The sequence below is a fragment of the Kitasatospora sp. NPDC005751 genome (assembly GCF_040630835.1).
Taxonomy (GTDB): Bacteria; Actinomycetota; Actinomycetes; order Streptomycetales; family Streptomycetaceae; genus Kitasatospora.
This window is the reverse complement of sequence record NZ_JBEXYC010000040.1, coordinates 1-55,437: the sequence shown is the minus strand read 5'-3', so window position 1 is coordinate 55,437 and position 55,437 is coordinate 1. Positions and strand designations below refer to the sequence as shown.

The window sequence follows — 55,437 nt, the reverse complement described above, 5'->3', positions numbered from 1 at the left end:
CTTCCTGGAACGGCAGGCGCAGTGGCGCGACGAGCTGGCGGCCGAGCTGGCCGCCCGCCTCGGGCTCGATCCCGCCACCGCGATGTACCCGCCCCTCGCGGCGGGGATGGCACTGTCCGCCTTCGACACGGTGCTCCGCCGATGGAGCGACAGCGACGGCACCGAGGACCCGGCCGCGCTGATCGACCACGCCTTCGCCGTCCTGGCCCCGGCCCTCGACGCGGTCGGGGCTTCGCGGGCGTGACGACGTCCGGACCGCGACACGGTCGCGGTGCCCGGGCGTGCCCACGGGCTTGCGTCCGGCCCGCAGCTGCGGCGGGGATCGCGGGCGTGATCAAGGGTGTCATGTTCGACTTCTCCGGGACGCTCACCCTCGACGGCGCACAGGGCCTGCGCGACCGCCCGCGGTACCCGGCCCCGCAGGTGCCGCTCACGGCCCCGACCGCGCCGGCCCGCCCGGCAGGGCCGCCGCCACGGCGAACGACGGCCAGGCCCAGGAGATGCGGCAGAAGGTGGATGCCGCTGGGAGCGCCGTCGCGCAGGCCGACTCCGATGCGAGGCAGGACAACTGACGTACCCGCACACTGCCGCGGGCGTTCCACCTGGTAGGGCGAAGGGCCTGCGCCTCACTCCGGAGGGGCAGGCCCTTCGCCCTACCCGCGGTCGCCCGTCGAACCCCGGACCGCGGACGGTCGCCCACCCGGGCCGGCGCGCGCCGGTCGACCGCTGCCCGACACGTTCTCAGCCGAAGTCGGGGATGGGGTGGTCGGGGGCGAGTGCGGCGGCGATGCGCTGGGCGATGGTGTGGGCGCTGTGGCCGCCGGGGGCGGTGGGGCCGTCGGTGGTGGAGACGGCGATGGCCAGGTGCTCGCACGGGAGGTAGTTCTGCGAGGCCGAGTAGCCGAAGAACAGCGGGTGCTGGGAGATCCATTCGTTCAGCACGAGCACGCCCATCCCGTAGTGGGTGGCCGGGGTCTGCGCGATGCAGACCGTGGCGGGGCACTTATCGGTCGGCGTGCCCAGGCCCACCGTCCCCGGGTTGAGGAACTCCCGGTAGGAGGACGGGGAGAGCAGTTCGCCCGAGCCGAGGCCGACGGCCGAGCGGGCCAGGTCGCAGATGTCGGTGGTCTCCACCGCGCCGGGTGCGGTGGTCCACGAGGGGTTCCAGAAGGTGGACTCCTCGTAGGTGCCGCGATCGGAGGTGAAGGCGTGCAGGACGGGTGTCGGGATGTCGGGCGTGAAGCTGTTGCTGGTCTCGTGCAGTCCGAGCGGGCCGGTGACCAGCTGCTGGAGCAGGACGTCCAGCCGGGTGCCCGTGATCTTCTCCAGCGCGGCGCCGAGCAGGACGAAGTTGGCGTGCGAGTAGCTCCAGTTGGTCCCCGGCTCGTACCAGAGGTCCCGGCCGGTGGAGATGCCCACCAGTTCCTCGGGGGTCCACTGGCGGAACGGGTCCGCGTAGACCGTCTCGCCGAAGCCGGGGCTGGTGACGTAGTCGACGAGGCCGGTGGTGGAGGCGCCGAGCATCCGCAGGGTCATCCGGTCGCCGTAGTCGTGCGGGAGGTCGGGCAGCCAGCGGCCGATCGGGTCGTCGAGGCGGACCTTGCCGTCGTCGACCAGCCGCAGGAGTGCGGTTCCCAGGTAGCTGATCGCGATGTTGCCGTTGCGGAAGTGCATCGCGGGCTCGGCGGGGACTCCGGTCATCGACTCGCCGAGGGCGGAGGTGAGGAGTTCGCGGCCGTCGACGGTGACCCGCAGGATCACGGACTTGAGGTCCATCTCCGTTCTGGCCTGCTCGGCGATCCGCAGCACGTCGAGCGCGGCGCCCTCGGTGGGGGCGGCGGAGCTGACGCACGGTCGGTGGTGGCCGGCGGTTCCGGCCGCACCACTGGCGGTCGTGACCGGGGCGCTGAGGGCGACGAGCGCGGTGGCTGCGGCGAGGCACAGCAGGGAGGTCCGGCGGGAGGGTCTCATCCCCGCAGTATCGGCACGGGAGCCCCGGTGCCCCGCCCTATCGGCCCCCGACCCGCGCGGGCGTCACCCGTCGGGCCCGTCGCCGGCGTCCTCCCCGCGTACGTGCGGCGCCGCCCGCCGGTACCGCTGCCTTGTCCGCGGCCAATCCGGGTTGTCCGCCGCCCAGCTGCCGGTTGCCGCCTTCCTGTAGATGGACAATCACATCGGGTCGCAGGGTGGGGCCACCACCGGTTCTCCGGACGGGGTGGTGGGTCCCGTGGCGCAGCCGTTCCTGCCGAGGAGCACGGCCGGCACACGTCGCGGCATCCGCCGGCTCCGGCGCTCGGTCGCGAACGGCGCCGCACCCGGGAACTGCTCCGGTCCACGCAGCGCGGGACGGCCGACACCGGCAGCACGAGGTCCCCGGGGGGTGAGCCCGTTCGGAAGGGGGCGCCGGTGGTCCCAGTACCGCCAGGCGTCCGAGCACCGCCGGGTGTCCCCAGCACCGCCGGTCGTCCGAGTACCGCGCACGGAGAGCACGGCAAACCGCACGATCCACGAGGAAGAGGAAGCACACATGGTGAAGCACTTCGCCCTGGCCACGGCCGGTGCCGTCCTGATGATCGCCTCCGCGGCCGGCACCGCCGCGGCCCAGGCCCCCGTCGGCGAGACCGGCGCCGCTCCCGCCGTGATCCAGCCGATCGCCGTCGGCGCCGACTCCCTGGCGACGGTGTGGGACAACTGTCTGCACGGCCAGGCGTGCCTGTTCTCGGACACCAACGGCGGCGGCCAGCTCTGGGTGGTGCCCAGCGCCGGGTCCTTCAAGCTCGCCAACTTCGGGATGAACGACAGGACGAGCGCCTTCTGGAACAGGAGCGGCGGCACCCTGAGCCTGTTCGACGGCTCCGGCTACACCGGGTACCTGATCGGCTCCGGGCCCTACGGCGCACCGGTGAACGTCCCGTGGGGGGTCAACGACAAGGCGAGCTCCGTCACGCTCTACTAGAGGTCGCCGCGTACCGGCCGTCCGGGCCGCCCGGGTCCTCGGCGTCCTGACCGCGGCACGGTGGCCGGTCCCCGCGCGATGCGATCGCGGGGGGACCGGCCACCGCCGGGCGGGTTCACTCGGCCACGGCCGGGCGGGCCGCGCGGCCGGTGCCGTTCTCGACGGCCGCGCCGGTCCGGCCGCGCAGGCGCGCGATGCCCACGTCCAGAGCGGCCTCCAGGTGGGTGGTCGCGCCCGTGGTGAGGAGGATCAGCACGCCGCCCTGGATGCCGGCCAGCAGGGCGGCGGCCTCGCGGTCGGGGTCCAGGTCGGGGTCGGTCTCGCCGGCGTCCCGCAGGTGGCGGATGCCCGCGGCCAGCTGTTGCTGCCACCGGTCGAGCAGGCCGCCGGCCACGGTCCGCGTGGCGTCGGTGGCCGGGCCCAGCTGCGCGAGGGCGGTGTGCAGCGGACAGTCGGTGCCCTGGGCGCGGTAGCGGGCGACGACCTTGTCGCGCCACCGCTGCCAGGCGGCCCACGAGGTGAGGGAGCCGAGCTCCGGCTGCTGGTCGTCGATCACCCGGGCCGCCTCGTGCCGGGCCACGGCGAGGAGCAACTCGTCCTTGCCGTCGGGGAAGTAGTGGAACAGCTGGCTCTTGCTGGTCGCCGTGTGGGCCATGACGTCCTCCAGCCGCAGCGCGAACACGCCCTGGACGCGGATCTGCTCGGCGGCGCCCTCGACGATGCGCTGCCTGGTCGCGGCGCCCTTGCGGGTGAGCGGCATGTGTCCTCCCGGTACGAGCTGTCGGCTCCCATCGAAGCGGATCCGGCCCGGCGGTGTCACGGCAGGAGCAGCAGCTTGCCGGTGGTGCGGCGGGATTCGAGGTCGGCGTGGGCGCGGGCCGCGTCGGCGAGCGGGTACCGGCCGCCGACCCGCGGGGTGAGGCGGCCGGCCAGGACCAGGTCGAAGACCTCACCGGTGCGCCGGACGAGCGCCTCGCGGGTGGCGACGTGGTGGTGCACCACGGGATAGGTCAGCAGGATGCTGTTGGGCAGGTCGGTGGGCCGCAGGGTCGGGACGCCCATGAAGGGGCCGTAGTAGGCGTGCACGCCGTGCGGGCGCAGGGCCAGTTGGGAGGAGCGGAAGGTGTCGGCGCCACCGCCGTCGTAGACGACGTCGGCGCCGCGTCCGCCGGTCAGCTCCTTGATCCGGCCCTCGAAGCCGCCGCCGGAGTGGACCAGGACGTGGTCGGCGCCGGCCTCCTTCGCGGCGGCGGACTTCTCCTCGCGGGAGACCAGGCCGATCACGTCGCCGCCACGGGCCTTGACCATCTGGGTGAGCAACTGGCCGACGCCGCCCGCCGCGGCGTGCACCACGGCGGTGTCGCCCGGGCCGATCGGGTAGGTCTCGGTGCTGAGGTGGCCGGCGGTCAGGCCCTGCATCATCAGGGCGGCCGCCGTCTCGTCGTCGACGTCGTCGGGTACCTTGACCAGTGAGTCCGCCGGGACGGCGAGCAACTCGGCGTAGCTGCCCGGGTGGTAGAACCAGGCCACCCGGTCGCCGACGGCGAGGCCCCGGACCCCGTCGCCGAGCGCGGTGACGCACCCGGTGCCCTCGACGCCGAGGACCGTCGGGGCCGCCCAGCCGGGACCGCCCTGGGTGCGGGCACCGATGTCCATGTAGTTGACCCCGGCGACCCCCAGGCGTACCAGTGCCTCGCCGGGACCGGGGGTGGGGTCGGGCAGCTCGGTCCAGTGCATGACCTCGGGGCCGCCGTGCTTCTCGATCCGGATCGCGTGCATGGTGCCGCCTCTCTGCAGGGCTTCTTCGTGAGGGAACGGGCAGCACGTTAGGCGGCTCAAAATGGACCGGCACGTCCAAAATCCTGGCTCGGAAGGCCGGTTGGCGACTCCGGAGGGCCGTGGGGCCCTCGGGCCGGACCGGGTTCGGGTTCAGGCCAGGGTGACGGTGAGGGCGGAGTCGTCGCGGCTGAGGTGGTCGATCCGGAGCTCGCCGGAGGCGCCGGTGTAGTCGCCCGTCCCGCCGGTGATCGCGAAGGTGTGGGACCACGGCTGGTAGCCCAGCGCCACCTCGGTCACCGCCGGAAGCGGCCGCTCGAAGGCACCGGCGGCGGTGAGCATCCCGTCGGTGAGGCGCAGCGCCACGGTGGCCAGGACGAGGGACCCGGTCGGCCCGACGGTGATCGGCAGGCTGTGCGCGCTCTCGGTGCCGACCGGATTGTCGTCGGTGTCGCGGAGTTCGTAGTGGACGAAGTACGGTGCGCCGGCGGTGAGGACGCCCGGGATGTCGGCCGCCGCTCGCCTGCCCTTCAGGTTCAGGGTCGAGGCCCGCCGGCTCGCCCTGGCGGTCCCGGTCGCGCCGAGGGTCGCACCCATGCCGACTGCTGCCGCGGATGCCACGCGCAGGGCGTGCCTGCGGTCGATGTTCGTCATCACGTTCCCGATGCCTGGTGGGGTGGTGGGCGGACGCACGAGCGGTGCGCCCGTGTCCCGGTGGACACGGCGGCTGCTTTCCCCGTTCCGCGCGGTGCCTACCCCGACCTGCTCCGGATCCCCTCGAACGGGCTATGGAGCGAACCGGAGGGTGCGGGGTGGGGACAACCCCCGTACCAACACGGGCGTCAGCGGGATGGGCAGCCGGTGCGGCGGCCCGGCACGATGAGTCACGACGAACACGGGCAACGAGGACAGGAGCAACCAATGAAGGTACGTACGGGGGCCGCGGCAGTGTGGGTGGGGATGTGCGTGGTGGCGGCAGCGGGCATCCTCCCGGGGGCCGCGGCCGCGGCGGACCGCCCGGCGGCCCCGCCGGCCGGCCTCAAGGCGGCCCTGGAACAGACGGTCGCGGACGGGTTCCCGGGTGTCGTGGCGTACACCCGGAACGGCGAGCGGGAGTCCCGCGCGGCGGCCGGGCTCGCCGACACCGCGAGCGGCGAGCGGGCCCGGCCCGACCAGCGTTTCCGGATCGCCAGCAACACCAAGTCGTTCGTGTCGACGGTGCTGCTGCAACTGGAGGGCGAGGGGCGGCTCTCCCTCGACGACAGTGTGGAGCGGTGGCTGCCGGGCACGGTCCGGGGGAACGGCAACGACGGCGCGGCCGTGACCGTCCGCCAACTGCTCAACCACACCTCGGGCATCTACGACCCCACGACCGAGCCGGCGTTCTTCGCCCCCTACCTGGAACACCACGACCGGGACTACGTCTACACCCCGCGGGAGGTGGTCGCGCTGGCCGTCCGGCACGCGCCGCTCTTCGCCCCCGGCACCGACTGGGCGTACTCCAACACCAACTACCTGCTCGCCGGGCTGGTCATCGAGGCGGTCACCCATCGCAGCGCGCCCGCCGAGATCCAGCGGCGGATCATCGCGCCGCTCGGCCTCAAGGACACCTCCTTCCCGGTGACCGACCCCGACATCCACGGTCCCCATCTGCACGGCTACGACCTCGCGGGGCACGATGTCACCCGGTTCAGCCCGTCGTACGACTGGACCGCCGGCGCCATGATCTCCACCGTCGACGACCTGTCCCGGTTCCACCGGGCCCTGTTCGCCGGCAGGTTGCTGCGCCCCGCCCAGCAGCGCGAACTCCTGACCACGGTCGACTTCCCCGACAAACCGGCCTACGGACTCGGCGTGCAGCGCCGGGACGTGGAGTGCGGCACCGAGCCGGACACCAGGCAGGTCGGTACCTGGGCGACGGACGGCGGCGGCCCCGGCTACACGAGCGTGTCCCTCACCACCGTCGACGGTGAACGGCAGCTCGTCCTGGCCGTCAACCTCTACGACCTCGGTGCCGACCTCAAGGGCGCGCCGCCCGTCCCGCGGAGTACGGGACTGATGGAGGCACAGACGGCCGCCCTGTGCGGCTGATGCCCCGACAGCTGGGAGCCGACCTCCCGTCACCCCCGGGGCCGGGCGGTCGGTTACGAGCTGCGCCCCGACGCCCGCCCCCGGCTCGACACCGCCCACATGACCTGCGGCTACCTCGGCGGCAGCGTCGGCTCCTGGCTCGGCGTCCGGGTCTACGGCCTCGCCGGCGGGCCGGCCGTCTGCGCTCTGGTGGCGCTCCTCGCCGCCCTCGCGCCGGCCCGCCACCTGGCGGCGCCGCTCCGCCGGCGCGGGTCGGACCGGGCCCCCGGAGCGGCCGCACCCATCGTGGCGTACTCCACCGACGAACGCACCGCCCCCTGGCCGGCGGCCGGCGAGCGGAGCCGGTGCGGGCGCGGGTACCGGCGCAGGTGCCACAATCGCCCCATGAGTGAGCACGGCACCGACCACGGTTACCTGCTGGACAACAAGCAGGCCGAGGCGGGCGTTCGCTTCGGCGCCCTCGCCGAGCTGTTCGACCAGGTGACGTTCCGGCACGTCGACCGGATCGGCATCGGCCCCGGCATGCGGTGCTGGGAGGTCGGCGCCGGCGGACCCTCCGTCCCCCTCGGTCTGGCCGAACGCGTCGGCCCGACCGGTGCGGTGGTCGCCACCGACCTCGACGTCGGCTGGACCAGGGACATCGCCGGCGGCGCGATCGAGGTGCTGGTCCACGACGTGGCGGCCGATCCACCGCCGCCCGGCGGCTTCGACCTGGTGCACGCCCGGCTGGTCCTGGTGCACGTCGCCGACCGCGCCGAGGCCCTGCGCAGGATGGTCAGCGCGCTGCGCCCCGGTGGCCGACTGCTCCTGGAGGACGCCGACCCCGCGTTGCAGCCGCTGCTCTGCCCGGACGAGTCCGGTCCCGAACAGCGGCTCGCCAACCGCTTGCGCACGGGGTTTCGCACCCTGATGGCGGCGCGCGGCGCGGACCTCGCCTACGGGCGGACCCTGCCCAGGGTGCTGCGCGAAGCCGGCCTGGAGGACGTGCGGGCCGACGCGTACTTCCCGATCACCTCACCGGCGTGCGCCGTACTGGAGGACGCGACGGTGCGGCAGATCCGCCACCGTCTGGTCGAGCACGGGCTCGCCACCGACGAGGAGATCGACCGGCACCTGGCGAACGTCGCCACCGGGCGGCTCGACCTCGCCACCGCTCCGATGATCTCCGCATGGGGACGCCGCCCGTAGTCCCGCCCGACGGCTGTCGGACCGGTCCACGGGCGGCGCCGGTCGCGGGACCGGCGGCTCCCGGCCGCGACGGTCCCGCTACCGGAAGAGGCGGTCGCCGGCGTTGGCCATCCGGTGGGTGCCGCTGTGGCGGTTCACCCAGTCGCGGATCAGGTTGACGGCGTTGGCGCACTGCCAGCTGTTGTCGTACTCGCGCACCCCGGTGAAGGCGCCGTAGCCGGCGATGATGCCGTCCACGCGGGCATCGCCGAGGAGCTTGTCGACGTACCACGGGTCGTTGTACGTGGTCGTCCAGGACAGCGTGGCCGCGAGCCGCCCGGCGGCCCGGTCACCGGCGCCCTTCTTCAGCTCCGCGCAGGTGTTGTAGGTGGGTTCCGTGCAGTTGCCGAACCCCTTGGTGATGTCGGAGTCGCCGTAGTCCATCGCCCGGTGCCCGGCCGGGAATCCGTTGCCGGACCGGTTGAAGGCACCCTGGACCTGGTCGCGGGTCCCGGTCGAGGTGATGCCCTCCAGCGGGCCGAGCCTGCCCGCCAGGCTCTGCCAGCCCCGGCCGCCGACGTCCGGGGTGCTGCCGCCGTGGTACTCGAAGAAGCCGTAGAGCACCTGGATCCCGGCGGCCGTCAGCCGCTGCGCCTTGTCACGCAGCCCGGCGACGCTGCACGTACGGTTCGGCTGCTCCCCGCAGTAGTTCGGGTCCTTGATGTCCAGCCAGACCAGGGCGAGCCGGCGTCCCGCGTTGGCGTTGGAGAGGATACGGTCGATCATGCTGTCGAAGCTGGGGCCCAGTCGGTTCTCACCGGCGGAGGAACAGTCGTGGTAGGCACGCCATTCGTTCGGATTCCACCACGCGCAGACGTCGATCTCGATCGCGTTGGCGCCGTGGTTGAGCGCGGCGTCCACGCCGTCCAGGGTGTCGACCCGGTGCGCGATGGCGTAGACGGCCTGGCGCTGGTCGGCGGCCGAGGCCGCGGGGGCGGCCGGAGCGGCGGTCGTGGCGGGGGCCGCGAGGGCGGGCGTGGCCAGCGCGAGCAGCGCGGCCAGGGCCGCGGCCGTGGCGCGGAGGGAGCGGCGGACGGACAGCTTCATCGGTAGGTCCTTTCTGTGCGGGATCCGGCCCAATTGTCCCGTGCACGACAATGAAGGGGGAGTGTATTCTCGGCCAACTTCGTGCACGGACTTGCTGTGCGGGCATCGACTGGCTCCGAGGGGGCGGCGGGTCCTCGATCCCCCCAAGGACGCCAGGATCGTCCAGGTGAGGATCACCGTCGTCAACACCGGGTCCACGGACCTCTCGCTCTACGGATCGGGGACGCCCATCGTGAAGGACGCCAAGGGCGACCTCGTCTTCTCGCTGACGGACGGCAGCGGACGGCTGAAGCTCCTCAGCGGTTCTCTCGCGCCCGGCCAGGAGGCGGTGGGCCTGTCCGCCTACGCCCTGCCGAAGGGCGCGGCCGACCCCTTCACCGTCGAGTTCGACTACGGCACCGGCCTACTGCGCAAGGGCGTCGTCTTCTCGGGCCCACCCAGTTGACCCGAGGCACCCCGTGACGGGGGCCGCTCTGGTCACGGGCCCCTCCGGCGATCCCTCGCGGGCGCCGGTCGAGCGGGAAGAGCGCGATGCGGTGCCGCTCCGGGTCCACGTCGATGATCTTCACGGTGAGGAGGACGCCTGGCCTGGACGACGTCCTCGGTCGGCTGCTGCCGCCACCGACCCTCCAGCCGCCAGGTGGCGACGGCCCGGTGGAGTGGCCGTCCGTGGTGTCGCCGCTGGACCGCGGGTGTGCCCGCACCCCGGGCCGGGAACCGGTGGCCGGGCAACGCTCCGTAGTCAATGACGCTCCGTCAGTTCTGCCGCGCCGCAGCCCCGGTCACTCCCTGTTCCCACGGTCGAGGGGACCGGCGGTGACCGCCGGCCGGGCGGTCCGGTTTCCCCGTGCGCCCCGCCGCACCGCGGCCTACCGTGGAGATGAGGGGTACGGCCATGGAACGGGGGTCTCCCGTGCAAGAGCCCGTGATCGCCACCGCCCTGCTGATCGCTCTGACCGGCTGGTGTGCGGTCCACTGCGCCCTCGCCGCCGCGGGGCGCGGCTGTCCGGACCGCCGGCTGGAGCCGATCGAGTTCGTGACGGCCCTCGCCATGGTCGCCATGGTGGCACCGGCGGCGGACCCGTTGCCGCGAGTCCTGTGGGCCGCCCTGCTCGCCGCGGCCGCGGCCTGGCCGGCGCTCCTGCTGGCGGGGCGGATGGGCCGTCACCACCGCTCGGCCCCGATCGGCGCCCTGCGTCACTATCCGCACCACATCCTCAGCGCGGCGGTGATGGCCGCCCTGGTGCTGCTGATGGCACCGGCGCAGCACCACGCGGGCACCGGCCACACCGGTGGTGGCCACGGGGGCGGCCATGCCGCGGTGCCGGAGTGGGCCCTGCTGGCGCTGGTCGCCTACTTCCTGGTCCACGCGGCCCGCAGCGCGGGCACGCTCCTGCCGCGCCCGGCCGCCGGGAGCCGCCCGCGGGCGGAGCGACCGGCAAGGCGGCCGGCCCGTGTCCACGGACCGGCCGCCCTGACCTCACCCGACCTGGTCGCCGCGCGGCGCACGGTGATGTCGATCGGCATGGCCTACATGCTGCTCGGCATGAGTTGACGGCGGGCCGTCCGGTGACCGGGTCACGCACCGTCGCGGCGCACCGCCAGGAAGCTCGCGGTCTGCCCGGCGGGGCCACCCGAGTGCGGCTCCGCCCGCAGCACCGCCCCGGCCAGGACCATCCGCTGGTCGATCCCGGTCTCCCAGTGGCGCAGGACGACGCCGTCGTACTCGTAGTGGAGGTCCGCGACGGGCGGTCGGCCCCGGCCGCTCAACGTGAACGGGAGGCGGGGCGAGTCCTCCGCCCGGCCGACCATATCCATGATCAAAGCCGGTTCCTCCCCCGGATCCGAGAGGATCAGTTCACCGTGGAGGGCGCCGTCCGCGTCGGCCGTGAGCCGCAGCGTCGCCTGGGCGAACCGCAGGACATTGAAGTCGTCGACGGGATCGGGCCGTTCGAGGAAGCTCCGGTAGGTGTACGTGCCGGTCAGATCGCTGACGTTCATGGCGTCCCTCCTGGACGGGTGAGGCGGATCGAGCACCTCGTTCCAGGGTCCTGCGGGCGCCCCGTGCCGCCCACCGCTGCTCGTCCGGACAGCGGGCCCGGTTCACCTCCTCGAAGGCTTGTGGACGAAGCACCACGGGGCGGCCGCCGCCGCCCCGGGAATCCGGGCCGCCCGGCCAGGGCGCCCGGCCCACCTTAGGAGTGACATGTCGAACGGAACGTTCATACGAAGAGACGCCAGCAAGATGGCCGAGTGGGATCCGGTGCTGTACTGGTACGCCCGCGCCGTCGGAAGGATGCAGCAGCGACCCGCCACCGACCCGACGAGCTGGGTCTTCCAGGGGTGCATCCACGGCATCCCGCCCACCGTCACGCAGACGCACGAAGCCTTCAGCCAGTGTCCGCACGGAGGCTGGTTCTTCCTGCCGTGGCACCGGGGCTACCTCTGGTACTTCGAACGGATCATCCGGGCGGCCATCAAGGAGATCGCCGCCGAGGAGCACATCACGCCCGACCCGTCCACCACCTGGGCCCTGCCGTACTGGGACTACGCGCTGGACGCACCCTCCGCCGCCCCGCCCCCGACCTTCACCTCGCGCGCGCTCCCGGCGGCCTTCCGCAGCCCGAAGATGCCGGACCGCCCGGGCGGCACCACCCTGACCGTCGACAACCCGCTCTGCCTCCGGGACGACCTGGAACCGACGACCGAGGCGGAGTTCTGGGCCGCCCCGCATCGCGCCAAGGACAAGAACACCGCCCGTCAGGTCCTCCCCTACGTGGACCTCAACCCCTTCAGGGCGATGAGCGAGACGATCTTCGCCGCCACGAAGAGCCGGACGCCGGTCCAGCCGACCTTCGGCAGCGAGGTCAGCTACACCGTCATGCCCCACTTCCAGCCCGGCTTCGGCGAGCTGGAGAACGTCCCGCACAACCAGGTCCACGGTGGCGTCGGCGGCTGGATGGGCCGGGTGGAGGGCTCCGCCCGTGATCCGATCTTCTGGCTGCACCACGCCAACCTCGACCGGCTCTGGTCGGGCTGGCTGGACAAGGGCAACCAGAACCCGGACCACACGTCCTGGCTGGACCACGCGTTCATCTTCTTCGACGGGAACGGACAGGAGGAACGGCCCACCAGCAAGGTGGTCATGGACGACGCGCGCGACTACGCGTACGAGTCGCTGACCGACGGGTCGGGCACCCGGCCGGTGATCCTGCCGCCGGTCCAGGCCCCACGGGCGGGCGAGCGGGTCCTGGCGGCCTCCGTCGCCAACCCCCGGCAGCCGCTCGACGTCCGGTCGGCGACCACGGTGTCCCTGGAACCGAGCGGCGTCGAGGGGGCCATGCGCTCGCTCGCCGCCCGCGACGAGCCGCAGACCAACCTCATCCTCACCGTGCACGACGTGTACACCGAGATCCCGCCCGGGACGCCGTTCCACGTCTTCCTCAACGGCCCCGGCGGCGACCTCGACCCGGAGGGCCCCTACTTCGTCGGCTGGATCTCCTTCTTCGGCATGGCCGGCGCCGGCGGGCACGACGCCAGCTACGACGTCACCGAGCAGGTCCAACGCCTCAAGGACCAGGGGCTGATGCCGGACGGTCCGCTCACCGTCTCGATCGTGCCGTCCATCCCGCAGCCGGCGACGAACATCCCGCAGCCCAGCTTCGAGAGCGTCAGCCTCACCAGCATCTGATCGCCCCCGTCCCGGGAGCCTCGGCGAGTCCGCCTCGGCGCGTGGATCGTGCTGACGCGGAAAGCCGCGCGAGTGGCGCGAGCACGTCCCCCGCCTTCGCCCGGCACTTGTCGGCCGCCGCCCGGGCCCGGGCCACGTCGGCGGCGAACGTCTCCTCCGCGTAGGGGTGTTGGAAGGTCCCGCCTCTCGTAGGTCGTTCGTTCGCTCGACTCTGCGCGGGGGAATCCCGCCCGCGATCCCCGCACTCCGTCTCGGCGGTGGTCAGCGGGATGCGGTGGGTCCCTCGTGCCGGGTGCCGGACAGCGCTGCGTGCACGGCAGCCGCCGCGTGGAGTCGCGCGGTGGGGAAGACCGGGACGGGGCTGTCCTCGGAACCGATGAGGAGCTCGATCTCGGTACAGCCGAGAATGATCCCCTCCGCACCGTCGGCGACCAGGTCCGTGATGACCTTCCGGTAGGCGGCGCGTGACTCCTCCCGCACGACGCCCAGGCAGAGCTCCTGGTAGATGACGTGGTGGACGATCGCGCGCCCGTCGGCGTCCGGGACGCGCACATCGAGTCCGCCGGCTTCGAGCCGGCCCCGGTAGAAGTCCTGCTCCATGGTGAACGCGGTGCCCAGGAGACCGACCCGGCGCAGGCCCGCCGCCCGCACGGCCGTCGCGGTGGCGTCGGCCAGGTGCAGCAGCGGGATGGAGACCGCCGCCTCGACCCGGTCCGCGACCTTGTGCATGGTGTTGGTGCAGATCAGCACCATGTCCGCGCCGGCCGCCTCAAGCGCCCGGGCGGCCGCGGCCAGGATCTCGCCGGCCTCCGTCCAACGGCCCTGCACCTGCAACCGCTCGATCTCCGCGAAGTCCACCGAGTAGATCACGCACCGCGCCGAGTGGAGTCCGCCGAGGCGCTCCCGCGTGAACTCGTTCAACAACCGGTAGTACTCCGCCGTCGACTCCCAGCTCATCCCACCGATCAGGCCGATCGTCCGCATCGCCACACCCTCACATCGACTCGGAGCGACATCGCGGCCGCCGCGCGATGCCTAGTCATAAGGAATACAGCATGGCAGACGCAGATGTATAAGCTTCCCTTGGCTGTCGTGAAGCCCCCGACGCAAAGGAGGCGGAGGGTATCGTGACGCCTGCCGCTGGAGGGCAGAGTTGGGCCGAGCCGGTCTGCCGGCTCTCCGGGGGCGGGACCGGCGGGCCTCGGGCAGGTAACCCGCCACCGGACCAAGCGTCAGCATCCCGGCGGCGGCGCCGTCGGGTTCCGCTCCGCAGCCGCCACCACGGCAACGGCCCGGGGCGCGAGAACCTCGCACCCCGGGCCGTCGAACTCCGGGCTGTCGGACTCCGGGCTGTCGGACTCCGGCTCACCGGAGTCCGGTTCAGCCGTAGGTCACCCGTAGACCGTGAAGCTCACGTCGGCCTGGCCCGCATACGCGTTGCTCAGGGTGAAGAGACGGGTGCTCGGACCGAACACGCCGAACGTCGTCCGGCCCTTGCCCAGCCAGTCGCCGACCACGGGGAGGTCGCCCTTGACGCCGTAGGTGGCGGTCGACACGCTGCCGTCGTCGTGACGCAGGATGAACAGGTTCGGGTCGCCCGGGTTCCGACCGGGGCGGAACAGCCCGAACTGGGCGTGGCCCACGCCGTCCCAGTCGCCCACCACGGGGAGGTCCCCGGCGTCGCCGAAGGGCATCGTGGTCACCGAGCCGTCGTCGTGCCGAACGGCCAGCGTGCCGATGCTCGGGCGGTAGATGCCCAGCTGGTCGTGCCCGTTTCGGTCCCACGCGCCGACGGCCGGGATGTCGCCGGGGTCACCGAACTGCACGGCGGAGACCGAGCCGTCGTTGTGCTTCAGGGCGAAGGTGCCGGTGCTCGGGCGGTAGATGCCCAGCCGGCACTGGCAGGCGTTGTCCCACGCGCCGACCACGGGGACGTCGCCCGGGCTGCCGAACATCCAGATCGTGCCGGCCTGGGCCGACGACTTCTGGGTGGACAGCGCCCAGCGCCCGTTGTCGAAGAGGCCGAGGTGGGTGCTGGGGCCGGCGAAGCTGCCGGTGAACGGCACGCCCGCCAGGGGACCGTGGACGTACTGCTGCACCGACGCGCCGGCGGAGCGGCCGTGGTCGTCGGTGACGGTCTCGGTCACCGTGTAGGTGCCGGAGACGGCGTAGTCGTGCGTCAGGCCGTTCGGCGGGGCCGAGCCGTCGGTCGCCACGGGGGCGGATCCGTCGCCGAAGTCCACCGTGTAGCGGCTCACCGGCCAGGGGCCGTCGCTCTTGTCCGTGACCTTGATCCGGGCGACGGTGTTGTCGTCCTGGGCGACCGACAGGCGGGCCGAGATGGGGCCGGCCGGAGCGATGTTCACCCTGCTGACCGAGGTGCGGGTCAGGCCGGTCTCACTGGTGGCGGTGAGCGTCACCGTGTAGGGACCGGCGGTCGGGTAGTCGTGGTCGATCTCGATGGTTCCGGGGTTCGCCCACACCGGCTGGCTGCCGTCGCCGAAGTCCAGGCGAGCGCCGGCCGGGGCCCAGCCCCCTGTGTAGGCGTAGCCGATCCGGGCCTGCAGCGGGTGCCCGGCGCGGGGGTAAGGCGTCGTCCAGACCGAGGCGGACATGGTGTCCTGGAGCTCGACCGCGCCACGGTCGACGAAGCCGGTTCCGGTTCCGGTGTCGGCGATCTTCGGGTGGTCGGCCCGCGGGCGGCCATAGACATCGCTGTCCAGCATGCCGGGCGCGGACTCGTCGGCCGCGTCCGTCACGCCCTGGGCGGCGACCGGCGCGTACTGCACGACGCCGAAACCACTGGCGCGGTACCCGAGCTGGGGGTCGGCGCCGTAGTCGTGCGCGCCCTGGCCGGTGGCCTTGAACGCGTACGGGTTCGCGTAGGTCGCGCCGCCCCAGGAATACCCGGACCCGCCGATGGCGGGCGCCACGACGTTGTAGTCGGCCTTGGTGCCGGCGGTCGAACCCGCCGACACCGTCAGGTTGGCGTACGGCGACTGCAGGCCGTTCGCACAGGAGAAGGCCGGGAGCTTGGAGATGATGTTGTTCTCGACCGTCGCGCCCGAGGAGTTCCCGGCCAGCGACAGGTCGCTCCCGCAGTTCTGCGCGAAGGTGTTACTCACCACCACCGTGCCCGGGGCATCGGTGACCAGCACGCCCTCCGCCGGGTTGTTGGTCACCTGGTTGGTGGTGATGACCGTCCCGGTGACGCCGGCGTCGACGGCCACACCGGCCGTGCCCACGTCACTGATGACGTTGCGGCTCAGCGTGACGGCCGTGCTCCGGCCGACGATGCGCACACCCGGGGCCGCGTTCGGGTACGCGCGGACGCCGTTGGAGACGGGGTTGCCGGCGGCCACGCTGTTGCGGTCCAGCACGATCCGCTCGGAGTCCTGGACGAGCACGCCCTCCTGCGGGCCTCCGATCCCCAGGCCGGTCACCGTGACGTCGTGCACACCGGCGAGGACGAAGCCGTGCGGAGCGGGCTGCGTACCGGCGCCCCAGGACCGCACGCCGACCGGGACGGTCCCTGACAGGTAGACCAGCTCACCGCTGAACGTGATCGGCTTACCGGGCAGCCCGGACCGCCTGACTGTGACCTGTTCCTCGTAGCTGCCGCGGCCCGGCGCGATCCGGACGGTCTGACCCGGCTGCGCCGCGTCGGCGGCGGCCTGGATGGTGCAGTACGGCTGTGCGCTCGTGCCCGCGCCGGTGTCCGAGCAGTTGGCGTGGGAGGCGTTGTCGACGTAGAGCACGGCGGAGTCGGCGTGGGCGAGCGGCGGCAGTACGGCGCCGGCGACCGCGGAACTCGCGACGGCGACGGCCAGGCCGACGCGGCGTCGGATGGGCACAGTGGGTCTCCTTGGGAGTGATGTCTCGTTTCGCGTCGGTTTCGATGGAGAGTGTGCTCGATCCGTGCCGACGACGAGGTGATCATTATCCAAGAGGCCTGTGACAACACCGCACGGGGGTGCCTCGACAGCGGAGCCGCCGGGTCGCCCGCCGTCACCCGGCCGCGCCGGCTGCGCCGCAGGTCAGACGGGGGAGCGACGCGGTGACGCTAGCGCAGCGGCCCGCACTCGTCGACGAGGACGGGCGGTGCCGACAGGAACACGCCGCCTCGCCGCCCCGGGATGCCTTCGTCCATGACGTCCTGATCCACTGCACCGTGATCGCCAAACCACCCTCCTCTTCCCGCTGGAGGAGAGGGGACGATCGGACGGCCCGAATCGTCGGCCGATTCCGGGCCCCCGGCCCCCCGGGCGTCGGCCGGCACGTCCAGCTCGTGGGGGCGCTTCGATCTGGTCGAGGACATCGCCGCCCGTTGCGTTCGGGTCCGCGCGGCCGCTTTCATGGGGGCATGATCACCATTCATCTGAAGTACGAGATCGACGCCGACAAGCTGGCGGACTTCGAGGAGTACGGCCGCCGCTGGGTCGGGCTCGTCAACCGGTTCGGCGGGACGCACCACGGCTACTTCCTGCCGAGCGAGGGAGACAGCGACATCGCCTACGCCCTCTTCTCCTTTCCCGGCTTCGCCGCGTACGAGCGGTACCGCACGGACAGCATGACCGACCCGGAGTGCCAGGCGGCCTTCGAACTGGCCCGGAGCACCGGCTGCATCAAGCGGTACGAGCGCCGTTTCCTGCGCCCGCTGGACGTCACCTCCTAGGCCGGGGCAGGGGTTTGAACCGGCTGCCCCGGACGCCAGGGCGATCGGGGCAGACCGGCGGACCGACTTCACGTCCGGCACGTTGACGAGCGCGGTGTGCCCCGCCCGGCCCGGGTCGGCTTCGGTGCAGGGCGGCGTCGTCACGCAGGCGCTCTGCACCGCCCCAAGGGTGGGGCGCGGGCTCGGTGGGCGGCGGCTCGGTGGTCGTGAGGGCGAGCGGCCCGGGTGGTGGTGCGCCGACGTGTCCGGAGCGACGACCCGCGACGTACGGACCGGGCTAGGGAGCGCTCGTCCCCGGGCGGGCCTTGCTCATCTTCGTCGCCCTGGCCTGCGCCCAGCGCAGGAGCAGGACGGCGACCACCACCGCCATCAGGGCGGCCTTGCCGACCGGGACGGCCGTCCCGCCGCGCAGGGCGGTGGAGAACATCGGTGTCAGCACCGCCACCGCCACGGCAGGCCCGGCCGCGTACCAGGCGGCGAACAGCAGCGGGCCCGTCCCGCCGCCCGCGCCCTGGGCCGGGGACAGCATCAGGTCCTTGCGCAGCACCCCGCGGCAGGCGTTCACCAGCCCCGCGGCGACCAGTGCCGGTGCGGCGGCCGGGGCGAGCCAGGCGGCCGGGCCGCTGCCCGCGGCCAGCAGCGCCCCGGCGCAGGCCAGCCCCAGCAGGAGCCCGGCCACGGTCGGGACGATCGCGTGGCGCAGCATCAGGGCGGCGAACGGATAGGGCGACCAGGAGGCCCGCCGGACGTCGTCCGTCTCGATCCGGGCCGGCTCCAGCAGCTGTGCCACGGCCAGGTAGCCGAACACCAGGGCGGCGGCGGTGGTCAGCCAGGACAGCCCACCGGTGGCGCCGTGCGCGAGGACGGCGCAGAGCAGCGCGGGCACCGCCAGCACCACCGCGCGACCCAGCCGGGCGGGCGAGCGCAGCAGGGCGAGGGTGTCCCGCCACGGCACGACCTGCCACGCCCGCCGGGGCGCCGGCAGCCGGAGCCTGCGCTGCCGGTCGCTGCCGTTGGCGCTGTTCACGGCCAGTCGTGCGCTGCGCAGCTCGACCGTGCGGAGCGCGGCCAGCACCCCGGCGGCCGTCCTGGCCCGCTCCCGCAGCCGGGCCAGTGGCACCGTCGCGGCGGCTCGGTCGGCGAGCGCCAGGGCGGCGACGGTCGACAGCAACAGCAGTGCGGCGGCCACCCAGCCGCCCGCCACGGCGGCCGGCGTCGGCGCCAGGGCGGCGATCGCGGCCCAGCCCCACGGCCCCGACCACAGTTCGACCAGCTCCAGCCAGTGCACCGGGTGTCCGGCGACGGCCAGCGCGCTCTGGCCGGCCAGCGCGATGATCAGCACGGTCAGGTACGGAGTGAGTCGGCGCACCCAGCGGGCGGCGCGGTCGCTGCGCTCCACGACCAGCGCGGCGCAGGTGGCCAGCAGCGGTACGCAGAGCCCCCCGAGGAGGCACCAGCCGAGCGCGGCCGGCAGGCCGACCCGAACGGTCAGCCCGAGCGCGACCATGCCGCCGACCGCCGCCACCAGGCCGGGGAAGGCGGCCACGGCGCAGGACAGCCAGAACCACGGTCGGAGCACCGGGCGGGGCCGGACGGGGTGGATCAGCAGCCAGTCGGTCGCCGCCCGGGGCGGCACCACCGGGCCGCGCCACAGGCCGTCCCGGACCAGCAGGACGAAGGTGAGCAGCCCGATCGCGGTGATCCCGGCGGGCATGGCGGCGAGCAGATCGCCGCCGTGGCCGGTGTAGTCGGCGCCCATGGAGGCCTGGAGGAACAGGCCGAGGCTGGGCACGCCGCCCCAGATGATCAGGATGAGGACCACGCAGTAGACGGCGAAGCCGACCGACTTGGCACGGTTGCGCCGGTGGGGGGCCCGCAGGGCGCGGAGCAGGGCGAGCGTCTCGTCGGTCCAGTCGTCGTCGTCCGTCCAGGCCTCGACGGCGAGGTCGCGGTCGGCCTCCGGGTGGGTCGTGGTCACCGGGCACCCGCCGAGCCGGCGGCGGTGCGGGCCGCGAGATCCGCTGCCAGGACCTTGCGGGTCGCGCCCTGCTTCAGGATCTTGCCGTCCTCCAGCACCACCACCCGGTCGGCCACGTCGAGGGCGAGGTCGGTGTGGTGGGTGACCAGGAGCACCGCGACGCCGTCGGCCAGCTCCGCCCTGAGCAGGTCGGCGAGGTGTCGGCGGGCGTCCGGGTCGAGCCGCTGCTCGGGCTCGTCCAGCAGCAGCAGGTCGCGCGGGCGCACCAGCGCGCACGCCAGCAGCAGGGCCTGCATCTGTCCGGAGGAGAGGGCCGAGGGCAGCGCGTCGGCCCGTGCCGTGAGCATCCGGTCGGTCAGTACCTGGGAGACCCAGTCGGGCGCGTCGGCGACCCCGTGCGCGACCGCGACCAGGAGCAGGTGCTCGCGGACGGTCAGGTCTGGGTAGCAGGCGACGGTGTCGCCGACCACCGCCACCCGGGCCCGGACCCGGGGGTCGTTCTCGTCCATCGGGATGCCGTCGAAGACCACGGTGCCCTTGCTGGGGGCGTCGCGTCCGGCCGCGACCCTGAGCAGGGTCGACTTGCCCGATCCGTTGTGGCCGAGCAGTGCCACGCACTCTCCGGCGGCCAGCGACAGGCTCACGGGGTGCAGCACCTCCCGCTCGCCGTACGAGCGGCTGACGCCGGTCAGCTGCAGCAGGGGCTTGCGAGCCGCGGCACGTGGTTCGGCGGCGTTCTTGGCCATGGGGAGGGCGCCTCTCGACGGGGTGTCCGGCCACAGTACCGATCCACCGGCGGCCACCCGGGCGAGGGTGGTGCCGGCCTGGAGCCGGTGCGGACGTCGCGCCGGGTTCGGCCCGCGGTGGGCGTGGAGCGCACCGGGGGCCACCCGCCCGCCCGCGGTGCGCCCACGCGCCGGTCAGGCGGGGTCGATGACCACGATCGGGATCTCGCGGTCGGTCTTGGCCTGGTACTCGTCGTACGCGGGCCAGTGGCCCACCATGACCGGCCAGAAGGCGGCCCGCTCCGCGGCGGTGGCGGTGCGCGCGGTGCCCTGGACGATCGTCGGGCCGACCTGGACGCGGACCCGGGGGTCGGCCGTCAGGTTCCGGTACCACAGGGGCGCGTCGTCGGCCCCGCCCTTGGAAGCGACGACGAGGTAGCGGCCGCCGTCCTCGCCGTAGATGAGCGGAGTGCGGACGGCCTGCCCGGAGACCCGGCCGACGGTGGTCAGCAGGAGGGTCTGGGTGCCCTTCCAGTGCTGCCCCTCGGCGCCGTTCGAGCCCACGTACTGCTTGACGTGGTCCAGCTGCCAGGTGCCCGGCGCGGGGTCCTTGGGGTGGTCCCAGTCGATGTCGGTCACGGTGTCCGCCTGCCTTCGTGTGGAATGGGTCGACAGTTTCGACAACGACTGCCGACGCCTCCGGGTACGGCCGCCCCGGGCCACTGGTCCGGGAGAACCTGCGGGGGCACAGCGACGGGGCGCAGAGACGGGGCCCTGCGACCGGGGCGACCCAGGGGTGCCGCGGGGGACCGGGGAACCTGCCCTGCCCTGCCCTGCCCCGCCCCGCCCCGCACGGTGCGGCGCGAGCTCGCGCCGCGCCATCAGCCTCGGAACGGGACCGGCCGCGGTGCTGCGAGGAGGCAACGGTGGCGCCCGGTCGGGTGCCGCGGCGGTGGGGCCTCCCGACGACTCGAAGGGAGGCCCCACCGCTTCTCTCCTACGCTCCCGCCGACCGCGACAGCTGCCGCGCCGTGTCGACCGATCCGAGAGGGTGCGGAGCAGTGCGCGCGCCGGTCGGCGCAGCGGTGCCGAGGAGCGTCGCGGGCTTCGCCACGTCGACGGAGCCGGGACGCTGGATCGTGAGTTCGAAGTCCCGGTGCGCCTTGGCGCCCAGGGCCGACGGCAGGTGGATGCGCCCGTCCCCGAGCATGCGCCGGATCCGCGCGCGGCTCAGCCCGAGCCCGAGCGCGAGGAGCCGCTCGACGCGGACCGGCGCGGGCAGCTCGAAGGTGACCAGCACCCTGAGCGGGGTCAGGTCGTCGAGCGCGTAGAGGGGCGTGCGGGTCTCCAGGCCCCAGGTGCCGGTCCAGTCGAGGCGGTATCCGGTCTTCGCGGCGAGTGCCGCACTGATCGTCAACTCCCGCACCACGGCGGGGTCATTCGTCTCGTACGCCACCCGGCGGGCGGGCTCCAGCGACGAGACGTGGACGCGCTCGTGGACGGGCACCTTGGACGTCCGGTCGCACCCCGCGCAACTCAGGAGGAGCCAGACGTCGAGGAGCTTGCCGTTCGCGTTGACGCGGATCTTGCCCGAGGGACGGTGACGCGTGCTGTAGCAGTCCGGGCACGGGCGCACGATGGTGGGCAGGGCGGACTGGCGCACGGCCCACAGGGCCTTGCGGTCGGTATGCATGGAGGTGATTGCTTTCAGGACTCGGCAGGAGCTCTCGCAGGCGGTGCTGCGGCTCCTGGATCTGACGGATGCACACGCGGGCGCGACTGATCGCCTCGGGGCCGAGCCATCAGGCTCCGAGATCGATCGCGCGACAGGGTGGTTCTCGCTACGTGGCAGCCGTTACAGGTCCATGCGGCCGATCCTGATCGAGGTCACCGCTCGAAGGCAAGCCGTTTTCCGTCGGCCTGGGCCTGGGCCTGGGCCTGGGCCTGGGCCTGGGTCGGAAACAGGTGCGGGTGCGGGTGCGGCGTCAGGTCGTCGGCAGCGCACAGGGCTTCGGGCGCCGCGGCAGTCCGGGCGGCGGGCCGTGGAACCGGGGAGGAGGTAGCGGCGGCTCAGTCGAACCGGTTGTGCTGCACACCCGTCCACATCCGCCGAAGGCGTCCGCGGAGCGCGCTGTCGGTGTTCGGGGCGAGCGTCAGTCCGGAGGCGGCGGCGATGTGCTCGGCGACCTGCGCGACGGTGAGGCGGTCGGTCCACAGGTGCTCGGCGAACTCGTCCTGGCGCAGGCGCTCCAGGCACACGTCGAGTTTCGACAGGGCGAAGCTCTCCCGGCGCGGAGCGGTGTCCTTCCCGGCGACGAACTGCACGACGTGCCCGAAGCCGCGCTCGCGCAGCCGTCGCAGCACCGTCGCCCGCTCCGCCAGCAACGCGAAGTGCCGAACGTCGTGGCCGCGCTCCCGCAGCCGACCGACGGTCTCGCGGAGGTACGCCGGTTCCACGACCGTCATCGGCGCGATCACCACGCCGTCGTGCTCGGTCAGAGCACGGTCCAGCACCTCGAACACTCCCTGCCGCCAGGCGGGAAGGTCCTGGAAGTCCCCGCGCAGCGAGGGCGGCATCATCCGGTGCAGGCCGAAACCCACGTGCTCGGGGTCGCAGATGACGCTGCCCGCCAGCCGCCGCCGGATCTCGTGCGCGGTCTGCGTCTTGCCCCCGCCGAAGGGGCCGTTGATCCACAGGAGCATGCGCCGACCCTATTGCGCCCGACGCGGCAGCGGGGAGCGCGGCGGTCAGGGAACGGGCACCGCCCGCCCCCGCTCCGGTCGGGGCGTCGGGAGCGGCGGCGGGCGGTGGTCCGGGGCGTGGTCGGTCAGTCGATGGACCAGTGCTGCAGGGCAGAGCCGGTGTCGGGCTGCTGGGTCACCTTGGCGCCGTTGGCGGCCGAGGCGGCGGTGACGAGCAGGCCGGTGGCGGCGGAGGCGATGGTGTACTGGTCGTTGTCGCCGGGGGTGATCTTCCAGCGCTGACCGGTCTGGTTGTCGCAGGTCCGCTGGACGACGGCACCGCCGGCGGCGCCGGTCGCCTCGGCGCACTTGCCGGACGACTTGTTGGTCATGGTGTAGGAGCCGTCGGGCTGGGGGGCGAAGGTCCAGGTCTGGTTGGGGCCGCGGTTCGGCGACCACAGCACCGGTGCGGTGCCGTCGGTGGTGGAGCCGCCGGGGTTGTCGAGCGCCTTGCCCCCGGTCTCGACGCTGTGCACGCCCGGCACCGTCTTCACGACGCCGGGCCAGGGGATGCCGTGGGCGGCGTAGTAGCCGATCCCGGCGGCGGTCCAGCGGGGGCCCTGCTGGGCCAGGCGCTGGCGGAAGCTGTTCCAGTCGTGGGCGGACCGGGGGCTCCAGCCGACCTCCGCGAGCGCGGGGAGGCGGGGGAAGCTCATGTAGTCGGCGTAGTCCTGCGGTGCGGGCCAGTGGGTGTCCGGGGTCGGCAGGCCGTTACTGCCCTCGTAGGCACGGTCGGCCCAGAGGGCGGCCTCGACGCCGGCGATCCTCTCGGCCGGGACGACCGAGCCGGTGCCGTCGGGCTTGGCGGTGCTGGTCGTCGGGTCCCACTCGTAGGCGCGCTGCACCGACACGTAGCCGGACCAGCTCAGGCCGTACGGGGTGGCGACCTCGTACTTCATGTCCAGGTAGGCGTGGTCGGACGGGGACATCACGAACTTGGCGCCCTGCGCGACCCCCTGGCGGACCTCGCGGATGCTCTTGGTCTCCTCGGTGGTGCCGATGCTCCCCCGGTCCTCGTCCTCACCCCAGTACTGCAGGAGGCTGTTGGCGGGGACGCCGGACTGGCCGAGCTGGTGCCAGCCCATCACGGTCTTGTCGCGGCCGGTGGTGGCCGAGGTGGCCGCCTTGACGTAGGCGGCGTACTCCTCCGGGGACGCGTCCGGGGTCTCGTCGCCGCCGAGGTGGATGTGGGGGCCGGGGGTGAGCTTGGCGACCTCCTTGATGATCTTCGCCAGGAAGCGCCTGGTGTTTCCGATGTGGGCCGCGTCCTCCAGACAGTAGAGGCTGATGCCGACGTCGAAGCCCGAGTAGGGGGCCTTCGCCTTGTCATCGCAGTTCAGGCCCGGTACCGACGCGAGGGCGGCTTCCGTGTGGCCGGGTCCGTCGATCTCGGGCACCACGGTCATGAAGCGGGACGTGGCGTAGGAGACGATCTCCTTGTAGTCCGCTGCCGAGTAGTACCAGTCGCTGCCGCCGGTGAAGCCGCTCTGCGTACTGGCGCCGATCGAGGTCAACTCCGGCATGCCGTCGATGGCGATGCGCCACCCCTGGTCGTCCGTCAGGTGCAGGTGGAGGGTGTTGATCTTGTACGCGGCCGCCTCGTCGATGTAGCGCTTGACCTGGGCGACGGGGTAGAAGCGGCGGGCGACGTCCAGCATCACGCCGCGGTACTCGTAGCGGGGCGAGTCGGAGATCTTCGCGGGCGACACCGTCCACGCACGGGACTGCCTGGTGGGGGACTCGACCGCGGCGGGGAGCAGCTGTCGGAGCGTCTGCACGCCGCGGAACAGGCCCTGGGCGCCGTGCGCCCTCACGACGACACCGCGCTCGTCGGAGGTGAGGGTGTAGCCCTCGTCCCCGAGGCTCTTGGGGCCGTCGGGATCGAGCACGATCGCGTTCTTCGGCGCCCGGTCGTCCTTGTCCACCGCGAGGGTGTAGCCCGTGGCGGGGGCCAGCAACTGGGCGAGGTAGGTGCCGACGCCCACCGCCGCCGAGTCCCGGGAGAGGACGGCGATGCGGGTCCGCGGGGTGAGGGTGAACCCGGCGCCCGCCACTGCCTGCTGCGAGACCGGCTGCGGTACCAGGGCGTAGGGGGCGGGGTTGGGGGCGGGAGGAGCGGCGGCGGCCTGGGAGAGCGTGGCCGTGAGCGGGAGGGTGACGACGGCTGTGGCGAGTGCGACGAGGCGTCTGCCTCGTCGGTGCGACCTGCGCATGTTGACTCCTCGGGCAAGAGGGCACGGGACCGAACACCGGGTGGACGGTCGGGGAGGCGCGTGGTGGGTGTCGGCGGGGATGGTGACTCGGGGTCTCGGCAGCTGGTGTCGGGCCCCGAGGCATCCCCCCCGGCGGTGCGCCGGTGAGCGGAGCGCCGGATCTCCTGCCGTGCCGGGTGCCGCGCGGTGGGGCGGCGGCATTGGGCACGTGACGCAAGAGCGCGCCGAATCTGCTTGTAGATGATTGAATCAAGCGCCTTGTGAGCAGCTTTAACCATGAAGGTGTCAGGGAGGTCAAAAGGTGTCAAGACCTACGCGGCCGTAGCTTGTCGTTCGTGGGCGGCGCTGCCGCGCGGGCCGTCGGAGCTTCCGGAGCACCCTCGGAAGCACGGCCGATCGGTACCGGCCCGCCGGTTCGGCGAGCTGCGCCAATCGGGCGCGTCATCACCGTGGCTTGTCGGATGTACGGTACGCCTCCGCGTTCCGCCGGCGTCGAAACCGTGCGGATCCCTGCCGCCCCGCCCCCCGCGAGCGCATCACGGGTGCACAGAGTTTCGGCCGCCCCGGTGACGGATCATGCGCTCACTATCGATGGATGGATCAGATTGCATCAGGCCGGTGTGAGCAGACGCGTCTCGGCGGCGGGCAGGCCCTTGACCCACCAGTGGTCGTAGCGCCGGTAGACCCGCGGGTCGCGGTCGGCGAGGAAGGCGAACAGCGCACCGGCCTCCGCGGCCAGCGCCTCCCAGACCTCCTCCGGGAGGGGGTGGAAGGCGGTGGCCTCGATCCCCGCGTCGACGCTCCGCCAGACGCCGGCGACGTGGCCGTCGACCAGCAGGGTCGGCAGCACGTCCCCGTTCACCCGGATCACCAGCTTGCGGTAGGCGGCCGGGAGGACCCGGCTGCGGTCGGCGTAGACCAGCAGGGTGCTGTCCCACATCGGCAGGAGCCTGGGCGGCGCCGGGGTGTCCTCGTCCGGCCGGGGCGCGCCGGGGAGGTCGAACAGCACCGTGCCGTCGGGGCCCTCCAGCTCTTCGAGTTCGTCGCGGAGTGCCTGCACGGCCTTTCTGGCGCGGGCCCGTTGGATCATGGCGAACTGCGCCATGTCCGGCACCGAGGCCGGGCCGAAGCCCTCCAGGTAGCGGCGGATCAGCGGCCCCGTGCTGTCGAGGACGGCGTCCGGGTCGGTCAGCACCGGCCGCGTGGCGGCGGCGACGTACGACGGCCGGGGGGCGAACGACCAGGGCCCGCCGGCGGGCACGTGCCACAGCGGCGCGTACTGCCGCAGCATCCGCCACGCCGGGAGCTCGACCGGTGTGCCGCGGCGTTCGCCGAGCCAGGCCTGGGCCTCGGCGCCGGTCCGCGGCCGGTCGGCGAAGTCCAGCAGCTCGGGAAGCAGGGCGTCGGCGTCGGCGGCGTTCAGCCCGGACGCCGTGAAGCGCGCGTCGCCGAGCCTGGAGGCGCGCAGGGTCGGCTCCACGGCCTCGCGGAAGGCCCGGTAGTCCTCGCTGTGGACCAGGTGCAGCGTGATCCGCATCAGCGTCGACCGCACCACCCGCAGCCCGGCCACGGCGCTGTCGAGTCCGACCGGGTCGAATCCGCTGATCCGGTTCCACAGTGCCAGGTAGGGCGAGGCGGGCTCCTGCGCCTGGAGGGCGACCACCCGCCGCACCGCGTCGGCGGCGTCGATCGGCTCCCGCGCCAGCAGCAACTGGCGGGCGAGGGTCGAGCGGTTGAGGGCGCGCGCCGTGATCACCATGCCCGCATTCTCCCGGCTCGCCGCTCCCCGGGAAACCCGCGGGCCGGGGCAGCCGACGAGAGGTGCCGGTACCGCCTCCCGCCCGGAGCGGCTGGTGGGCTCCCGGGAACGGTGAACGGGGCGGCGGCCGTCGGGGAGAATCGCGGCATGCGGATTCTGATCATCACCGCCGGGTCGCGCGGCGACGTCGCACCGTTCACCGGCCTGGGGCGACGCCTGCTGGACGCCGGACACGAGGTCGCCGTGGCGGCCCATCCGGCCTTCGCCGCACTCCTCGGCGGGTGCGGCCTCGGGTACCGGCCGCTGCCGGGGGACCCGGAGGAGCTGATCCGCGGCTGGTCCCGGGCGGCGTCGCGGGAGGAGGCCCGGGCACTGACGAGGGCGTACGTGGACGGGCTCGCCGACGGTGTGGAGCGGGCCGTGGCGGACGGCACCGACCTGGTGCTCACCGCCTTCGCCCCGGCTCCGCTGAGCGAGACGGCCGGGGAGGCGCTCGGCGTGCCCGTCCTCGAAACCCACCTCGTACCGGCGTTCGCCACCCGGGAGTTCGCGCTGCCCGGTGCGACGGACGCCGCGGGCCTGGGACCGGAGGGCAACCTGGCCGCGGGCCACGACGTGGTGCGCCGCCGGGACCAGCTCTTCGCGGGCGCCGCCACCCGGCTGCGGGCCCGCCTCGGGCTCCCCGAAGCGGCACCGGCACCGTCGGAGGCCGACCGCCGCCCGGTCTTCGCCGGCTTCAGCCCCTCCGTGCTGCCGCGCCCGGCGGACTGGCCGACCCGGGTCGAGGTCCCGGGCTACTGGTGGCCCGCCCGGCCGGACGGCTGGCGGCCCCCGGCCGAGCTGGTCGACTTCCTCCAGGCCGGGCCGCCACCGGTGTTCATCGGGTTCGGCAGCATGGCCCCGGGTCACGGGGAACGGCTCAGTGACCTGGTGGCCGCGGCGGTGAAGCGGGCGGGGGTGCGCGCGGTGGTCCAGGCGGGCTGGGCCGACCTCGGCGGCGGTGGCGACGACGTCCTCGCCATCGGCGACGTACCGCACGACTGGCTCTTCCCCCGCACGGCCGCCGTCGTCCACCACGCCGGAGCGGGTACCACCGGGGCCGGGCTGCGCGCCGGGGTACCGGCCGTACCGGTCCCCGTCATGGCCGACCAGCCCTTCTGGGCGGACCGGCTGCACCGGCTGGGCGTCGCCCCGCTGGTGCTGCCGTTCGAGGAGCTGAGCGCCGAAGCCCTCGGGACCGCGATCACGGCCTGTACGACCGAGCCGGTCCACCGGAGCCGCGCGGCCGAACTCGCCCGGCGGATCGCCACGGAGGACGGCGCCGCCCCGGTGCTCGCCCACATCGACACGGCCTACGGCCGGTGAGACCGGGGCCCGCCCGGGCCTCCTCGCGGCCGGGCGGAGCGTCCGCCGTCGCCGCGCGCTACGGGGCGGCGTAGCAGCGGACGGTGACCAGCTGCTCCGGGCTCCAGCGCTGTTCGACGGTGGCCAGCAGCCGCCAGCCGAGGCGTTCGTAGAGTGCGGCCGCGGCGGTGTCGGACGCCACCACGTCGAGCACCGGGTGCAGAGCGCGGGCCCGGGCCTCCTCGGCCGCCCGCGCCATCAGCAGCGCGCCGATCCCGCGGCCACGCGCGGACGGGGCGACGAACAGCCGGCTGACCACCGCCGTCCCGTCGACGCCCACCCCCGCCCGAGCGCTCCAGAGCCCCGGCGCCGCGTCGCCCGCGCCGCTGCGGGACAGGACGACATGGCCGGCGATCCGGCCGTCCAGCTCCGCCACCCACGAGCCGATGAGGACGGGCGGCGTGAGCCATGACGTCGGCGCCTCGGGCCAGTTCACCGGGTAGCCGTCCCGCGCATGGACCTCCGCCAGGACCCGCACGCACGCGGCGAGGTCACGGTCGTCACGACACCGCACCCCCGGGCCGGACCCGCTCTCAATTCTCATCGCGGCATGGAACCACAGTCCAGCGCCCGTGACCAGCCGCTTTCTGCCGGTGCCGGGAGGGGGCGGCCGGCACACGCGTGCGCACGCGCCGCCTCACTCGGGACCGGGACCGTGCAGCTCCAGCCGCCACAGCGCCTCACTGAGCAGGTCCAGCCCCTGCCGCAGATGGCGCCGGTAGGTGCCGTAGGGGAGGCCGAGCCGGCGGGCGGCGGCCTCCTGGGTGGGCGCACCGGAGAAGTAGCCCGCGGTCACGGCGTCGCGGGCGCGGACACCGCGCGGATCGCGGGCGAGGTCGTCGACGCTCCCGCGCAGCAGGGCGCGCAACTCCTCGACGGGCTCGCCGAAGTCGGCCGCCAGGCGGGTGCGGAGCAGCGCGCAGGCGGCGAAGGCGCCCGCGTCGCGCCAGTGCGTCAGGGCATCGCGGACGGCCTGGTCGAACGCGGCGCGCGAGACGCCCGACGGCCCGGCCCGGGTGGGCACGGCGGTGGCCGCTATGAAGTGGCGGAGCCAGGTCTCGACGGGCACCTGGCGCCAGTCGACCGCGAACAGGCCGTAGGTGTGCTCGCCGACCCGCGGCCGGGCGCCGGTGTCGGCGAGGCTGCCCTTGACGCGCGCCGACCACGTCTCGGCGTCCCGCCAGACGGCGAAGCCGTAGGCGCGGCCGCGGGCGCGGGCGGACTCCGCCTGGGCGCGGGAGCTGCTGAGGTCGATGACGCGGGAGGGCACCTGGTACCGCTCGGGGTAGACCGAGAAGCGGCTGACGCCGATGTGCTCGCCGGGCCGGACCGGCCCGGCGGCCTCGGCGTACTCCCAGGCGGCCGCCACGACCGGGTCGGCGGCCAGGTCCTCCGGGTCGGCGGGGGCGGGTAGGGCGAGGCGGGCCGTGAAGGCCACGATGCGGCCCGTGCTCACCAGGCGGTAGACGCTGAAGGCCTGTGGCTGGCGCCGCGCCCAGTAGCGGACGAGCTCCGCCGAGGCCGGGCCCTCGGTCTGCTCGGCCATCCGCAGCACCGTGTCGAGGTCGTCCGGGTGGAGGGGCCGGTCGTGCACCTCGTCCTCGCGGGAGAAGGTGCGCAGACGGGCGACCATCTCCCCCTCGCGGAAGAGGTAGAACAGCTCGTCGGTGACGGTCCAGACCCGCTCCTCCGGCGCCTCCCGCAGGATGCGCAGGTACTCCTCGGCCAGCCGCCGGCGCATCGTCACGAAGGCGTTGGGGGCCCGCCAGCGGAGGTCGGCGGCCAGCGTCTCGCGGGCGGCGTCGTGCGGGTGGAGCCCGCGGTGGGTGGACTCCATGAACGGCAGGTCGCGCAGCCAGGTGAAGAGCGGGTGGGCGTCCTCCTCGGGCAGGACGGCGGCGAGCAGCTCCTCGGAGGTCGAGTAGGCCTGGGCGGCCAGCTCCAGCGCGCGGCGGTGGGCCGCCGTCGGCACCTCGCCGATCAGGCCCGACAGCAGGGTGCGCAGGACATCCGCCGAGGGCGCCCAGACCTCCTCCCTCGTCCAGTCCGCCATGCCGGACGCGGCCGCCAGGGAGAGCGCCAGCGGGTTGCCGCCGGCGAAGCGGAGCACCCGCTCCCGCAGTTCGGGCAGGACCTGCGCGGTGGTGAGCAGGCTCCGGGCCTGTTCCTCGGTGAACTGCCCCAGTTCACCGACGTGGAGGAGTCCGGCCCAGGCGGGATCGGCCGCCCACTGCGGCTGGGGCGCGAGGCGGCCCGCCAGCACCACCAGGGTGTCGGCGGCGGCGCGGGGCAGGAAACGCTGCCACAGCCAGCTCTCCAGCCACTGGCAGTGCTCGAACGAGTCGAGGAACAGCACCGTGCCGGGGACGGTCAGGAAGGAGGCGGCGACGCGCTCGAAGTCGGCCGGGTCCCGGCTGACGAAGCGGCCGTCCAGCTCCAGCAGGGGCCGTCCCGCCGCGCGGGCGTGGTCCGCGAGGCGGCGCAGCAGCGTCGACTTGCCGATGCCGCCCGGACCGGACAGGTAGAACGCGAACGGCGCCTGCGGGTCCCCGGCCAGGGCGCGCGCGAAGTGGGCGAGCTCCTCGTCGCGGCCGATGAAGGCCCGGACCCGGGCGCTGCTCAGCCGCTCTCCGACGGTTGCCATGGCGGCTCCTCTTTCCTCGTGCCGGCGGTGGTCCGTGGTGTGCGTACCGTCCGCGGTGCTGACGGGGGCGTGCTCGGCGGCGCGGTCCCCGGACAGGATGCTGAAGCGGGGGTCGACCATGACGGGGCGGACCTCTCGGAGAGCGCGGGCGCACGAGGAGCGCCGGGTGACGGTGACGTAAGGGGTGAGCGGCCGACTTCGCTCTCAGACGGGGGCCGAGCGGCGGCGGGGTCTCCGGCGACCGGGGCCGCGGGCCGCGGCGAGGAACCGAGGAGCCCCGCCCGCGAGTGGGCGGCGGAGGCGGCGGAACGCGGATCCGTGCACCGTGTCCGGGCGGGTGAGTTCGACTCTCCGCGCCGTCACCGGGACGGCAACTCGCGTTCTGGGCAACGTCGTATCGGTTCCTGCTTCGGGACGGCGGAGGTGATCCGACGTCAGGGCGGCCCCGCAGAGGCCTGCCCGGACACTTTGACGTGCGCACTATAACCTGACGATCGAATGATCAGAGCTGCTCTGATCCGAGCACCGGGCCGTTCGTCCCGGGAGAATCGCGGGCCCCGGCCGGTGGCCAGAGCGAGGTCCATCGAGGCCGCCTCGCCGAGGGGGTCGGCGCAGCCCGAGCACGGAGGCGCCTCGGTGATCGCCAGTTCCCGCACGCCGGCCCAGCTTCGTCGACGGGGTCACACCGCATACTCCCGCGGACCGGACTGCGGACACCGGACAAGGCCGACGGCGTGTCAGGCGATCGATGCCGGCCGGACCGGAGGTGCCCTCCCCCCCGGCCCGACGCCGCCGCGCCGCCTACGGTTCGAGGGCCGCCCTGGCCCCGCTGTCGTGCGTGACGGGGGCGCGCGATTCGGCCTCGGCTCCGCAGAGGGCCCGGACACAGCCGGCGGGCGTGTCGCCGCCGCGTTGGCGCAGCCAGTGGAGGAAGTGGGGTGACAGCGCGGCGTGCCGCCCGCTGTCGGCCCACTGGGCGGCCAACCGGCGGGCTTCGTGCAAGAGACAGGTGATCCAGGTGGTGCGTGGGGGGTTCTGGTCGCAGAAGACGTCGAGCGTGCGGTTGAAGGTCTCCGCCATGAGCACATGGGTGTCCTGCCGATTCCCGCACAGGACGCGGGTGTAGGCGAGGGTCGTCTGACCGTGCCTGCGCATCAGTTCCTCGGCCGCCTCCCGCCGGGTGACCTCCCGGGTGAGGAGGTCGCAGAGGGCGGAGTCGGGCAGGGCGGCGGCGAGGGAGGTAGGCATGAGGGTCCTTGGGGAGTCGGTGGTCGGCGGCGCGGGCGCCGGGCCGGTGGGGCCCGCTCCCGCACGCGCTCGGACCTCAGCGGCCGCGCGGGAGGCTGTCTCCGTGCCGCCGGCTTCCGGTCGCCGGGCACGACCGCTCTGCTGACCTCGACCGCTCTCACGGTCACGACCCGTCCCCTGGGCGGGGCCGGTTCGGTCGCCCGACGGAGCACCGCCCCGAACGGCGCCTCGGGCGCCGGGACACACCCACCGCCGGGAGCGCGGGGCGCGCGAGGTCGGTGATCCGGCCCCCCGGTACGGGGTCGCATGAGCTGGGGCGCATCGAGCTGCTCCACATCCGATCGGCTGCTCTGGAAAGGAGTGGACCGTCGGCGCCGACGCCCGACGCGTTACTCGATCGTGACCGGTCCTTCCTCGGCCGCCGAACTGGCTCGTCCCGCAGGGGTCGAGGGTGGGGTACGGGCCCACCACGCGTGCGGGTGACGCGCGGCCGCTTCCAGCGGAGACAGGCCGTCGACCGAGACCAGCTCGTCCAGCCGCTCGACACCGTTGTTGCCGAGGCCGGACGCCACCGATCACTCCGCGCCGACACCCGCCCGACGGGCAGGTCGCGTCCGGAGCCAGTAGGAGCGGGCCGCGACGGTCAGCGCGAGGCCGTAGACGGCGAAGGCGACCAGCCCGATCCAGCCGACCAGCAGCGCGTCGCCCGAGGAGGGGAAGTCACCGGGCCGGATCGTCACCACGTCGGCCGCGGCCAGGGCCAGGTATCCGACTCCCACCACGCCGTACGGGGCGAGCGTGGCGGCGCCGAGCAGAGCCGGGGCGAGCGGGAGCCAGCGCGGCACGCGCCGGCCGCGGAGGAACGGCAGCGGGCGGGGGAAGACCTGTCCCCACGGGCGGACCAGGCCCCAGAGGAGGAAGACGCCGAGCGCGGCCAGGAGTGCGGTGGGGTCCAGGCCGCAGGACTCCAGGGCGAGGAAGACGCCCGAGGCGCCGTTCCGCTCCGAGATCGCCAGCGTCTCCGCACCGGTGAGTCCCGCGAACGTCCCGCCGGACGCCCAGACCAGCTTCATCGCCGCGTACGGGAGACAGGCCAGTGTCCCGGCCCAGGCGGCGAGTTGGACGGCCCGAGGCGCAGCGGTCGGCGCCCGCACAGCGGTACCGCCGGTACTGCCGATTCCGGTGGCACCGGTGGCTTCGCCGGCCCGGTCGGAGCGGGTCGTGGCCGCGAGCAGGCCCGCTCCGACCGCTGCCAGGGCCTTGTTCGCCGCGGCGGCCGGGTAGTCCACGCCCTGACCGAACAGCAGCGTGATCACATCCATCAGCAGGCTGAACGCGGTGATTCCTGCCAGCCCGCAGGTCACCAGGAGCAGGACCCGTAGCGCGGGCCGCAGTCCGTACCGCACCACCGCCCCGCTCGCCGTCGTCGCCAGCGCCCCTGTCGCCACGACCGCCCAACTCAGCGCGGCGGCGGCCGAGTCACCGCCGCGAGGGAGCAGGGAGGTCCCGCTCAGCGCACACGCCAGGCCGAAGGCGGCGTACAGCGCCCCCCACAGCAGGGTGGCCCGGGCCACCCAACCCGGCCACCGTTGCCACCGGGCGCTCGGGAGCGTCCTCATCGTCCGTTCGGCACTCGTCATGTTCCCCACGGTGCACCGTCCGTGGCGGTGCGCCGTCAGCCGCCGGAACGATCTCCCTCCCCCTGCCGGGTGAGTGCCTCCGGGGGTCCCGGGTGCGCGCCGCGGGCACGACCGGGACCCCCGGGGGCACTCGGGCAAGGTCACCTCCCGAGGCGGCGCGCCAGGTCGACAAGGTCGGGCAACAGCAGGACCCGTCCGCCGGAACCCGGCAGCGGGACGTGCAGCGGTGCGGTCCACCGGGCAGGGATCGCGTCCAGCCCGTAGCGGGCGCCCGCGAGCCCGCCGGTCACCGCGGCGACGGTGTCCGTGTCGCCGCCCAGGTCGACGGCCGCGCGTACCGCGCTCTCGAAGCTCGTGGTGGTGCGCAGAGCCCAGACCGCGGATCCCAGGCAGGGCCAGACGGCGCCGTTGAACTCGGTCGCCCGGTCCGGATCCCAGCCGGGATCGAGGACCGTCGCGTAGCGCGGCCGGTGATCGGGATCGACGAGGTCCAGGATCTCCGGGAGCGCGCCGAGGGCGTCCTCGCCCTCCAGGGTGAGGCGGACGAGTTCGTGGAAGATCGCGGTGCCTTCCCAGGCGGCCCGGTCGCCGTGGGTGAGGGCGGCGATGCGCCGGGCGGCGTCCATGGTGGCCGCCCGTCCGGCACCGGCGAAGTGCACCGCGGAGGTCGAGGCCCGCATCAGCGATCCGTTGCCCGCCGCCCGCAGGTTCACCTGGAAGTGGATCGCGGCGGCCATGTCCCAGGCCATGCCGTTGGTCAGGACGTCCTCGGTCTGCAGGCCGATGTCCTTGGGGTCGGACGCCGCCCACCGCTGGAAGCGGCCGAAGATGTCCGGCAGGTCCAGTCCACCGCGCTGCGGCAGCGACTCCGCCACCAGCACGGCCATCTGGGTGTCGTCGGTCGCCTCACCCGGATCCCAGCCGCCACCTCCGCACATCTCGCCGGCGCCACCGGCGCTGACACCGTCACCGGGTACGGGGAACCGCGTGGAGAAGGCGCCGCGGGGGCCGAACTCGAACGGGGCTCCGAGCGCGTCGCCCACCGCCGAGCCGACGACCGTGCCGGTGACCCGCTGAATCCGTTTCATCCCGTTCCCTGGCTGCTGAGGATCTCGGTTGTCCCGGTTCACAGCCAGGCCACCAGGTGCGGCAAGCCGTTCTCGGGGTCGTCCGTGGCGGGGGCGGTCGGGGGCAGGTCGGCCAGCTTGACCGGGACGGCGTCCGGCACCAGGTCGACCCGGTGGATGGACTCGGTCCCGTCGGCGGCGGACAGGTAGGCGAGCGCCTTGCCGTCGGGGGAGAGCACCGCTCCCGAGACGAAGCGCTTCTCGGGCGGGAGCAGTGCGTCCACGCCCTCGACCCGGCTGAAGTCGGCTGCGAACCCGACGCGGTAGAGGTTGTCGCGTGTCCCGCAGAGCAGATGGCCGCCGTCGAGCCAGAGCCTCGGAACGCAGCCGCTGGGTACGCCCGCCGAACCCGGTACGACCTGGTGGCCCGGTTCGGCGGGCGTCCCGAGCAGCAGCGGCTCGACGACGCCAAGGGTGCTTCCGGTGACCTGGTCGCCGCGCCACAGCACCGCGTTCTGCTGGGTGTACCCGGCCGCTACCGTGCCGCCGGGGGCGACCGAGACTCCCTCGGGCTTGGTGCCGAACGGGCGTGCCGGCCACGGGCGGTCGCCGTCCAGGGCGAAATCCTCGCCGGGGGCCGTGCCCCGGGGCGCGGGCTCGGCGCCGCGTACGGCGAGGTCACGGCTGGTCAGCTTCCGGCCTGCGGTCTCGTACCAGAGGACGGAGGTGCCCTCCTGGAACAGCGGTCGGCGATCCTCGCCCGGCCCGTCGGCCGGCGCGGTGGAGGCTGCCCGTCCGCCGGGCAGGGTGAAGGCGGCCGCCCGCTTCATCGCCCCCGAGTGCGGTGCCACGGTGCCGGCGATCAGCGAGAAGTCCGCGTTGAACGCCTGCCGGTCGGCGGTCGCCGAGACGGCTGTGGTCAGGGTCGGGTCGCAGAGCGTGGCACTGGTGGCCAGGTCCGGCAGAGTGGCGACCCGGCGGGCTTCCTCCCTGCCGTCGGTGGCCGCGTGGGCGGTGGCGGTCACCACGTGCACCTTGCGGTCCGCCGTGGTCGGCGACGGCGCGGCCCACCGCTCGCAGCGGGCGACCACCAGCCGGCCGGGCCCCGCGAGCGTCGGCCCGGCCGGCGTCGGCGCCGCCTCCGGCCCGCTGCCTCCGCCGGGACTCGTACAGCCGCTCAACGCCAGGAAGGTCGCGGCGAGCAGGGCCGCCGCCCGGCCGCGGCCGAGGGCGGGTGGGCGCAGGGTCACGGTTCTCCTCGCTGGTACGGCCGGTACGCTCGCCGACCGGGCCCGGGCGCCGATCGGTACGGACCGCCGATCGGTACGGACCGCCGATCGCTGCGGACCGCTCGAACCGGTGCGATCACCGGACGATACTCCATCCGAGCCGGTGACCTGACGGCCCATCCGCTCGCCCGGGGGCCCAGGTCCGTGCGGTCCGCCGGCCGGGAGTGTCGGTGGTGGGGGTTAGGTTCGGGGGGTGAGCGACTACTACGACCTGTTCCTGGCTGTGGATCTCCCGTCGGACCTCCCGGCGTCGGTCGTACAGGAGGTGAGATGGCTCCTGGGTCAGGCCGACCGGGCACCGGCGACGCATGCTGCCGTCGACTGGGAGGACTCCGGCCACGAGCCGTGGCCGGTCTTCGACGGCGGATCGGCGAGCCACTCGTTCGCGGGTGCGGACACCGCGTTGCTGGTCCGTGCCGTCGATCGGGCGGATCCCGAGGGGCGCGCCCCCTGGGCGCTCACCCTTCGCACCGGTGTTCACGAGGACGAGTTCGGGGTGGTGATGGAGGCGGTGGAGTGGCTCCTCCGGAAGGCGACCGGCGTCGGATGGGTGGGGTTCGTCCGCAGTTCGGCCCCGGAGGGCATCCGTCATGTGATCCGCCGGCAGGACGGGTTCGATCTGGTGGATGTCCGTTCGGCCGGTACGCGGGCCCAGGTCTCCTGGTCCTAGGGCGACGGCCTGTCCGGACACTCCCGCGGCCGTGTCACGGTCGGCCCGCTCACCCCGTCACGGGCAGGCACTCGGCGAGCAGGCCGACGATGTCGCGCCAGGCCCGCCGCGCGTGCCGCGGGTGGTGGCCGACGCCGGGGACCACGCTCTGGTCGACCGGCGGGTGGTGGAAGGCGTGCAGGGCCCCGCCGTAGACCACCAGACGCCAGTCGACGCCGGCGGCCTGCATCTCGGCGGCGAAGGCGTCCCGTTGCCCGGCGGCCATGATCGGGTCCTCCGAGCCGACCCCGGCCCACACGGGGCAACGGATCCGCGCGGCCTCGCCCGGGCGGCCCGTGGTCAGTGCGTTGACCGTTCCGATCGCCCGCAGGTCGACACCGTCGCGTCCGAGTTCCAGCGCGATCGCGCCGCCGGTTCCGTAGCCGATGGCGGCGATCCGGTCGGGGTCGGTCCGCGGTTCGGCGCGCAGTACATCGAGGGCCGCGTGGCCGATGCCCCGCATCCGGCCGGGGTCGGCGAGCAGTGGCATCACGCGGGCCAGCATCTCCTGCGGGTCGGTGAACCAGTGTCCGCCGCCGTGGAGGTCGAAGGCGAGTGCCACGTAGCCCAGTTGGGCGAGGGCGTCGGCCCGGCGGCGCTGGAAGTCGTTCAGGCCCGGCCCCTCGGGGCCGATCAGGACGGCGGGCCGGCGGTCGACCCCGGCGGGAAGCGCGAGGTGCCCGGCCATCGTCAGGCCGTCGGCGGGATAGGTGACCGTGCGTGTGGTGACCATCGTCATGAGATCGGACTGTACGGATCGTCGCTCCGGACCGGGGCGGACTTTCCCCATAGCGAAACGGAGCAGGTGCGGGCTCCGCCGCCCCGTCCACCCTGCGGTGAGAATCCTCTCCGGCGCCCGATGGCCGAAACTACACTTCACCGCATGCCATATGACAATGTGACACTGCGCCCCGTGGCCGAGAGCGAGCTGGGCACGCTGGAGGAACTGGTCCAGAACCCGGAGGCGGTCGGGACGTTCCAGTGGTTCGGCTGGACCGACCCCGGGTCCTGGCGGCGGCGGTGGGCCGAGAACCGGCTGCTGGGCGACGACCGCGGACAGCTGGCCGTCGCTGCCGGCGGCGAGTTCCACGGGTTCGTCGGCTGGCGGCGGGTGGACGTCGTGCCGCGCTCGTACTACTGGAGCATGGGTATCCAGCTGCTCCCCGGATCGCGAGGGCGGGGCATCGGGACTCGGGCCCAGATCCTGCTGGTGGACTACCTGTTCGCGTACTCGCCGGTCGCCCGGGTGGAGGCCGACACCGAGACGGAGAACTTCGCCGAGCAACGCGCGCTGGAGAAGGCCGGGTTCACCCAGGAGGGCGTGCTGCGCAACGTGGTGTTCCGCGACGGGCAGTGGCGCGACAGCATTCGCTACAGCGTGCTGCGGGACGAGGCGGCCGCCCGCCGGACCTCCGCCGAATCGTAGGCGGCGGGCGGGTGGCCAGGTGGGTGGCCAACTGACGGAACGCCCGGCCCCGGGGCCCACTCCCGGGGCCGGGGTGCCCGATGTGTGGAATACCGGTCGAAGCCGTTCACGGTTGCGGCACAATGTGCGCCTACCACCTGTGATCTTGACCCGGGGAATCCGCGTGAATTCGACCCATGTCCACACCCCTGCGCCCGCCGCGGCGCCCCTGCCCCCGCGCACCAAGGGGCAGATGGCCCTGCGGGTGCTCGCCCTCTGGCTGCTCCCGCCGCTCGGCGCACTGTGGGCGTGGCGCTCCAAGCGGCTCACCAAGGGCGCGAAGCTCGCCGTCACCGTGCTGGCCGCCGTCTGGCTGCTGATCCTGATCGGCGCCTCCGGCGACTCCAAGGCCGAGCAGAACAGCAAGCCCCCGGGCCCGGTGAGCTCCGCCCCGGCCGAGCCGGCCGCGCCCACCACCCCGCCCGGCGGGACCACCCCGCCCGGCGGGACCACCCCGCCCGGCGGGACCACCCCGCCGGCGCCCACCACCCCGCCCGCCCCGGCCGCGCCCGAACCCGCCGCCACCGAGCCGCCCGCCGCACCCAGCCCGGTGCCGACCACCGCGCCCCCGCTGCCCGCGCCCGTCCCGGTCGCGCCCAGCACCCCCGCCGCCGCCCCGGCTCCGCCGAAGCCGCCGGTCCCGGAGACCAAGCCGCCGGTGACCACCCCGAAGCCCCCCACCAGCGAGCCGGAACCCACCACCCAGGCTCCGGCGGCGGCCTACTACAAGAACTGCGCCGCCGCGAAGGCCGCCGGCGCCGCACCGCTGCACCGGGGCGACCCGGGCTACCGCGCCGGGCTCGACGCCGACGGCGACGGCGTCGCCTGCGAGCGCTGAGCCCCGGAGGAGGAGGGGACGGCGCCACGGCCGGTCCGACCCGCCCGCGTCGGACCCGCCGGACCCGCCGGACCCGTCCGACGCGTCACGGTGCCGCTGCCCGGACCGGTCCTTCCGTCACACCTTCCACCACGGCGACGCCGAGCACCGGACGATCCCCGGCCGGAGCACGGTGGCCCCGAAAACCGTGGAAGAAAGTTCGCGAAGGGATGTCGAGAACCCGCGCCCGGCTCCGTCCCAGGGGTGAAGACGGCGACAATGGGCCGTACCTCACCAAGGAGAACATCATGGCCAAGTACCTGCTGCTCAAGCACTACCGGGGCGCGCCGGCGGCGGTCAACGACGTGCCGATGGACCAGTGGGAGCCGGAGGAGGTGACGGCCCACGTGCAGTACATGCGTGACTTCGCCGCCCGGCTGGAGGGCACCGGCGAGTTCGTCGACAGCCAGGCGCTCTCCCCGGAGGGCACGTTCGTCCGCTACGACGGCGAGGGGCGGCCCCCGGTCACCGACGGTCCGTTCGCGGAGACCAAGGACCTGATCGCCGGCTGGATGGTGATCGACGTGGAGACCTACGAGCGCGCGGTCGAGCTGGCCGGCGAGCTGTCGGCGGCCCCGGGCGCGGGGGGCGAGCCCATCCACGAGTGGCTTGAGGTGCGCCCGTTCTACGGCCAGAAGTGCACGGCCACCGAGTGAACGAAGCACTGCTCCGGGCCCTGGTGCCCGCGGTGATCGGTGTCCTCGTCCGTCGCGGAGCGGACTTCGCGGCGGCCGAGGACGCCGTACAGGAGGCCCTGGTCGAGGCCGTGCGCAGGTGGCCGGACGACCCGCCGTGCGACCCGAAGGGCTGGCTGGTCACGGTGGCCTGGCGCAAGTACCTCGACGCCGTCCGGGCCGACACCTCCCGGCGGCGGCGCGAGGACCTGGTCGAGGCAGAGCCCGTGCCCGACCGGGGCGAGGCGGTGGACGACACGCTCCAGCTGTACTTCCTGTGCGCGCACCCGTCCCTGACGCCGGGCTCCGCCGTCGCGCTCACTCTGCGCGCGGTCGGCGGCCTGACCACGCGGCAGATCGCGCAGGCCTACCTCGTGCCGGAGGCGACCATGGCCCAGCGGATCAGCCGGGCCAAGCGGACCGTCTCCGGCGTCCGCTTCGACCGGCCCGGTGACGTCGCCACCGTGCTGCGGGTGCTCTACCTGGTCTTCAACGAGGGGTACTCCGGGGACGTCGACCTCGCGGCCGAGGCGATCCGGCTGACCCGCCAACTGGCGGCCGGTACCGACCACGTGGAGGTCGCGGGCCTGTTGGCGCTGATGCTGCTCCACCACGCCCGGCGCCCGGCCCGGACGAGCCCGGACGGCAGGCTCGTGCCGCTCGCCGAGCAGGACCGCGGCCTGTGGGACACCCGGCTGATCACCGAGGGCGTCGACGTGCTCCAGGCCGCCCTCGCCCGCGACCGCCTGGGCGAGTACCAGGCCCAGGCGGCCGTCGCCGCGCTCCACGCCGACGCCCGGACCACCGAGGAGACCGACTGGGTGCAGATCGTCGAGTGGTACGACGAGCTGGTACGGCTCACCGACAGCCCGGTGGCACGCCTCAACCGGGCCGTCGCGGTGGGCGAGGCCGACGGCGCCCGGGCGGGGCTGGCCGCCCTGGCGGAGCTCGACCCCGCCCTGCCGCGGTACACCGCCGTCGCGGCGTACCTCCACGAGCGCGACGGTGATCCGGCGACCGCGGCACGGCTCTACGCCCAGGCCGCCCGGTCGGCGCCCACCCTCCCCGAACGCGACCACCTCACCCGGCAGGCCGCCTGGCTCAACGCGCAGCTGCGCCGGTGACGCGGCGGGCCCGCGCCGGTCGTAGCGGCCCTCCGTCGGCAGCCGTTCGACGACCTCGACGTCGAACGGCTGCCGGGTGTCGCGTCCGTGCCGGCCGTCCGGGCTCTGCACGGAGACCTCCCCGCCGAACAGCGGGCCCGTCCGCACGGCGGGGGAGATCCGGACGGGAGTGATCACGGTCGCGCCGCTCTTCCGGTAGCCCGGGCCCGAAGGCGCGGCCCCGACCCTCCGGTAGCCCGGGCCCGACGGCGCGGCGCAGGCGGCGCTTGTCCAGGGACACCTTGCACGTCCGGGGGGAAGAACGGCGGGCACGGCGTCCTCACCCACCTCGGCGTCGACACCATCCAGCGCAAGTGGTCACGCCTCCTGCCACCAGCCGTGGGTTGTCAGCCTTCCTGGCGCCCGTCACCGCCGCACAGCCGGTGCAGGGCTACGCGGCTCTCGTCGTCCGCGCCGCGGTAGACCAGAAGCCGGAGCTCTGGGTCCTCCAGCGGGAGCAGGACCTCGAAGTCGACGGCGATCGTCCCGACGGCCGGGTGCCGCAGCAGCTTGCGGCCGCGGCCGTTGACGCGGACCTCCCGCTCTGCCCAGAGCCGGGCGAAGTCCTCGTCCTGCGCGGTGAATTCGGCGATCAGCCCGGCCAGTGCCCGGTCCTGCGGGTGGGCGGCCCAGGCCGCGCGCAGATGGGCGACGCCGTCCCGCAGCACTCTCTCGCGGTCGGCGTAGAAGCCGCGCATCGGCGGGTGCAGCAGGCAGAGCCACATCGCGTTCCGCCGCTCCGGCGGAACGGCGTCGAACTCCGGTAGCAGCCTGGCCATTTCGGGGTTCCAGGCCAGCAGGTCGTAGCGGTGGTCCAGCAGCATGGCGGGCAGCGGGGAGAGGTCGTCGACCAGGTGGGCCAGCGACGGCGCCGGACCAGCGGCCGGCCCGCCGGTGCTGCCGGGGCGGCGCCGTCCGGCCAGGTCGAAGAGGTAGTCGCGTTCGCCGGGTGCCAGCCGCAGGGCCCGGGCCAGCGCCGCCAGCACCTCCGCGGAGGGCCGAAGCCCCCGGCCCTGCTCCAGCCGGACCACGTAGTCGGTGCTGACTCCGGCCAGCTCGGCGACCTCCTCGCGGCGCAGTCCGGGCGTTCGCCGGGTCCGCCGGTGCGCGGGCAGGCCCAGCCGGTCCGGGTCCAGCCGTTCGCGCCTGCCGCGCAGGAAGGCGGCCAGTTCCTCGGTGGTGTCCATGGTGCGGGTCGTCATGACCGGTCCAACCGCCAGGGTGGGACCGGTCTTCCCAGGAAAGTCCCTCCCTTATCCGGGACCCGCCGTCGCTGCAGACTCGCTCCCGGCAAGGGAACACGAACACACGCGAACACTGGAGAACCCGATGGCACTGGCCCTCGACGACTACCGGCTGCTGGGCCGCTCGGGACTGCGGGTCTCACCGCTGGCCCTGGGCACCGCGACCTTCGGCACCGAATGGGGATGGGGCGCGGAACGGGCCGAGGCCCGCAAGCTGTTCGACCGCTACGTCGGGCTCGGCGGCAACCTCCTCGACACCGCCGACACCTACACCGACGGCAGCTCCGAGCGCCTGCTGGGCGAGTTCGCCCACGAGGAGCGCGAACGCCTGGTGCTGGCGACCAAGTACTCGACCCTGCGCCGCCCCGGCGACCCGAACTCCGGGGGCGGGCACCGCAAGGCGCTGTTCGGCTCGGTGGAGGGCAGCCTGCGGCGGCTCGGCACCGACTACCTCGACCTGCTGTACCTGCACGTCTGGGACTTCCGGACCTCGGTGGAGGAGGTGCTGCGCGGCCTGGACGACCTGGTCCGGCAGGGCAAGGTGCTGTACGTGGCGATCTCCAACACCCCGGCTTGGCAGGTGTCCCGGATGCAGGCGATCGCGGACCTGCGCGGCTGGTCGCCGCTGGTCGCGCTGCAGCTCGAGTACAGCCTGATCGAACGCACCGCGGAGCGCGACCTGATCCCGATGGCCCGGGAGCTGGGCCTGGGCGTGGTCCCGTACTCGCCGCTCGGCGGCGGGGTGCTCAGCGGCAAGTACGGCCGGGACGACGTGGGCGCGACGGGCGCCGGCCCCGACGGGAGCACCCGCCGGAGCCACAACCTCGCCCTGGGAACCCTCACCGAACGCAGCCTCGGCGTGGCCGGGGTGGTCCGGGAGGTGGCCGACGAGCTGGGGCACACTCCGGCCCAGGTGGCGCTGGCCTGGACGCTGCGGAAGCCGGGCGTGACGAGCACGCTGCTCGGCGCCCGCACCTGCGCCCAGTTGGAGGACAACCTGGGCGCCCTGGCGGTCGAGCTGACGGACGCCCAGCTGGCCCGGCTCGACGCGGCGGGCGCGATCGCCCTCGGCCAGCCGCACGAGCTGCTGGTGAGCGAGCCGATCCGTCGGGTGACCACGGGCGGCCTGCGGATCGAGAGCCGCCGCTGACCCGGCCGCCGGCGGCGGGAGCCGGAGTCCGGAGCCGCGGTCGGTTCACCGTCCGGGCGAGCCACGTCCGGATCGCTTCCGCGTCGGCGACGGTCGGACCGGTTCCCACTCTCGTGACCAGGTTCCAACCAGCGCGTCACGACTCAGGAATCACGGATCGGCTGTGTGGTCTTGGTGACCACCAGTTCGCGCACGGGACAGCTATCGCGCGTCGGCACAGGTCCCCCATCCGGCGGCCCGCGCAGCTGACGTTTGATCACTCGAACAAACAATCGAATAATGGGTTCATGACCTCGGCCGTTCCGTTCTCCCGCCCCGTCCGCCCGCCCGAGCGGCCCGGCGATGCCGAGCGGGCGCCGCGCGAGCTGATGACCCTGCCCGGAGCATCCCGGGACGTGCGGCGGTGGCGGCTGGTGGAGATCCGGCTCGGCGGGGAGTGGCGCCCGGGGATGCTCACCGTGTGGCGGCGCCCGCCCGGCGCCGCCTGCTGGGTGGTCCACGTGCGCTGGGCGCCCGACACGGACAGCCCACAGCCCTGGGGGTGGTTCCTGTACACGGAGGAGACCGTCCGGCCGCTGCCCGAGCCGCAGGACGCGCCTCCACCGGCCGCGCCGTTCCTCGGTCGGTGGCGGGACGCGGTTGCGGTGCCCGCCGAGCTGGCCGGCACGCCCGCCGAGGACGGCGCCGACCGGTGCTGGCGTCTGGCCTGGGCGCGGGTCGGCGGCCACTGGCGCTCCTGCCTGGTCACCGCGCGTCGCCGCCCGGGCCCGGAGCTGCCCTGGATCGCGAACGTACGGTGGGGCGAGGACAAGGACACCGCCTGGCTGATCGCCGACCCCACCACCCTGCGGCCCGTCCCGCCGGGCCGATCACCTGCGGAGGAAGCGCCAGCAGAGTCGGCCCCGGAGGGCAACCCCTACGGGCCGGGCGTGCCCAGGGGGGTGCCTCGAAGCCTGGCACAGCCCGAAGGGGCTTCCTAGGCTCTGGAACCGCACCGGAAGACCCTCTCCCGGCACCGTCCTGAAACCCAAGGCTCTCCCATGGCACACCCCCTCACCCTGTTGCGGGCGGCGAAAGGGCTCTCCCGACCGGAGTACGCCCTCCTCGTGGCGCAGTGGCCTCACGCCTCGAAGCCGCCCTGATCGGCATCCGCCAGCACGACCGGATCTGTCGCCGCGAGGCCCGGACCTGACCCGCACCCCGGAGGCACCCGGGTGGGGGCACGGCCGGGGGCGCCCCGGCTGCGGCCGTACCCCCGCCGGTCACCGTCCGGCCGGGCCCGCCGGACGGCCTCGGACCTCAGCCGTTGCGTGCCTCGGCCTCCTGCTGCAGCAGGCCCGCGATCCGGGCCAGGTCGTTGATCTCGTCGAGGATGCCGTCGATGTCGGGCGTGGACGCGCCGTTCACGGCCAGGTAGAAGGTGTTCAGCCGGCCGTGGCCGGCGTCGAGGTAGCCGCCCAGGGTCTGGGCGCCGACGGCGAGCCGCTGGTTGAGCCCGTCCTCGCCGACCACGCTGCCGGGCTTGGCCCAGACCTTGCCCTTGCCGGGGCAGGTGGGGCAGCCGGCGCACGCGCCGGCCAGCGAGCCGTCCACGCCGAGGATCGGCAGCGCGTCGCGGAAGCGGGCGGCCTCCGGGGTGTTCTGCCAGTAGTTCACGATGTCGGTCTCGATCCTCGGGGTGACCCGGTCGACCGGGTTTCCGCCGCGGCCGTCGAGGAGTTGGGCCTGGGTCGGGTCGATCCCGGCCCCGCGCAGGAACGCGTTGAGGACGGGGAAGCCGTCCTCGCACTGGTGGCTGCCCGCGGTCACGGCCATCAGGCAGATGGCCAGGTTGGCGCCGAGGTTGTGGCTGACCTTGAGGATCAGCTTGGCGTACTTCGCGTAGACCGGGGAGACGTAGGCGGCCACCCGCCGGGTGCCGTCGTAGGAGTCCGGCACCTTGTCGGTCGGGTTCGGCCCGGTCGGCGCGGCGGCGACCGTGACGCCCGCGCGGCCGAGGGCCTCGATCAGGGCGGTGCGCCCGAACGCGGCCGGGTCCTGCACCGGGGAGATCCGCAGGGTGGGCGGGGCGTCGGCCGCGATCGTGCCGGAGACGGTGATCCGGGTGCCGTCGGGGGAGGCGGAGACCGTCAGGTCGGTCGGACTGCCCGCCGCGACCGTCCGCACCGTCGACTCGACCTGGTACGGCGCGACCTGGGGACGCCAGGTCAGCTGCGCGCTCTGGCCCGGGGCGGTCGGGGTGGTCAGCAGGTCGATGACGTTGTCGTTGACGATCAGCGGGGTGGGAGTCGGGTCCAGGCCAGGGAAGGAGCTGAAGAGCCGGGTGTCGACGGCGACGTCGCCGTCGATCCGGGTGAGTCCGGCATCACGCACCTGCCGGGCGATCAGGTCGAGCCCGGCCAGCGGGTCCTCGGGGGTGAGGGTCGCGCCGGGCACGTCGTTGGCGTAGGTGTGGTCGATCGGGGTGTAGGAGACCGAGCCGTCCGGCGCGGTGCGGCCACCCATGGTGAGGTCGCCCTGGCCGATCAGGACCAGGTTGCCGTCCAGGGCCGAACCGTTCTGCTGCCCGACGGCCTGCACGGGGGTGGTGAACTCGTGGTCGCCGCCCAGCGCGTGCCAGGCGCCCGAGACGCTGAGCAGCTTGGCCGTCGAGCCGGGGAGGAAGAACTGGTCGGGGAACTGGGAGTGGATGACCTCGCCGGTGGTGCCGTCCCGCTCCAGCAGTCCCCACTGGGCGTGCTCGTAGCCGGGCTTGGCCATGATGGCCCGGATCTCGGCGCTCAGCTCGTCACCGTGCGCGGCGGCCGGCGCGGCGGTGCCGAGCGTCAGCGCGGGGACGAGCACGGTCGCGAGGCTGGTGAGGAGGGCCGCGGCCCGGACGCGACGACTTCTGGGGGTCGAACTCATGGATCCACCTGTTCTGGGCCGGGTACCGGCGCCGTCCTGACGGTCGGACATTCCGCGAGACATACCCGGGCGGTGGCCCCGGCCGCTGGGGCCGGAGCGCGGTTCACCCTCCCGCCACACGTCCTGCCGTCACTCCGGGGTCCGGCCGTCGGGTGGCGCCTTTCGGTGAATGCCGGCGGCTCCTTGACGGGCCAAGTCATTAGCTGCCATATTATCTGCATGACGAGGGACGGTAGCGACGGTGAGCAGCCCACGCTGGAGCAGGCCGGATGGCAGCTGCGGCACTACGGGCTGGAGGTCGATCCGCAGGCGGTGCTGGTCGCCGTGCGACTGATCTCCGCGGGCGCGAGAGTCGGCCGGGCGGCCGAGGCGCACTTCGCCCGGTTCGGACTCTCGACGGGCCGCTACCGCCTGCTCTCCGACCTCGAAGGTCACGGGGGAGAGAAGTCCCCCTCGCAGCTGGCGGCCGATCTCGACGTCTCCAGGGCCACGGTCACCGGCCTGCTCGACGGACTCGAACGCGAGGGCCTGGTCGCCAGGCGCCCGTCCACCGAGGACGGGCGCGGCACGGTGGCGGTCCTGACCGCGCGCGGTGCGCAGCGCCTTCGCGACATGGCGCCCGAGCACTTCGGGCGACTGGAGGCGATGGTGGGCGGGCTCACCGTCGAGGAGCGCACGGTGTTCCTGGACCTGCTCTCCCGCGTCGTGCGCGGCAGTTCGGCGCTGACCGCCGACTGGCCGCCGACTGACCCCGGCCCATTCGGCCGACCCCGGCCGTAGGCCGGCCCGGGCTCCCGTCCCGTGGACGGGAGCCCTTTTCACGGAGTAGTAATTAGCCAACTAATTACCTGACCGGGGGTGGGCCCGTCCGGCCGCCCGGTCGAACCCTTTCGCCTTTCGGAACCCGAACGAGAAGAAGAGGCCGACATGCCCGCAACGAAGGACCGGACCGCCCCGAGCCGGGCGGCCGCCCGGCCGTTCGTCCTGTGGCGCGAGGTGCTGACCGCCTACGCCGCTCCCGCGTTGATGGCCGGTACCGCGGGGGTGGTCACCGGTCAGGCGGACCTCACGGTGGCGGCCGGCACCTCCATCGCCGGCACCTCCGCCGTGGTGGCGTTCCTGGTCGGCGCCTGGCTGCGGCACGGCGGGCAGCCACGGCGCTGGACGCTCGCCCTGCCGCGGCCCGTGCTGACCGTGCTGCTCGTCGTCGCGACCGCCGGCGTGGCGGCGGGGCTGGGGTGGTTCGTCGCCGCATGGCTGCCGGCGCACACCGCGCTTCCCGCCGCCCCCTGGCTGCGGCGGCTGCGCATCGACCTGCCCGTCTCCGCCGTCCTCGCCACCACCATCGTCACCCTGCGCTGGCGCGGCACCGTCGCGAAGCCCCGGCCGTAGCCGTAATCCGGCTGCAGCCCCGGCCGTAGCCCCGGCCGTAGCCGTAATCCGGCCGTAGCCCCGGCCCCGGCCGTCACCGAACCAGGCGGCACCCGCCGCCGCGGAATACACCAGGTATGTGAGGACACCCGATGATCGTTGTCATGGGAGCGACCGGAACCACCGGAACCGCCCTGCTCCACAGCCTCCGCGCACTCGACGTACCCGTGCGCGCCCTCACCCGCACCCCGCAGCGGCCGCTCCCCGGCACCGCCGGCCCGCGGCACGACCGGCTCGTCGAGGTCCGGTACGCCGATGCCGGCGACCCCGACTCGCTGCGCGCCGCCTTCGAGGGCGCCGACCAGCTCTTCCTCGCCATGGCCAACAGCCCCGCGCAGGTCGCGCTCGAAACCCGCGTCATCGACATCGCCGTGGTCAGCGGCATCGGACACGTGGTCAAGGTCTCCGCCCCGGCCGCCGAGCCGGACTCGCCCGTCGCGATATCCCGCGGACACCACGCCGTCGAGGCACACCTGCGCGCCTCCGGACTCACCGGCACCGTCCTGCGGCCCTACGCGTTCATGCAGAACCTCCTGCGCCTGGCGCCCGCCGTGGCCGAGGGGGTCATCCTCGGCGCGATGGGGGAGGCGCCCTGCAACTACGTCGACAGCCGCGACATCGGCGACGTCGCGGCTGCCGTGCTCACCCGCCGTCACCTCGCGGGCGGCACCTACACCCTGACCGGACCGGAGGCCGTCTCCCATCCCGACCTCGCCGCCCGGCTGACCGCGGTGACCGGCCGCCTGATCCGGTACGTCGACCTCGCCCCGGACGAGATGCGCGACAACCTCGTCCACCGGGCCGGCATGCCCGACTGGCTCGCCGACCACGTCGTGGAGATCCAGCGACTGGCCGTCGCCCGCCCCGAGACACCCACCAGCACCGTCGCCGACGTCCTCGGCCGCTCGCCCCGCACCCTCGACGCCTTCCTGGCCGAACACCGGCACCACTTCGACCGGTAGCCGACCGCCGACTCCCGCCCCGGCTCCGGCGCGGGAGCCGAGCCCCGGGGGCCCGACCGCAGCGGTCGGGCCCCCGGGGCTGCGTGCCACGAGATCCGCTGCGCGGTCCGCCCGGCGGCGCGCCGGGCGGCCGGGCGTCAGGTCCGCCCCAGCCGCAGGGCCAGCACGGGCTCGCCGGTCGGCCGCACCGACCCGCCGGCGGGCTCCACCGTCAGGCCGACGGACCGGGCACCGTCCAGGGGCGCGGTGAGCAGGAGGGCGCCGTCGCCGTCCGGCAGCAGACCGGCCGGGAGGTAGGTGCCCGCGTGGTCGAGCCAGAGTTCGTAGACGCGGCCGGGCCCGGGATCGGGAAGGCCGGTGGCGAGGAACCCGGCCCGGTTGCGGTCGGCCGACCAGACCACGGTGCCGGCACCCGAACCGGCGGTGACGGTGCTCACCCGGGCGTCCGGGGCGGTCAGCAACTCGCCGAAGGCCGCCTGCCGGGCACGCAACTGCCCGGCGTCGGAACGCGCCCGCCGGGCCTGCTCGTGCTGCTGCACGGCGAGGACACCGAGCGCGGTGGTCGCGGCCAGCGAGGCGGCCAGGGCGAACCGCGGCCAGCGGGCCCGCCGGCGGACGCCGGGCGGCGCGACCCGGGGCGCGGCCGCGCCGGTGTGCCGGGGGAGCGGCGGCAACTGGTGTTCCCGCTCCAGCCGGGCCAGCAGCGCCGCCCGCAGCCGCGGCGGTGGCTCGACCGCCTGGGCCGTACCGAGCCGGCTCAGGGCCGCGGCGAAGCCCGCCACCTCCTCCCCGCAGCTCTCGCACCCGCCGAGATGGGCCTCGAAGGCGTCACGTTCGTCCGCGTCGAGGGAGTGCAGCGCGTACGCGCCGGTGAGCAGGTGGAGATCGCTGTCGGCGGGGGCGGTCATGATCCGGCTCCCAGGCAGTCGCGCAGGCGGATGAGACCGTCGCGCATCCGGGTCTTGACGGTGCCCAACGGGGTGCTCAGCCGTTCGGCGACCTCCCGGTGGGTCAGGCCCTGGTAGAACGCCAGCAGGACGGACTCGCGCTGCAGATCGGTCAGGCGCCGCAGGCAGTGCCGGACCTGTTGTCGCTCCATCCGGGTACCGGCTCCTTCGGCGGCCTCGTCGAAGGGCGTCTCCCGGCTGCCGGCGGCCACCGTCCGGTCGCGGTCGGCCGCCGCCTCGCAGTGCCGGACCCGGTCCACGGCACGGTGGTGGGCGATGGTCATCACCCAGGGCAGTACCTCCCCGCGTAGCGGGTCGTAGCGGGCCGCGCCGCGCCACACCTCCAGCATCACGTCCTGCGTCACCTCCTCCGACTGGGCCTCGTCCCGAAGGATCCGGCGAACCAGGCCGAACACCGGGCCGGCCACCGCGTCGTACAGCCGGGCGAACGCCTCGTGATCACCGGCGGCGACGAGCGCCATCACCGCCTTGAGCTCGCCCGGCGGCTCGGAGCGGCCGGGCAGGAAGGCGACGGCGGTCACCTGCCACGCCCCCGCGATCCGCAACTCCGGTGACCGGCCGGGCGGACGCACCGGCGAGGCGTGCCGGCCGGACGGTCGCGTGCGGCAGGCACGGCGACCGCCCGGGCCTGGTTCGGGGTTTCAGGAATGTCGTTCATCGGTCGCACGGTATTCGCCCCCGGCAGGCCGGCGGATTGCCTTCGGACGGATCCGGTCGCCCCCCTCACCCGATCGAGTGAACCCGGGCGACGGACCCATCCGCGGCGCCGAGCCGACCGAATGGGGAGTGTGAGCAACGATGTGACCACCCGACGCGCCGGGCGCCGCGACCGTGCCGGAGCGCTGCCGGCCCTGATGGCGTTCGGCGCGGCCGCCACCTGCGCGGCCCTCGCCGTCGGTGAGACGGCGGCGGCCCTCCTGCGCCCGCAGGCGGCCCCGGTGATCGCGATCGGCTCGGCCGCGATCGACCTCGCGCCCACCGCGGTCAAGGAGTGGGCGGTGCGCTCCTTCGGCACCTCCGACAAGACCGTGCTCCTCACCGGGATCTACACCGTCATGGCACTGCTCGCCGTCGGCCTGGGGCCCGTGGCGGCCCACCGCCGGGCCGCGGCCGTCGTCCTGCCGGCCGCCTTCGGTGCGCTCGGCGTCTGGGCGGCACTCGCCCGCCCGGGCGCACGGCCCGTCGACGCCCTGCCCTCGGCGGCGGCCGCGCTGGCCGCCGCCGCCGTCCTGCTCGTCCTGCTGCCCCGCCGGACCGCCGGACGGCGGCCCCCCGTCCCGGGCAGTCCGGGACGCCGGGAGGTCCTGACCGCGGGCGCCGTCGTCGCGCTCTCGGCCGGTCTCGGCCCGGGCGCCCGGTACCTGTCCGACCGACGGACCGACGTCGGCGCCGCCCGCGCGGCCGTCGTCCTCCCGCCACCGGCCCGCCCCCTGCCGGCGCTGCCGCCCGCCGCCGGGCCACGGATCCCCGGACTCCCACCGCTGCGCACGCCGACCGCCGACTTCTACCGCGTCGACACGGCCCTGACCCTGCCCCGGATCGACCCGCGCGACTGGACACTGCGGATCCACGGCCTGGTCGACCGGCCCCTGGAACTGTCCTTCGACGAGCTGCTCGCGCTGCCGATGGAGGAACTCGACCACACCCTGACCTGCGTCTCCAACGAGGTCGGCGGCCCGTACGCGGGCACCACCCGCTGGCTCGGGGTCTCGCTGCCGGGCCTGCTGCGCCGGGCCGGTCTGCGGACCGGTGCGGAGCAGCTGCTCGGCCGCTCCGAGGACGGCATGACCATCGGCACACCCGTGGCGTCGGTCCTGGACGGCCGCGCCGCCCTGCTGGCGATCGGCATGGACGGCGCGCCGCTGCCCGTCGAACACGGCTTCCCCTGCCGCACCGTCGTCCCGGGCCTCTACGGCTACACCTCCGCCACCAAGTGGCTGGTCGACCTGGAGGTCACCACCTTCGCCGCCCGCGACCCGTACTGGGTGCAGCGCGGCTGGGACCGCACCGGCGAGGTGCGCACCGCCTCCCGCATCGACGTTCCCGCCGCCTTCGCACGGGTGCCGGGCGGGGACGTCACCGTCGCCGGCACGGCCTGGGCGACCCACCGCGGCGTCGCCGCCGTCGAGGTCCGCGTCGACGGCGGGCCCTGGCAGGAGGCGGTGCTCGCCGCCGACGCCGGGCCCGACGTCTGGCGGCAGTGGCACCACACCTGGCGCTCGGCCGCGCCCGGTACGCACCGCCTGGAGGTCCGCGCCACCGACGCGACCGGGGCCGTCCAGGAGGAGACCCGCAGACCGCCCTTCCCGGCCGGTGCGACGGGCTGGCACAGCACCGTCGTCACCGTCCTGTGAACCGCCCGACCCCCGCTCCGAGCGGGACGGCACCATCCATCCGAGAGAGAAAGAAACCGATGACCACCATCCTGCGCCGCAAGCCCGTCACCGCCCTGCTCGTCGGCGGCGTCCTCGCCGCCACGCTCACCGCCTGCGGGGGCGACGACAGCTCCACGGCGGCCGGCCCGGCGCCGACCGCGGCGGCCGCGACCACCGGGGCCGCGAACCCGGTACCCGTGCCGGACTCCCCGGCCGCCCAGAGCACGGCCGGGGCGAGCACGGCCGGACAGGCGATGACCGGGCAGCCGTTCGGCGTCGCCTGCACCGCCGTCCCCAAGGACGGCGCCGGCTCCTTCGCGGGCATGGCCGCCGACCCGGTCGCCACCGCCGCCTCCAACAACCCGCTGCTCTCCACCCTCGTCACCGCGGTCAAGAAGGCCGGTCTCGTCGACACCCTCAACTCCGCGAAGAACATCACCGTCTTCGCCCCCACCAACGACGCCTTCGCCAAGCTGCCCAAGGCCGACCTCGACGCCGTCCTCGCCGACAAGGACAAGCTCACCAAGATCCTCACCTACCACGTCGTCCCGCAGCGCCTGGCCCCGACGGCCCTGACCGGCGCGCACAAGACCCTGGAGGCCGACGAGGTCACCGTCACGGGTGCCACGCCCGAGTTCGCCGTCAACGGGTCCGCCAAGGTCCTCTGCGGGAACGTGCAGACCGCCAACGCCACCGTCTACATCGTCGACACCGTGCTGATGCCCGCCTCCTGACCCTTCGTCGCCCCACCGACCGCGGTCCCCGGCCCCATGTCCCAGGGCCGGGGGCCGCGTCCACCGGGCGAACGGCCCCTCACTCGTGCGGCCCGGCCTCCAGCGCGGCCCGCAACGATCCGGGTCCCGGTGCGGAGGCCGGTGAACGTCGGGGGCGGCGGCCCTCCGTGAGACCGCCCGGCAGCCGAAACGACGAACTCCCCGCCGGACACCGGGCGGGGAGATCGTCGCCAGGGCACGGCCGGCGGCGCGATGGCACGACGACGCGGCTCGGCCACGGCCCTGCCGCGGCTCGCCGCCGACGTCGACGCGCGCACGCTCGCATGCCCGACGGGCCGGGAGAGTCGGGGTGCTAGGCGATCCGGGCCCAGGCCGTCCAGCTGCCGTTCGCGGCGTGGCTCCGGGCCCAGAGGCCGCCGTCCGTGCCCCTCGCGCCGACCTCGAACTGGCCCCCGCCCGTGTCCGAGGCGATGATGCCGACGCCACCGATCAGGTAGCCGCCCAGGGACGTCCAAGCGGTCTTCTTGCCGGCCGCGCTGCTCGAACGCGTCCACACGGCGTGGTCGGTGCCGATGACGAACACCTGTCGGCGACCGTCCCGGTAGCCGTACTCGGCCATGCCGGGCTGGCCGAACTCGCCGCCGCAGAGGTACTCGCCGCCCCAGGCCGGGCTGGTGCAGTGCATCGGCTCCGCCACCGCGCTGGCGGGCGCGGCCATCGACGCGACACCGGCGAGAACGGCGGCGGCCACCGCCGTCTTGATCTTCTTCACGGGTACTCCTCAGTAGCGCGGACCGGAGCCGCCCGTCCGGCGGACGGCTTCCTCTGTCGAGGTGACGGCTGCTCAGGTCCGAGGGGTTCACCGGGCCTTCGCGGGGTGCGCGTTCGCGCAACCGCACGGTGCCGCCGGGGCAGGCCGTGGCTCGCCTCCCCGCCGCCCGCCCGCCCGTCCCGGGTCGGCGAACCCCGAGCGCGTCCCGTTGAGAGTGAGTGGCGTGCGTCACATACTGCGGCATGACGGATGAGTGCAGGCGGCAGATGGAGTCCACCTCGACATGACACGAATCATCGCGGACATCTCGGTCTCCCTCGACGGCTTCGTCACCGGACCGGACCCGGGCCCGGACAGCGGGCTGGGCACCGGTGGCGAGGCGCTGCACACCTGGGCGTTCTCCGACGACCCCGACGACCGTCGGCTCCTGCGCGAGGCGACCGGCCGTTCGGGCGCCGTCCTCCTCGGCCGCCGGCTCTTCGACCTGGTCGACGGGCCGCGCGGCTGGGACGACGAGACCGGCTACGGCGCCGCGGAGGTCGGCAAACCCGCGTTCGTCGTCGTGACGAGCTCGCGGCCGGAGTCCGTCCGACTCGGCGCCCTCGACTGGACGTTCGTCACCACCGGTCTGCCCGATGCCGTCACCGCCGCGCGCCGGCACGCCGAGGCGGCTTCCGCGAACAGCGGCCGGGACCTCGACGTCGTCCTGATGGGCGGGGGCGCCCTGATCCGCTCGGCGCTGGACGCCGGCCTGGTCGACCTGCTGTCGCTGCACCTGGCCCCCGTCCTGCTGGGCGCCGGCACACCCCTGTTCACCGGCGCGGTGCCGCGCACCCTGGTACAGCGGAGCGTCCTCGCGACATCGACCGCGACGCACGTGACCTACGACGTCCACTGACGGCGCGTTCCCCAGGCGCCCGGCCGGCCGCGGGAGGGACCGGAGTACCGGTCCCTCCTGTGCCCCGACGTCGCCAACCGCTCGTCGGCCCGCTTTCAGCCCCCGGCGAACCGGCCCTGGACCCCCCGGTCGGCCCGTGGCCGGGGCGTCACTCGAAGCGCGCGGGGTCGCCGGCGCCGCGCCGGACGATCTCCGCCTCGCCGCTGGAGAAGTCGACGACCGTCGTCGGTTCCGTGCCGCAGTCGCCGGAGTCCACCACGGCGTCCAGCACGTGGTCGAGGCGCTCCTTGATCTCCCACCCCTGGGTCAGGGGCTCGTCCTCGCCGGGGAGGAGCAGGGTGCTGGAGAGAAGGGGCTCGCCGAGTTCGGCGAGGAGTGCCTGCGTGACGACGTGGTCGGGGATCCTGACCCCCACCGTCTTCTTCTTCGGGTGCATCAGCCGGCGCGGGACCTCCTTGGTGGCGGGGAGGATGAAGGTGTAGCTGCCCGGCGTCGCCGCCTTGATGGCGCGGAAGACGGCGTTGTCGATGTGGACGAACTGGCCCAGCTGGGCGAAGTTCTCGCACATCAGGGTGAAGTGGTGGCGGTCGTCGAGCCGCCGGATCGTCCGGATCCGTTCGAGGCCCTCGGTGTTGCCCATGCGGCAGCCGAGGGCGAAACAGGAGTCGGTCGGGTACGCGATCAGGGACCCGGAACGGAGGCTCTCGGCCACCGTGCCGATGGTGCGGGCCTGCGGGGTCTGCGGGTGAACGTCGAAGTACTTCGCCATTGGCCGACCCTACGGGATCCACGGCCCGCCCCGCGCCCGGCCCGCGCCGGAGGCCGGAGTCTTCCCCCGGCAGCCGGCGCGGGCCGGGCGCAGGTGCGCTCCTTCCGGAGGGCGGCCCGGGGCCCCGGCGGGACACGGTCGCGGCGGCGGTGGTCCACCGGTTCGGT

The 55,437-nt window shown here is 74.0% G+C and carries 50 protein-coding genes (1 of these 50 only partly in view); 22 read left to right on the top strand and 28 right to left on the bottom strand.

The window, feature by feature from the left end; translation table 11 throughout:
• Nucleotides 1-244 carry the end of a TetR family transcriptional regulator gene (locus ABZ497_RS27110; protein ID WP_359808940.1) on the top strand. Its footprint begins 371 nt before the window's first position, so the window shows 244 of its 615 coding nt (coding positions 372-615); its start codon lies beyond the left edge, outside the window; its stop codon occupies nt 242-244.
• A 497-nt stretch (nt 245-741) separates the two neighbouring features.
• On the opposite strand, the gene ABZ497_RS27105 is transcribed toward ABZ497_RS27110, so the two are convergent.
• Nucleotides 742-1,971 carry a serine hydrolase domain-containing protein gene (locus ABZ497_RS27105; protein WP_359808938.1) on the bottom strand — a complete coding sequence of 410 codons (1,230 nt, stop codon included), beginning with the start codon at nt 1,969-1,971 and terminating at the stop codon, nt 742-744.
• Between the two features lie 556 nt (nt 1,972-2,527).
• On the opposite strand from ABZ497_RS27105, the gene ABZ497_RS27100 reads away from it, so the two are divergent.
• Nucleotides 2,528-2,956 carry a peptidase inhibitor family I36 protein gene (locus tag ABZ497_RS27100; RefSeq protein WP_359808937.1) on the top strand — a complete coding sequence of 143 codons (429 nt, stop codon included), beginning with the start codon at nt 2,528-2,530 and terminating at the stop codon, nt 2,954-2,956.
• Between the two features lie 115 nt (nt 2,957-3,071).
• Here ABZ497_RS27100 and ABZ497_RS27095 read toward each other — a convergent pair whose 3' ends face one another.
• From ABZ497_RS27095 to ABZ497_RS27085, 3 genes are all read right to left on the bottom strand, one after another.
• A complete protein-coding gene (locus tag ABZ497_RS27095) occupies nt 3,072-3,716 on the bottom strand; it encodes a TetR/AcrR family transcriptional regulator (protein WP_359808935.1) in 645 nt (214 codons plus the stop codon).
• 56 nt (nt 3,717-3,772) lie between these two features.
• A complete protein-coding gene (locus tag ABZ497_RS27090) occupies nt 3,773-4,735 on the bottom strand; it encodes a quinone oxidoreductase (RefSeq protein WP_359808934.1) in 963 nt (320 codons plus the stop codon).
• A gap of 150 nt (nt 4,736-4,885) precedes the next feature.
• Complete coding sequence (locus tag ABZ497_RS27085) at nt 4,886-5,386, bottom strand: hypothetical protein (protein ID WP_359808933.1); 501 nt, start codon at nt 5,384-5,386, stop codon at nt 4,886-4,888.
• A 267-nt stretch (nt 5,387-5,653) separates the two neighbouring features.
• On the opposite strand from ABZ497_RS27085, the gene ABZ497_RS27080 reads away from it, so the two are divergent.
• Nucleotides 5,654-6,823, top strand: coding sequence for a serine hydrolase domain-containing protein (locus tag ABZ497_RS27080; protein WP_359808932.1), 1,170 nt, complete (start codon nt 5,654-5,656; stop codon nt 6,821-6,823).
• Between the two features lie 384 nt (nt 6,824-7,207).
• Nucleotides 7,208-8,011: a methyltransferase domain-containing protein gene (locus ABZ497_RS27075; protein ID WP_359808944.1), complete on the top strand. Its 804-nt coding sequence runs from the start codon at nt 7,208-7,210 to the stop codon at nt 8,009-8,011.
• Nucleotides 8,012-8,089: 78 nt separating this feature from the next.
• Here ABZ497_RS27075 and ABZ497_RS27070 read toward each other — a convergent pair whose 3' ends face one another.
• Nucleotides 8,090-9,097, bottom strand: a complete 1,008-nt coding sequence (locus tag ABZ497_RS27070) for a phospholipase (protein ID WP_359808931.1) — start codon at nt 9,095-9,097, stop codon at nt 8,090-8,092.
• On the opposite strand from ABZ497_RS27070, the gene ABZ497_RS27065 reads away from it, so the two are divergent.
• On the top strand, nt 9,003-9,542 hold the full coding sequence (locus ABZ497_RS27065; protein ID WP_359808930.1) for a DUF4352 domain-containing protein: 540 nt from the start codon (nt 9,003-9,005) through the stop codon (nt 9,540-9,542). The genes ABZ497_RS27070 and ABZ497_RS27065 overlap by 95 nt on opposite strands.
• A 468-nt stretch (nt 9,543-10,010) precedes the next feature.
• Nucleotides 10,011-10,652 (top strand): DUF5134 domain-containing protein, encoded by a 642-nt coding sequence (locus tag ABZ497_RS27060; RefSeq protein WP_359808928.1) that lies wholly within the window; start codon nt 10,011-10,013, stop codon nt 10,650-10,652.
• A gap of 23 nt (nt 10,653-10,675) precedes the next feature.
• Here the strand turns inward: ABZ497_RS27060 and ABZ497_RS27055 are convergent, their stop codons facing one another.
• On the bottom strand, nt 10,676-11,098 hold the full coding sequence (locus ABZ497_RS27055) for a hypothetical protein (protein ID WP_359808926.1): 423 nt from the start codon (nt 11,096-11,098) through the stop codon (nt 10,676-10,678).
• A 205-nt stretch (nt 11,099-11,303) separates the two neighbouring features.
• On the opposite strand from ABZ497_RS27055, the gene ABZ497_RS27050 reads away from it, so the two are divergent.
• Complete coding sequence (locus ABZ497_RS27050; RefSeq protein ID WP_359808925.1) at nt 11,304-12,788, top strand: tyrosinase family protein; 1,485 nt, start codon at nt 11,304-11,306, stop codon at nt 12,786-12,788.
• Nucleotides 12,789-13,049: 261 nt separating this feature from the next.
• On the opposite strand, the gene ABZ497_RS27045 is transcribed toward ABZ497_RS27050, so the two are convergent.
• Together ABZ497_RS27045 and ABZ497_RS27040 are read right to left on the bottom strand one after the other, a co-directional pair.
• Entirely contained in the window at nt 13,050-13,772 is a 723-nt protein-coding gene (locus tag ABZ497_RS27045) for an aspartate/glutamate racemase family protein (RefSeq protein WP_359808923.1), read from the bottom strand.
• Nucleotides 13,773-14,179: 407 nt separating this feature from the next.
• Nucleotides 14,180-16,642 carry a PKD domain-containing protein gene (locus tag ABZ497_RS27040; RefSeq protein ID WP_359808921.1) on the bottom strand — a complete coding sequence of 821 codons (2,463 nt, stop codon included), beginning with the start codon at nt 16,640-16,642 and terminating at the stop codon, nt 14,180-14,182.
• Between the two features lie 509 nt (nt 16,643-17,151).
• On the opposite strand from ABZ497_RS27040, the gene ABZ497_RS27035 reads away from it, so the two are divergent.
• Nucleotides 17,152-17,463, top strand: a complete 312-nt coding sequence (locus ABZ497_RS27035) for an NIPSNAP family protein (protein ID WP_329485390.1) — start codon at nt 17,152-17,154, stop codon at nt 17,461-17,463.
• A 277-nt stretch (nt 17,464-17,740) separates the two neighbouring features.
• On the opposite strand, the gene ABZ497_RS27030 is transcribed toward ABZ497_RS27035, so the two are convergent.
• The 7 genes from ABZ497_RS27030 to ABZ497_RS27000 all read right to left on the bottom strand — a co-directional run bounded on the left by ABZ497_RS27030 (nt 17,741) and on the right by ABZ497_RS27000 (nt 26,880).
• Nucleotides 17,741-19,441 carry a hypothetical protein gene (locus ABZ497_RS27030; RefSeq protein WP_359808920.1) on the bottom strand — a complete coding sequence of 567 codons (1,701 nt, stop codon included), beginning with the start codon at nt 19,439-19,441 and terminating at the stop codon, nt 17,741-17,743.
• Nucleotides 19,438-20,187: an ABC transporter ATP-binding protein gene (locus tag ABZ497_RS27025; RefSeq protein WP_329485388.1), complete on the bottom strand. Its 750-nt coding sequence runs from the start codon at nt 20,185-20,187 to the stop codon at nt 19,438-19,440. Before ABZ497_RS27025 ends, ABZ497_RS27030 begins: the two co-directional genes overlap by 4 nt.
• Before the next feature lie 174 nt (nt 20,188-20,361).
• Nucleotides 20,362-20,805, bottom strand: a complete 444-nt coding sequence (locus tag ABZ497_RS27020) for a nitroreductase family deazaflavin-dependent oxidoreductase (protein ID WP_352286738.1) — start codon at nt 20,803-20,805, stop codon at nt 20,362-20,364.
• Nucleotides 20,806-21,163: 358 nt separating this feature from the next.
• Nucleotides 21,164-21,859: a DUF1062 domain-containing protein gene (locus tag ABZ497_RS27015; protein ID WP_359808918.1), complete on the bottom strand. Its 696-nt coding sequence runs from the start codon at nt 21,857-21,859 to the stop codon at nt 21,164-21,166.
• Between the two features lie 377 nt (nt 21,860-22,236).
• Nucleotides 22,237-22,869 (bottom strand): AAA family ATPase, encoded by a 633-nt coding sequence (locus tag ABZ497_RS27010; RefSeq protein ID WP_359808917.1) that lies wholly within the window; start codon nt 22,867-22,869, stop codon nt 22,237-22,239.
• A gap of 125 nt (nt 22,870-22,994) precedes the next feature.
• The gene (locus tag ABZ497_RS27005; protein ID WP_359808915.1) at nt 22,995-25,121 is read right to left on the bottom strand and encodes a family 20 glycosylhydrolase; all 2,127 of its coding nucleotides are present in this window, start codon (nt 25,119-25,121) and stop codon (nt 22,995-22,997) included.
• A gap of 610 nt (nt 25,122-25,731) precedes the next feature.
• Nucleotides 25,732-26,880 carry a winged helix DNA-binding domain-containing protein gene (locus ABZ497_RS27000; RefSeq protein ID WP_359808913.1) on the bottom strand — a complete coding sequence of 383 codons (1,149 nt, stop codon included), beginning with the start codon at nt 26,878-26,880 and terminating at the stop codon, nt 25,732-25,734.
• A gap of 147 nt (nt 26,881-27,027) precedes the next feature.
• Here ABZ497_RS27000 and ABZ497_RS26995 point away from each other — a divergent pair, with 147 nt between their 5' ends.
• Nucleotides 27,028-28,245: a glycosyltransferase gene (locus ABZ497_RS26995; RefSeq protein WP_359808911.1), complete on the top strand. Its 1,218-nt coding sequence runs from the start codon at nt 27,028-27,030 to the stop codon at nt 28,243-28,245.
• A 58-nt stretch (nt 28,246-28,303) separates the two neighbouring features.
• Here the strand turns inward: ABZ497_RS26995 and ABZ497_RS26990 are convergent, their stop codons facing one another.
• The 6 genes from ABZ497_RS26990 to ABZ497_RS26965 all read right to left on the bottom strand — a co-directional run bounded on the left by ABZ497_RS26990 (nt 28,304) and on the right by ABZ497_RS26965 (nt 36,133).
• Complete coding sequence (locus tag ABZ497_RS26990; protein WP_359808909.1) at nt 28,304-28,828, bottom strand: GNAT family N-acetyltransferase; 525 nt, start codon at nt 28,826-28,828, stop codon at nt 28,304-28,306.
• 93 nt (nt 28,829-28,921) lie between these two features.
• On the bottom strand, nt 28,922-30,928 hold the full coding sequence (locus ABZ497_RS26985; RefSeq protein WP_359808907.1) for an AAA family ATPase: 2,007 nt from the start codon (nt 30,926-30,928) through the stop codon (nt 28,922-28,924).
• An 801-nt stretch (nt 30,929-31,729) separates the two neighbouring features.
• The gene (locus tag ABZ497_RS26980; RefSeq protein WP_359808905.1) at nt 31,730-32,176 is read right to left on the bottom strand and encodes a hypothetical protein; all 447 of its coding nucleotides are present in this window, start codon (nt 32,174-32,176) and stop codon (nt 31,730-31,732) included.
• A gap of 575 nt (nt 32,177-32,751) precedes the next feature.
• Nucleotides 32,752-33,816, bottom strand: coding sequence for a hypothetical protein (locus tag ABZ497_RS26975; RefSeq protein WP_359808904.1), 1,065 nt, complete (start codon nt 33,814-33,816; stop codon nt 32,752-32,754).
• Between the two features lie 140 nt (nt 33,817-33,956).
• On the bottom strand, nt 33,957-34,904 hold the full coding sequence (locus tag ABZ497_RS26970) for an ADP-ribosylglycohydrolase family protein (RefSeq protein WP_359808902.1): 948 nt from the start codon (nt 34,902-34,904) through the stop codon (nt 33,957-33,959).
• Between the two features lie 38 nt (nt 34,905-34,942).
• The gene (locus ABZ497_RS26965; RefSeq protein WP_359808900.1) at nt 34,943-36,133 is read right to left on the bottom strand and encodes a hypothetical protein; all 1,191 of its coding nucleotides are present in this window, start codon (nt 36,131-36,133) and stop codon (nt 34,943-34,945) included.
• 232 nt (nt 36,134-36,365) lie between these two features.
• On the opposite strand from ABZ497_RS26965, the gene ABZ497_RS26960 reads away from it, so the two are divergent.
• Entirely contained in the window at nt 36,366-36,842 is a 477-nt protein-coding gene (locus ABZ497_RS26960) for a hypothetical protein (protein ID WP_359808899.1), read from the top strand.
• Between the two features lie 49 nt (nt 36,843-36,891).
• Here the strand turns inward: ABZ497_RS26960 and ABZ497_RS26955 are convergent, their stop codons facing one another.
• Nucleotides 36,892-37,620: a dienelactone hydrolase family protein gene (locus ABZ497_RS26955; protein WP_359808898.1), complete on the bottom strand. Its 729-nt coding sequence runs from the start codon at nt 37,618-37,620 to the stop codon at nt 36,892-36,894.
• Between the two features lie 144 nt (nt 37,621-37,764).
• Between ABZ497_RS26955 and ABZ497_RS26950 the strand changes: the two genes are divergently transcribed.
• The 4 genes from ABZ497_RS26950 (at nt 37,765) to ABZ497_RS26935 (ending at nt 41,021) form a co-directional block, all read left to right on the top strand.
• Nucleotides 37,765-38,307, top strand: coding sequence for a GNAT family protein (locus tag ABZ497_RS26950; RefSeq protein WP_329485372.1), 543 nt, complete (start codon nt 37,765-37,767; stop codon nt 38,305-38,307).
• A 163-nt stretch (nt 38,308-38,470) separates the two neighbouring features.
• The gene (locus tag ABZ497_RS26945; RefSeq protein WP_359808896.1) at nt 38,471-39,184 is read left to right on the top strand and encodes an excalibur calcium-binding domain-containing protein; all 714 of its coding nucleotides are present in this window, start codon (nt 38,471-38,473) and stop codon (nt 39,182-39,184) included.
• Nucleotides 39,185-39,471: 287 nt separating this feature from the next.
• A complete protein-coding gene (locus ABZ497_RS26940) occupies nt 39,472-39,879 on the top strand; it encodes a YciI family protein (protein WP_359808894.1) in 408 nt (135 codons plus the stop codon).
• Nucleotides 39,876-41,021, top strand: a complete 1,146-nt coding sequence (locus ABZ497_RS26935) for a DUF6596 domain-containing protein (RefSeq protein ID WP_359808892.1) — start codon at nt 39,876-39,878, stop codon at nt 41,019-41,021. The genes ABZ497_RS26940 and ABZ497_RS26935 overlap by 4 nt, the downstream gene beginning before the upstream one ends.
• A 386-nt stretch (nt 41,022-41,407) precedes the next feature.
• On the opposite strand, the gene ABZ497_RS26930 is transcribed toward ABZ497_RS26935, so the two are convergent.
• Entirely contained in the window at nt 41,408-42,262 is an 855-nt protein-coding gene (locus tag ABZ497_RS26930; protein WP_359808890.1) for a helix-turn-helix transcriptional regulator, read from the bottom strand.
• A 127-nt stretch (nt 42,263-42,389) separates the two neighbouring features.
• Here ABZ497_RS26930 and ABZ497_RS26925 point away from each other — a divergent pair, with 127 nt between their 5' ends.
• Nucleotides 42,390-43,454 (top strand): aldo/keto reductase, encoded by a 1,065-nt coding sequence (locus ABZ497_RS26925; protein ID WP_359808888.1) that lies wholly within the window; start codon nt 42,390-42,392, stop codon nt 43,452-43,454.
• A gap of 287 nt (nt 43,455-43,741) precedes the next feature.
• Nucleotides 43,742-44,434 carry a hypothetical protein gene (locus ABZ497_RS26920; protein ID WP_329485364.1) on the top strand — a complete coding sequence of 231 codons (693 nt, stop codon included), beginning with the start codon at nt 43,742-43,744 and terminating at the stop codon, nt 44,432-44,434.
• Nucleotides 44,435-44,753: 319 nt separating this feature from the next.
• Here ABZ497_RS26920 and dacB read toward each other — a convergent pair whose 3' ends face one another.
• Nucleotides 44,754-46,361, bottom strand: a complete 1,608-nt coding sequence (gene dacB, locus ABZ497_RS26915) for a D-alanyl-D-alanine carboxypeptidase/D-alanyl-D-alanine-endopeptidase (protein ID WP_359808886.1) — start codon at nt 46,359-46,361, stop codon at nt 44,754-44,756.
• A 219-nt stretch (nt 46,362-46,580) separates the two neighbouring features.
• Between dacB and ABZ497_RS26910 the strand changes: the two genes are divergently transcribed.
• The 3 genes from ABZ497_RS26910 to ABZ497_RS26900 all read left to right on the top strand — a co-directional run bounded on the left by ABZ497_RS26910 (nt 46,581) and on the right by ABZ497_RS26900 (nt 48,754).
• Complete coding sequence (locus ABZ497_RS26910; RefSeq protein WP_359808884.1) at nt 46,581-47,141, top strand: MarR family transcriptional regulator; 561 nt, start codon at nt 46,581-46,583, stop codon at nt 47,139-47,141.
• A 147-nt stretch (nt 47,142-47,288) separates the two neighbouring features.
• On the top strand, nt 47,289-47,753 hold the full coding sequence (locus ABZ497_RS26905) for a hypothetical protein (protein ID WP_359808882.1): 465 nt from the start codon (nt 47,289-47,291) through the stop codon (nt 47,751-47,753).
• A gap of 143 nt (nt 47,754-47,896) precedes the next feature.
• Nucleotides 47,897-48,754, top strand: coding sequence for an SDR family oxidoreductase (locus ABZ497_RS26900; RefSeq protein WP_359808880.1), 858 nt, complete (start codon nt 47,897-47,899; stop codon nt 48,752-48,754).
• Between the two features lie 137 nt (nt 48,755-48,891).
• Here ABZ497_RS26900 and ABZ497_RS26895 read toward each other — a convergent pair whose 3' ends face one another.
• Nucleotides 48,892-49,662 carry an anti-sigma factor gene (locus ABZ497_RS26895; protein WP_359808878.1) on the bottom strand — a complete coding sequence of 257 codons (771 nt, stop codon included), beginning with the start codon at nt 49,660-49,662 and terminating at the stop codon, nt 48,892-48,894.
• Nucleotides 49,659-50,243, bottom strand: a complete 585-nt coding sequence (gene sigK / locus ABZ497_RS26890; protein ID WP_359808876.1) for an ECF RNA polymerase sigma factor SigK — start codon at nt 50,241-50,243, stop codon at nt 49,659-49,661. The genes ABZ497_RS26895 and sigK overlap by 4 nt, the downstream gene beginning before the upstream one ends.
• Nucleotides 50,244-50,501: 258 nt before the next feature.
• Between sigK and ABZ497_RS26885 the strand changes: the two genes are divergently transcribed.
• Both ABZ497_RS26885 and ABZ497_RS26880 read left to right on the top strand, forming a co-directional pair.
• On the top strand, nt 50,502-52,076 hold the full coding sequence (locus ABZ497_RS26885) for a molybdopterin-dependent oxidoreductase (protein ID WP_359808874.1): 1,575 nt from the start codon (nt 50,502-50,504) through the stop codon (nt 52,074-52,076).
• Nucleotides 52,077-52,135: 59 nt separating this feature from the next.
• Nucleotides 52,136-52,831, top strand: a complete 696-nt coding sequence (locus ABZ497_RS26880; protein WP_359808872.1) for a fasciclin domain-containing protein — start codon at nt 52,136-52,138, stop codon at nt 52,829-52,831.
• Nucleotides 52,832-53,183: 352 nt separating this feature from the next.
• On the opposite strand, the gene ABZ497_RS26875 is transcribed toward ABZ497_RS26880, so the two are convergent.
• A complete protein-coding gene (locus ABZ497_RS26875) occupies nt 53,184-53,603 on the bottom strand; it encodes a hypothetical protein (protein WP_352286819.1) in 420 nt (139 codons plus the stop codon).
• A gap of 283 nt (nt 53,604-53,886) precedes the next feature.
• Between ABZ497_RS26875 and ABZ497_RS26870 the strand changes: the two genes are divergently transcribed.
• Nucleotides 53,887-54,501, top strand: coding sequence for a dihydrofolate reductase family protein (locus ABZ497_RS26870; RefSeq protein ID WP_359808870.1), 615 nt, complete (start codon nt 53,887-53,889; stop codon nt 54,499-54,501).
• A gap of 148 nt (nt 54,502-54,649) precedes the next feature.
• Here ABZ497_RS26870 and ABZ497_RS26865 read toward each other — a convergent pair whose 3' ends face one another.
• On the bottom strand, nt 54,650-55,270 hold the full coding sequence (locus ABZ497_RS26865) for an L-threonylcarbamoyladenylate synthase (RefSeq protein ID WP_352286824.1): 621 nt from the start codon (nt 55,268-55,270) through the stop codon (nt 54,650-54,652).
• Nucleotides 55,271-55,437: the final 167 nt, after the last annotated feature.

Excerpts from the sequence above, each read along its gene's own strand:
- ABZ497_RS27105 (WP_359808938.1), bottom strand. The coding sequence starts at position 1,971 with ATGAGACCCTCCCGCCGGACCTCCCTGCTGTGCCTCGCCGCAGCCACC.
- ABZ497_RS27100 (WP_359808937.1), top strand. The coding sequence starts at position 2,528 with ATGGTGAAGCACTTCGCCCTGGCCACGGCCGGTGCCGTCCTGATGATC.
- ABZ497_RS27095 (WP_359808935.1), bottom strand. The coding sequence starts at position 3,716 with ATGCCGCTCACCCGCAAGGGCGCCGCGACCAGGCAGCGCATCGTCGAG.
- ABZ497_RS27090 (WP_359808934.1), bottom strand. The coding sequence starts at position 4,735 with ATGCACGCGATCCGGATCGAGAAGCACGGCGGCCCCGAGGTCATGCAC.
- ABZ497_RS27085 (WP_359808933.1), bottom strand. The coding sequence starts at position 5,386 with ATGACGAACATCGACCGCAGGCACGCCCTGCGCGTGGCATCCGCGGCA.
- ABZ497_RS27080 (WP_359808932.1), top strand. The coding sequence starts at position 5,654 with ATGAAGGTACGTACGGGGGCCGCGGCAGTGTGGGTGGGGATGTGCGTG.
- ABZ497_RS27075 (WP_359808944.1), top strand. The coding sequence starts at position 7,208 with ATGAGTGAGCACGGCACCGACCACGGTTACCTGCTGGACAACAAGCAG.
- ABZ497_RS27070 (WP_359808931.1), bottom strand. The coding sequence starts at position 9,097 with ATGAAGCTGTCCGTCCGCCGCTCCCTCCGCGCCACGGCCGCGGCCCTG.
- ABZ497_RS27055 (WP_359808926.1), bottom strand. The coding sequence starts at position 11,098 with ATGAACGTCAGCGATCTGACCGGCACGTACACCTACCGGAGCTTCCTC.
- ABZ497_RS27050 (WP_359808925.1), top strand. The coding sequence starts at position 11,304 with ATGTCGAACGGAACGTTCATACGAAGAGACGCCAGCAAGATGGCCGAG.
- ABZ497_RS27045 (WP_359808923.1), bottom strand. The coding sequence starts at position 13,772 with ATGCGGACGATCGGCCTGATCGGTGGGATGAGCTGGGAGTCGACGGCG.
- ABZ497_RS27035 (WP_329485390.1), top strand. The coding sequence starts at position 17,152 with ATGATCACCATTCATCTGAAGTACGAGATCGACGCCGACAAGCTGGCG.
- ABZ497_RS27025 (WP_329485388.1), bottom strand. The coding sequence starts at position 20,187 with ATGGCCAAGAACGCCGCCGAACCACGTGCCGCGGCTCGCAAGCCCCTG.
- ABZ497_RS27015 (WP_359808918.1), bottom strand. The coding sequence starts at position 21,859 with ATGCATACCGACCGCAAGGCCCTGTGGGCCGTGCGCCAGTCCGCCCTG.
- ABZ497_RS27010 (WP_359808917.1), bottom strand. The coding sequence starts at position 22,869 with ATGCTCCTGTGGATCAACGGCCCCTTCGGCGGGGGCAAGACGCAGACC.
- ABZ497_RS27005 (WP_359808915.1), bottom strand. The coding sequence starts at position 25,121 with ATGCGCAGGTCGCACCGACGAGGCAGACGCCTCGTCGCACTCGCCACA.
- ABZ497_RS27000 (WP_359808913.1), bottom strand. The coding sequence starts at position 26,880 with ATGGTGATCACGGCGCGCGCCCTCAACCGCTCGACCCTCGCCCGCCAG.
- ABZ497_RS26995 (WP_359808911.1), top strand. The coding sequence starts at position 27,028 with ATGCGGATTCTGATCATCACCGCCGGGTCGCGCGGCGACGTCGCACCG.
- ABZ497_RS26990 (WP_359808909.1), bottom strand. The coding sequence starts at position 28,828 with ATGAGAATTGAGAGCGGGTCCGGCCCGGGGGTGCGGTGTCGTGACGAC.
- ABZ497_RS26985 (WP_359808907.1), bottom strand. The coding sequence starts at position 30,928 with ATGGCAACCGTCGGAGAGCGGCTGAGCAGCGCCCGGGTCCGGGCCTTC.
- ABZ497_RS26980 (WP_359808905.1), bottom strand. The coding sequence starts at position 32,176 with ATGCCTACCTCCCTCGCCGCCGCCCTGCCCGACTCCGCCCTCTGCGAC.
- ABZ497_RS26975 (WP_359808904.1), bottom strand. The coding sequence starts at position 33,816 with ATGACGAGTGCCGAACGGACGATGAGGACGCTCCCGAGCGCCCGGTGG.
- ABZ497_RS26970 (WP_359808902.1), bottom strand. The coding sequence starts at position 34,904 with ATGAAACGGATTCAGCGGGTCACCGGCACGGTCGTCGGCTCGGCGGTG.
- ABZ497_RS26955 (WP_359808898.1), bottom strand. The coding sequence starts at position 37,620 with ATGACGATGGTCACCACACGCACGGTCACCTATCCCGCCGACGGCCTG.
- ABZ497_RS26950 (WP_329485372.1), top strand. The coding sequence starts at position 37,765 with ATGCCATATGACAATGTGACACTGCGCCCCGTGGCCGAGAGCGAGCTG.
- ABZ497_RS26940 (WP_359808894.1), top strand. The coding sequence starts at position 39,472 with ATGGCCAAGTACCTGCTGCTCAAGCACTACCGGGGCGCGCCGGCGGCG.
- ABZ497_RS26930 (WP_359808890.1), bottom strand. The coding sequence starts at position 42,262 with ATGACGACCCGCACCATGGACACCACCGAGGAACTGGCCGCCTTCCTG.
- ABZ497_RS26925 (WP_359808888.1), top strand. The coding sequence starts at position 42,390 with ATGGCACTGGCCCTCGACGACTACCGGCTGCTGGGCCGCTCGGGACTG.
- ABZ497_RS26920 (WP_329485364.1), top strand. The coding sequence starts at position 43,742 with ATGACCTCGGCCGTTCCGTTCTCCCGCCCCGTCCGCCCGCCCGAGCGG.
- dacB (WP_359808886.1), bottom strand. The coding sequence starts at position 46,361 with ATGAGTTCGACCCCCAGAAGTCGTCGCGTCCGGGCCGCGGCCCTCCTC.
- ABZ497_RS26910 (WP_359808884.1), top strand. The coding sequence starts at position 46,581 with ATGACGAGGGACGGTAGCGACGGTGAGCAGCCCACGCTGGAGCAGGCC.
- ABZ497_RS26905 (WP_359808882.1), top strand. The coding sequence starts at position 47,289 with ATGCCCGCAACGAAGGACCGGACCGCCCCGAGCCGGGCGGCCGCCCGG.
- ABZ497_RS26900 (WP_359808880.1), top strand. The coding sequence starts at position 47,897 with ATGGGAGCGACCGGAACCACCGGAACCGCCCTGCTCCACAGCCTCCGC.
- ABZ497_RS26895 (WP_359808878.1), bottom strand. The coding sequence starts at position 49,662 with ATGACCGCCCCCGCCGACAGCGATCTCCACCTGCTCACCGGCGCGTAC.
- ABZ497_RS26885 (WP_359808874.1), top strand. The coding sequence starts at position 50,502 with ATGGGGAGTGTGAGCAACGATGTGACCACCCGACGCGCCGGGCGCCGC.
- ABZ497_RS26880 (WP_359808872.1), top strand. The coding sequence starts at position 52,136 with ATGACCACCATCCTGCGCCGCAAGCCCGTCACCGCCCTGCTCGTCGGC.
- ABZ497_RS26870 (WP_359808870.1), top strand. The coding sequence starts at position 53,887 with ATGACACGAATCATCGCGGACATCTCGGTCTCCCTCGACGGCTTCGTC.
- ABZ497_RS26865 (WP_352286824.1), bottom strand. The coding sequence starts at position 55,270 with ATGGCGAAGTACTTCGACGTTCACCCGCAGACCCCGCAGGCCCGCACC.